Origin of the sequence: Candidatus Pandoraea novymonadis (assembly GCF_003004665.1) — a bacterium.
Classification (GTDB): Bacteria; Pseudomonadota; Gammaproteobacteria; order Burkholderiales; family Burkholderiaceae; genus Pandoraea; species Pandoraea novymonadis.
Genome location: NZ_MUHY01000002.1, coordinates 57,672 through 108,845, shown reverse-complemented (window position 1 = coordinate 108,845; position 51,174 = coordinate 57,672). Strand labels below are relative to the sequence as shown.

At 44.4% G+C, this 51,174-nt stretch carries 52 protein-coding genes, 1 tRNA gene and 1 pseudogene (1 of these 54 cut by a window edge); 29 read left to right on the top strand and 25 right to left on the bottom strand.

Going from position 1 to position 51,174, the window contains the following annotated elements; translation table 11 throughout:
- Positions 1-423: 423 nt before the first annotated feature.
- The 5 genes from BZL35_RS04025 to BZL35_RS05050 form a co-directional block, all read right to left on the bottom strand.
- The gene (locus BZL35_RS04025) at positions 424-627 is read right to left on the bottom strand and encodes a hypothetical protein (protein ID WP_106182965.1); all 204 of its coding nucleotides are present in this window, start codon (positions 625-627) and stop codon (positions 424-426) included.
- 453 nt (positions 628-1,080) lie between these two features.
- Positions 1,081-1,668 carry a Holliday junction branch migration protein RuvA gene (gene ruvA, locus BZL35_RS04020; RefSeq protein ID WP_106182964.1) on the bottom strand — a complete coding sequence of 196 codons (588 nt, stop codon included), beginning with the start codon at positions 1,666-1,668 and terminating at the stop codon, positions 1,081-1,083.
- Positions 1,669-2,140: 472 nt separating this feature from the next.
- A complete protein-coding gene (gene ssb, locus BZL35_RS04015) occupies positions 2,141-2,623 on the bottom strand; it encodes a single-stranded DNA-binding protein (RefSeq protein ID WP_106182963.1) in 483 nt (160 codons plus the stop codon).
- Positions 2,624-2,678: 55 nt separating this feature from the next.
- Positions 2,679-3,851 carry an MFS transporter gene (locus BZL35_RS04010; protein WP_106182976.1) on the bottom strand — a complete coding sequence of 391 codons (1,173 nt, stop codon included), beginning with the start codon at positions 3,849-3,851 and terminating at the stop codon, positions 2,679-2,681.
- Between the two features lie 116 nt (positions 3,852-3,967).
- Positions 3,968-4,150 carry a hypothetical protein gene (locus BZL35_RS05050; protein WP_219860856.1) on the bottom strand — a complete coding sequence of 61 codons (183 nt, stop codon included), beginning with the start codon at positions 4,148-4,150 and terminating at the stop codon, positions 3,968-3,970.
- A 121-nt stretch (positions 4,151-4,271) separates the two neighbouring features.
- On the opposite strand from BZL35_RS05050, the gene uvrA reads away from it, so the two are divergent.
- The 11 genes from uvrA to rapZ all read left to right on the top strand — a co-directional run bounded on the left by uvrA (position 4,272) and on the right by rapZ (position 15,591).
- A complete protein-coding gene (gene uvrA / locus BZL35_RS04005; protein WP_106182962.1) occupies positions 4,272-7,136 on the top strand; it encodes an excinuclease ABC subunit UvrA in 2,865 nt (954 codons plus the stop codon).
- 30 nt (positions 7,137-7,166) lie between these two features.
- Positions 7,167-8,183 carry an AI-2E family transporter gene (locus tag BZL35_RS04000; protein WP_106182961.1) on the top strand — a complete coding sequence of 339 codons (1,017 nt, stop codon included), beginning with the start codon at positions 7,167-7,169 and terminating at the stop codon, positions 8,181-8,183.
- A gap of 300 nt (positions 8,184-8,483) precedes the next feature.
- Positions 8,484-9,467, top strand: coding sequence for a KpsF/GutQ family sugar-phosphate isomerase (locus BZL35_RS03995; RefSeq protein ID WP_106182960.1), 984 nt, complete (start codon positions 8,484-8,486; stop codon positions 9,465-9,467).
- Positions 9,464-10,009 (top strand): KdsC family phosphatase, encoded by a 546-nt coding sequence (locus BZL35_RS03990; protein WP_106182959.1) that lies wholly within the window; start codon positions 9,464-9,466, stop codon positions 10,007-10,009. The genes BZL35_RS03995 and BZL35_RS03990 overlap by 4 nt, the downstream gene beginning before the upstream one ends.
- Before the next feature lie 14 nt (positions 10,010-10,023).
- Complete coding sequence (gene lptC / locus BZL35_RS03985; protein WP_106182958.1) at positions 10,024-10,641, top strand: LPS export ABC transporter periplasmic protein LptC; 618 nt, start codon at positions 10,024-10,026, stop codon at positions 10,639-10,641.
- Between the two features lie 63 nt (positions 10,642-10,704).
- Positions 10,705-11,325 carry a lipopolysaccharide transport periplasmic protein LptA gene (gene lptA / locus BZL35_RS03980; RefSeq protein WP_106182957.1) on the top strand — a complete coding sequence of 207 codons (621 nt, stop codon included), beginning with the start codon at positions 10,705-10,707 and terminating at the stop codon, positions 11,323-11,325.
- Positions 11,326-11,359: 34 nt separating this feature from the next.
- Entirely contained in the window at positions 11,360-12,091 is a 732-nt protein-coding gene (gene lptB, locus BZL35_RS03975; protein WP_106182956.1) for an LPS export ABC transporter ATP-binding protein, read from the top strand.
- Positions 12,092-12,536: 445 nt separating this feature from the next.
- On the top strand, positions 12,537-12,872 hold the full coding sequence (hpf, locus tag BZL35_RS03970; RefSeq protein ID WP_106182975.1) for a ribosome hibernation-promoting factor, HPF/YfiA family: 336 nt from the start codon (positions 12,537-12,539) through the stop codon (positions 12,870-12,872).
- Positions 12,873-13,081: 209 nt separating this feature from the next.
- Positions 13,082-13,555, top strand: coding sequence for a PTS sugar transporter subunit IIA (locus BZL35_RS03965; RefSeq protein ID WP_106182955.1), 474 nt, complete (start codon positions 13,082-13,084; stop codon positions 13,553-13,555).
- Positions 13,556-13,644: 89 nt separating this feature from the next.
- On the top strand, positions 13,645-14,625 hold the full coding sequence (gene hprK / locus BZL35_RS03960; protein WP_106182954.1) for an HPr(Ser) kinase/phosphatase: 981 nt from the start codon (positions 13,645-13,647) through the stop codon (positions 14,623-14,625).
- Positions 14,626-14,721: 96 nt separating this feature from the next.
- Positions 14,722-15,591, top strand: a complete 870-nt coding sequence (gene rapZ / locus BZL35_RS03955; RefSeq protein ID WP_106182953.1) for an RNase adapter RapZ — start codon at positions 14,722-14,724, stop codon at positions 15,589-15,591.
- Here rapZ and mutY read toward each other — a convergent pair.
- Positions 15,539-16,672, bottom strand: coding sequence for an A/G-specific adenine glycosylase (mutY, locus tag BZL35_RS03950; protein ID WP_106182952.1), 1,134 nt, complete (start codon positions 16,670-16,672; stop codon positions 15,539-15,541). The genes rapZ and mutY overlap by 53 nt on opposite strands.
- Positions 16,673-17,206: 534 nt before the next feature.
- On the opposite strand from mutY, the gene BZL35_RS03945 reads away from it, so the two are divergent.
- From BZL35_RS03945 to pth, 7 genes and pseudogenes are all read left to right on the top strand, one after another.
- Positions 17,207-19,060 carry a tetratricopeptide repeat protein gene (locus BZL35_RS03945; RefSeq protein ID WP_245916348.1) on the top strand — a complete coding sequence of 618 codons (1,854 nt, stop codon included), beginning with the start codon at positions 17,207-17,209 and terminating at the stop codon, positions 19,058-19,060.
- Positions 19,061-19,167: 107 nt separating this feature from the next.
- Positions 19,168-19,722 (top strand): outer membrane lipoprotein LolB, encoded by a 555-nt coding sequence (locus BZL35_RS03940; protein WP_181276554.1) that lies wholly within the window; start codon positions 19,168-19,170, stop codon positions 19,720-19,722.
- 40 nt (positions 19,723-19,762) lie between these two features.
- Entirely contained in the window at positions 19,763-20,635 is an 873-nt protein-coding gene (gene ispE / locus BZL35_RS03935) for a 4-(cytidine 5'-diphospho)-2-C-methyl-D-erythritol kinase (RefSeq protein ID WP_106182949.1), read from the top strand.
- A 46-nt stretch (positions 20,636-20,681) separates the two neighbouring features.
- Positions 20,682-20,758: transfer RNA gene (locus tag BZL35_RS03930), tRNA-Gln, on the top strand.
- Between the two features lie 48 nt (positions 20,759-20,806).
- Positions 20,807-21,757, top strand: coding sequence for a ribose-phosphate pyrophosphokinase (locus tag BZL35_RS03925; RefSeq protein WP_106182948.1), 951 nt, complete (start codon positions 20,807-20,809; stop codon positions 21,755-21,757).
- Between the two features lie 136 nt (positions 21,758-21,893).
- Complete coding sequence (locus BZL35_RS03920) at positions 21,894-22,514, top strand: 50S ribosomal protein L25/general stress protein Ctc (protein ID WP_106182947.1); 621 nt, start codon at positions 21,894-21,896, stop codon at positions 22,512-22,514.
- 95 nt (positions 22,515-22,609) lie between these two features.
- Positions 22,610-23,194 (top strand): annotated as a pseudogene (gene pth, locus BZL35_RS03915) (aminoacyl-tRNA hydrolase); the annotation flags it as partial.
- 71 nt (positions 23,195-23,265) lie between these two features.
- Here the strand turns inward: pth and BZL35_RS03910 are convergent.
- The 4 genes from BZL35_RS03910 to BZL35_RS05065 form a co-directional block, all read right to left on the bottom strand.
- Complete coding sequence (locus BZL35_RS03910; protein ID WP_106182945.1) at positions 23,266-23,529, bottom strand: YfhL family 4Fe-4S dicluster ferredoxin; 264 nt, start codon at positions 23,527-23,529, stop codon at positions 23,266-23,268.
- Positions 23,530-23,569: 40 nt separating this feature from the next.
- Positions 23,570-24,061: a pantetheine-phosphate adenylyltransferase gene (gene coaD / locus BZL35_RS03905; protein ID WP_106182944.1), complete on the bottom strand. Its 492-nt coding sequence runs from the start codon at positions 24,059-24,061 to the stop codon at positions 23,570-23,572.
- Positions 24,062-24,099: 38 nt separating this feature from the next.
- A complete protein-coding gene (rsmD, locus tag BZL35_RS03900; RefSeq protein WP_106182943.1) occupies positions 24,100-24,711 on the bottom strand; it encodes a 16S rRNA (guanine(966)-N(2))-methyltransferase RsmD in 612 nt (203 codons plus the stop codon).
- Positions 24,712-25,213: 502 nt separating this feature from the next.
- Positions 25,214-25,387, bottom strand: coding sequence for a hypothetical protein (locus BZL35_RS05065; RefSeq protein ID WP_245916347.1), 174 nt, complete (start codon positions 25,385-25,387; stop codon positions 25,214-25,216).
- On the opposite strand from BZL35_RS05065, the gene ftsY reads away from it, so the two are divergent.
- Positions 25,386-26,591 carry a signal recognition particle-docking protein FtsY gene (gene ftsY / locus BZL35_RS03895; RefSeq protein WP_245916346.1) on the top strand — a complete coding sequence of 402 codons (1,206 nt, stop codon included), beginning with the start codon at positions 25,386-25,388 and terminating at the stop codon, positions 26,589-26,591. The genes BZL35_RS05065 and ftsY overlap by 2 nt on opposite strands.
- A 418-nt stretch (positions 26,592-27,009) precedes the next feature.
- Here ftsY and BZL35_RS03890 read toward each other — a convergent pair whose 3' ends face one another.
- The gene (locus BZL35_RS03890; protein WP_106182941.1) at positions 27,010-27,651 is read right to left on the bottom strand and encodes a LysE/ArgO family amino acid transporter; all 642 of its coding nucleotides are present in this window, start codon (positions 27,649-27,651) and stop codon (positions 27,010-27,012) included.
- A gap of 738 nt (positions 27,652-28,389) precedes the next feature.
- Here BZL35_RS03890 and rpoH point away from each other — a divergent pair.
- The 5 genes from rpoH (at position 28,390) to cydX (ending at position 32,747) form a co-directional block, all read left to right on the top strand.
- Positions 28,390-29,319, top strand: a complete 930-nt coding sequence (gene rpoH / locus BZL35_RS03885; RefSeq protein ID WP_106182940.1) for an RNA polymerase sigma factor RpoH — start codon at positions 28,390-28,392, stop codon at positions 29,317-29,319.
- Between the two features lie 235 nt (positions 29,320-29,554).
- Positions 29,555-29,884, top strand: a complete 330-nt coding sequence (gene cydP / locus BZL35_RS03880; RefSeq protein WP_146128576.1) for a cytochrome oxidase putative small subunit CydP — start codon at positions 29,555-29,557, stop codon at positions 29,882-29,884.
- Positions 29,874-31,448, top strand: coding sequence for a cytochrome ubiquinol oxidase subunit I (locus tag BZL35_RS03875; protein WP_106182938.1), 1,575 nt, complete (start codon positions 29,874-29,876; stop codon positions 31,446-31,448). Before cydP ends, BZL35_RS03875 begins: the two co-directional genes overlap by 11 nt.
- A 27-nt stretch (positions 31,449-31,475) precedes the next feature.
- On the top strand, positions 31,476-32,615 hold the full coding sequence (gene cydB, locus BZL35_RS03870) for a cytochrome d ubiquinol oxidase subunit II (RefSeq protein ID WP_106182974.1): 1,140 nt from the start codon (positions 31,476-31,478) through the stop codon (positions 32,613-32,615).
- Between the two features lie 21 nt (positions 32,616-32,636).
- Positions 32,637-32,747 (top strand): cytochrome bd-I oxidase subunit CydX, encoded by a 111-nt coding sequence (gene cydX, locus BZL35_RS03865; protein ID WP_106182937.1) that lies wholly within the window; start codon positions 32,637-32,639, stop codon positions 32,745-32,747.
- Between the two features lie 46 nt (positions 32,748-32,793).
- Here cydX and BZL35_RS03860 read toward each other — a convergent pair whose 3' ends face one another.
- The 4 genes from BZL35_RS03860 to BZL35_RS03845 all read right to left on the bottom strand — a co-directional run bounded on the left by BZL35_RS03860 (position 32,794) and on the right by BZL35_RS03845 (position 36,649).
- Positions 32,794-33,396 (bottom strand): SCO family protein, encoded by a 603-nt coding sequence (locus BZL35_RS03860; protein WP_106182936.1) that lies wholly within the window; start codon positions 33,394-33,396, stop codon positions 32,794-32,796.
- 74 nt (positions 33,397-33,470) lie between these two features.
- Positions 33,471-34,376, bottom strand: a complete 906-nt coding sequence (gene cyoE / locus BZL35_RS03855; protein WP_106182935.1) for a heme o synthase — start codon at positions 34,374-34,376, stop codon at positions 33,471-33,473.
- Positions 34,373-35,494 (bottom strand): COX15/CtaA family protein, encoded by a 1,122-nt coding sequence (locus tag BZL35_RS03850; RefSeq protein WP_106182934.1) that lies wholly within the window; start codon positions 35,492-35,494, stop codon positions 34,373-34,375. Before BZL35_RS03850 ends, cyoE begins: the two co-directional genes overlap by 4 nt.
- A gap of 231 nt (positions 35,495-35,725) precedes the next feature.
- Positions 35,726-36,649: a methyltransferase domain-containing protein gene (locus BZL35_RS03845; protein WP_106182933.1), complete on the bottom strand. Its 924-nt coding sequence runs from the start codon at positions 36,647-36,649 to the stop codon at positions 35,726-35,728.
- A 187-nt stretch (positions 36,650-36,836) separates the two neighbouring features.
- Here BZL35_RS03845 and trmL point away from each other — a divergent pair, with 187 nt between their 5' ends.
- Positions 36,837-37,307, top strand: coding sequence for a tRNA (uridine(34)/cytosine(34)/5-carboxymethylaminomethyluridine(34)-2'-O)-methyltransferase TrmL (gene trmL / locus BZL35_RS03840; protein ID WP_106182932.1), 471 nt, complete (start codon positions 36,837-36,839; stop codon positions 37,305-37,307).
- An 11-nt stretch (positions 37,308-37,318) separates the two neighbouring features.
- Here the strand turns inward: trmL and BZL35_RS03835 are convergent, their stop codons facing one another.
- The 4 genes from BZL35_RS03835 to BZL35_RS03820 form a co-directional block, all read right to left on the bottom strand.
- Complete coding sequence (locus tag BZL35_RS03835) at positions 37,319-38,341, bottom strand: NAD(P)H-dependent glycerol-3-phosphate dehydrogenase (protein ID WP_106182931.1); 1,023 nt, start codon at positions 38,339-38,341, stop codon at positions 37,319-37,321.
- Between the two features lie 117 nt (positions 38,342-38,458).
- Positions 38,459-38,902 (bottom strand): protein-export chaperone SecB, encoded by a 444-nt coding sequence (secB, locus tag BZL35_RS03830; protein WP_106182930.1) that lies wholly within the window; start codon positions 38,900-38,902, stop codon positions 38,459-38,461.
- 73 nt (positions 38,903-38,975) lie between these two features.
- On the bottom strand, positions 38,976-39,236 hold the full coding sequence (grxC, locus tag BZL35_RS03825; protein ID WP_106182973.1) for a glutaredoxin 3: 261 nt from the start codon (positions 39,234-39,236) through the stop codon (positions 38,976-38,978).
- A gap of 21 nt (positions 39,237-39,257) precedes the next feature.
- Complete coding sequence (locus BZL35_RS03820; RefSeq protein ID WP_106182929.1) at positions 39,258-39,674, bottom strand: rhodanese-like domain-containing protein; 417 nt, start codon at positions 39,672-39,674, stop codon at positions 39,258-39,260.
- 143 nt (positions 39,675-39,817) lie between these two features.
- Between BZL35_RS03820 and gpmA the strand changes: the two genes are divergently transcribed.
- The 3 genes from gpmA (at position 39,818) to BZL35_RS03805 (ending at position 42,949) form a co-directional block, all read left to right on the top strand.
- On the top strand, positions 39,818-40,570 hold the full coding sequence (gene gpmA / locus BZL35_RS03815) for a 2,3-diphosphoglycerate-dependent phosphoglycerate mutase (RefSeq protein ID WP_106182928.1): 753 nt from the start codon (positions 39,818-39,820) through the stop codon (positions 40,568-40,570).
- A 145-nt stretch (positions 40,571-40,715) separates the two neighbouring features.
- A complete protein-coding gene (locus tag BZL35_RS03810; protein WP_106182927.1) occupies positions 40,716-42,182 on the top strand; it encodes a S41 family peptidase in 1,467 nt (488 codons plus the stop codon).
- Between the two features lie 20 nt (positions 42,183-42,202).
- On the top strand, positions 42,203-42,949 hold the full coding sequence (locus BZL35_RS03805) for a HesA/MoeB/ThiF family protein (RefSeq protein WP_106182926.1): 747 nt from the start codon (positions 42,203-42,205) through the stop codon (positions 42,947-42,949).
- 74 nt (positions 42,950-43,023) lie between these two features.
- On the opposite strand, the gene ptsP is transcribed toward BZL35_RS03805, so the two are convergent.
- The 5 genes from ptsP to gshA form a co-directional block, all read right to left on the bottom strand.
- Positions 43,024-44,766, bottom strand: a complete 1,743-nt coding sequence (gene ptsP, locus BZL35_RS03800) for a phosphoenolpyruvate--protein phosphotransferase (protein ID WP_106182972.1) — start codon at positions 44,764-44,766, stop codon at positions 43,024-43,026.
- Between the two features lie 82 nt (positions 44,767-44,848).
- On the bottom strand, positions 44,849-45,118 hold the full coding sequence (locus BZL35_RS03795) for an HPr family phosphocarrier protein (protein WP_106182925.1): 270 nt from the start codon (positions 45,116-45,118) through the stop codon (positions 44,849-44,851).
- Entirely contained in the window at positions 45,087-45,533 is a 447-nt protein-coding gene (locus BZL35_RS03790) for a PTS sugar transporter subunit IIA (protein ID WP_106182924.1), read from the bottom strand. Before BZL35_RS03790 ends, BZL35_RS03795 begins: the two co-directional genes overlap by 32 nt.
- A gap of 133 nt (positions 45,534-45,666) precedes the next feature.
- Positions 45,667-46,605, bottom strand: a complete 939-nt coding sequence (gene gshB, locus BZL35_RS03785; RefSeq protein WP_106182971.1) for a glutathione synthase — start codon at positions 46,603-46,605, stop codon at positions 45,667-45,669.
- A 323-nt stretch (positions 46,606-46,928) separates the two neighbouring features.
- Entirely contained in the window at positions 46,929-48,218 is a 1,290-nt protein-coding gene (gshA, locus tag BZL35_RS03780) for a glutamate--cysteine ligase (RefSeq protein ID WP_106182923.1), read from the bottom strand.
- An 875-nt stretch (positions 48,219-49,093) separates the two neighbouring features.
- Between gshA and BZL35_RS03775 the strand changes: the two genes are divergently transcribed.
- Positions 49,094-49,339, top strand: a complete 246-nt coding sequence (locus BZL35_RS03775) for an accessory factor UbiK family protein (RefSeq protein WP_106182922.1) — start codon at positions 49,094-49,096, stop codon at positions 49,337-49,339.
- A 1,207-nt stretch (positions 49,340-50,546) separates the two neighbouring features.
- On the opposite strand, the gene lipA is transcribed toward BZL35_RS03775, so the two are convergent.
- Positions 50,547-51,174 carry the 3' portion of a lipoyl synthase gene (gene lipA / locus BZL35_RS03770; protein ID WP_106182921.1) on the bottom strand. Its footprint extends 383 nt past the window's final position, so the window shows 628 of its 1,011 coding nt (coding positions 384-1,011); the start codon falls outside the window, past its right edge; the stop codon is at positions 50,547-50,549.

Genomic DNA, 51,174 nt, shown 5'->3' with positions numbered 1-51,174 from the left:
GAGACCTTTTCAGACCCACATTGCTTGCAAGAGCCGAGATAATATTTAACTCTTGCCTCGCATGCAAGTTTTTTTTGAAAGAAGCCTTGCAAGAATGAAAATTCCTCTTTCAAACGATGTGAGGTATCAATCACAAAAAATCCAAAAAAAGTAAATATGACAATCAATCCAACCTATAAAAAACTTTGTCCTATTTCACTCCTCGCTACCCGCGCGATACATCGTCTACAAGGATATAGAAAAATCGTGAGTCACATGACCAGATGCCTCAGCAAGGCTAGACCCGAAAAGTCGAAGGTAGTGATAAGCAAAGAATGCCTGATATCGACAACAAGCAATCAAAATCAATCGAAAATGAAAAAAATTATTTGATGAATAGCATATAAATTCACAACCACAATTATATACTTGATAAAACAAAACTCACTTAGCGGCAAGTTTGCTAACTGCATTGCGCCTCAATTTCCAAATCCCAGAAGATTTTTTGGCAAAAACTGAATCCCGCAGGGGGCAAAAACATGATTTACGATCGCACAATACGGAAAAATTCATGAACCAATTCAAACGACGCATATCTCGACGAGAAACCTTGGTAAGAATTGGAAATTTTTTTATCGGGACAGCCATGCCAATTTCCTTCCAACCATCTCATCGCCCCGCTCAGAAGGCTCGCATTAGCAAATTACCAAAAAAACTCAACAACGCCGAATGTATTTATTGGAAATATTGCTCCATAGCAGGCTTCCTTTGCTCATGCTGTAGCAACAATGACATATATCCGTCTGATGGAATCTCATGACTCATTGGCTAGCATAATTCCAGCTACACTCTAAATAAGGCTTATCGGCTCGACTACCAAAACTGGCATCAACGATTATATGTGTGATTAACAACTTCAAATCATACGGACTATAGCGAGGTGAAGCTAGACTCGACATAATTGTAATCGAGCCACGAACCCCCAGACTGTCGAAGTACTGACAAATAAAGTTAACGGAAGTCTTACAGTAAGAAAGAGGCTCCTTCTGGAATATCTGTCTTTCTCTCGTTCTCTGCGTATATAATAACTCCCACAAGCACTTAACAGGCCTTGGAAAAGGCCTTCAATACATGTTTAATACCCTCAGATACGCTAAGACTGTCAGGCAACATTTTGACAGCAGCAAGCGACTCTTTGGTGGAATATCCGAGCGCCACCAACGCGTTAATAACATCATCCTTGTTGCGATCCTGGAAGGTACCCGCTTTAGATGCATTGCTAAACTCATCACCCAGCTTATCTTTCATCTCAAGCAGCAAACGTTCAGCTGTTTTCTTACCAATACCAGGAATTTTGGTCAAGCGTCGTGTTTCCTGCAGCACCACATCCTGCGCCAAATCAGACACACTCATTCCTGATAGAATTGAGAGCGCAATTCGGGCCCCAATGCCAGAGATTTTTAATAGCTCACGGAATGTCTGACGCTCCTGTACACTACCGAAACCAAACAGCAACTGTGCATCCTCCCGCACGATAAACTCTGTTAGCAGGGTGACAGAACCGCCAACATCAGGGAGATGGAAAAATGTGCTCATCGGCACTGATATTTCATAACCCACACCTTGACAATCAACCAAGATATGAGGAGGATTTTTTTCAATCAATACACCTGAAATACGGCCAATCATTTATCATTCGCAAAGAAACATTGGGACAAATAGTAATTTTAGCAAAATACTTTATCCCCCAAAAAAACATTCTCGGAGAGAACCAATCTAAACCATGAAAAAAGAGATTGGCAAAGTTTAATGATGTTTTTGGAGAGAGAAAAAAATACAACAAAACACAACCCACCCCATCCGTTGAATCGCCTTTCACCAATACAGTTTCCCCTCAGCACCAACCCAGTAAGCATAGCTCAAAAAACTTCCCAAAAATTTTTTGCTCCTCATCGAACATCCTCAAATGCTTGAACACATTATCTTCGAATGACGTCACGTTTTTCTGTATTACATACAGAGTCATGTACATGCCAATTAAATGGATAGTGTTCTATCCAACATTGATTGATGCCTAATTTCGATTAGGTCAGGAAAAAACGGTTAAATTTTATGACCTTTTCTCGGCGAGGGTAAGTAATCAATATCACGATAAATATGTTTAGAATGGAATATCATCATCCATATCAAAATCACCGTTCGACAGCTTTGTCGTAGACTGCTGGCTAGATGACACACCGCGCCCTCCACTCCCTCCATCATCATCCCTACGCGAATATCCAGCTCCACCGGTGCTACCGCCATCTCCGCTGCGACTACCAAGCATTTGCATCTGTTCAGCTACGATCTCCGTACTATATTGTTCCTGGCCTTTCTGATTCTGCCACTTACGAGTGCGCAAGCGACCCTCGACATACACTGACGAACCTTTTTTTAAATATTCCCCCACAATTTCAGCCAAACGGCCGAAAAATACCACACGATGCCATTCAGTTGTCTCTTTAAATTCTCCACTTGACTTATCTCGATAACGATCAGTTGTCGCCAGCCGTATATTAGCCACTGCATCGCCACTAGGCATAGAGCGGTTTTCCGGATCAGCCCCTAAATTACCAATCAGGATGACTTTATTCACAGATGCCATAGTATTTCTCCGGAATACTTGAGTGTATTATAAGATAAGGTATGCCGATGTTCACCTATGAGTGAGGTGTCAAAGAAACCCTCATCGGTGCCGCAATTATAAGCCAGAGCAATGCCACTGCTCCGAAAAACAAGAAAATCCAAGTATGATCGAGATGATTCATCAAAAATCCCCCAATGATACCCCCAGAGAACAATCCTAATGCTTGCGTTGTGTTATAAACACCTATTGCGGCTCCCTTGAGCGACCGAGGCGCTAGCTTTGAGACTAAGGACGGCTGCGAAGCTTCCAACACGTTAAAACCCAAAAAATAGAAAAAAAGTACCGTCATCATCACCATCACAGTGCTGGGCAGCTCTGCTAACGCAAACTGTGACAATCCTATCAAGGCGATGGACGAGACCAACACCGTCTTCGTCTTACCGCGCTTCTCAACAGCGATAATTAGAGGAATCATCGCAATAAAGGAAAGTAACATCACTGGAAAGTAGACCTTCCAATGTAAGGACACAGGCAACCCAGCCGCCACCAACATACGTGGGATTGCTACAAATAGCGCCGTCTGGGTTGCATGCAAAACAAACACACCGAAATTCAAACGCAGAAGTTCAAGGTGACATAACACCTCATAAAATGGTGCAGGCGCAACTTTTAAGTGTATTGGTAGTGTTGGCAGCTCTGGGACAGCCCAAAGCACCAAAAAAATCGCCAAAACTGCCAGAATAGTAATAATCCAGAACAAGCCACTCATACCCAACACATGGAAAAGCGTTGGTGCTAAAACGATTGCTGCTGTAAACGATATACCAATACTGCCGCCAATCATGGCCATCGCCTTCATACGATTCGCTTCACTTGTCAAATCTGACACGCATGCAATCACCGCAGACGAAATCGCGCCAGCGCCCTGAATGGCCCGTCCAGCAATGATCCAATATAGATCATTCGATAATGCCGCCACGAAACCACCAACGGCAAAGACAATCAAACCGAAGATAATGACTGGTTTGCGTCCCAACCTGTCCGATGCCCATCCATATGGTATATAAAATAAAGATTGTGTAAGCCCATAGATGCCAATGGCTAGCCCCACAAGAAACGTGTCATTGTCCATCGACAATGTTTGAGCAAAAACCGAAAAAACTGGCATGATCAAAAATAACCCGAACATACGTAACGCAAAAATAGCCGCCAGTGACACACTAGCACGAACTTCAAGCGAACTCATGCGGTGAACCCGAATAGTGGACGTAGCAGTAGAAACAGAATCCGTTGACATTAAATTTCAATCCAGAAGAAACTCCCAAACACACCGGTGCAACCCGCTCCTGTCAAACGAAAATCTCAGTTTGACAAGACAACACCACTTCTTGTGACCCATGCCGAAATCAACTCATCCAAAATAAGAGTTGCCAACCTTCGTGAACGGGTTGAACCCTCGCAATCAAACTTAGGTTTAGGTATATTAGCAGGTTTAACCATCCGGATTTTTCCTACGCCCCCAGCCGCCTCGGCTGAAACAAGCACTCCACCACCCGCGTTCTAGTCTCACCGGGTTGTATGGGAGATTCTTGTTGGTCTCCGTGGGACAATCAGGTCCACCTAGAAAGCCACGTTCATCTCGTGGCGACAATTCTCGGAAGCGTTGATGCAAACCATTCGCATTCGTGGGGCACGTACCCACAATCTCAAAAACATTAGCCTCGATTTACCACGTCATCAGTTGGTGGTAATCACTGGATTGTCGGGCTGCGGCAAGTCTTCTCTCGCGTTCGACACATTATATGCAGAAGGACAGAGGCGCTACGTAGAAAGTCTATCGACCTACGCGCGCCAATTTCTACAATTGATGGAAAAACCTGACGTTGATTTGATCGAAGGCTTATCTCCTGCTATTTCTATCGAACAGAAGAGCACGTCACACAACCCCCGATCTACAGTTGGCACTGTTACAGAAATTCACGATTACCTGCGCTTATTATTCGCTCGCGTCGGCACGCCCTACTGTCCAGATCACAACCTACCACTAGCATCACAAAACATTTCACAGATGGTTGATGCCACCCTAGCTCTGCCGGAAAACACCAACCTCATGATCCTATCCCCCGTCGTCACCAACCGTAAAGGTAAGCACACGGATCTATTCGACACGCTGCAAGCACAAGGTTTCGTGCGCTTTCGTATTCGATCAGGCAGCGGTGCTGTTAATGAAGGCACTTCCAAAATTTACGAAATCGATAATCTGCCAACGCTTAAGAAAAATGAAAATCACTCGATCGATGTCGTTATCGACCGCGTCAAGGTCAGGAATGATCTCAAACAACGCCTCGCTGAATCATTCGAGACGGCTATACGTTTAGCGAGTGGCCGTGCCATAGTGCTCGAAATAGACACCGATAAAGTACATGTCTTCAGCTCGACATTCGCGTGCCCCATGTGTTCGTATTCACTGCAGGAACTTGAACCACGTTTATTCTCATTTAACAATCCTATGGGAGCATGTCCAAGCTGTGATGGTCTCGGTCAAACAACTTTTTTTGATCCCAAATGTGTTGTCGCTTTCCCATCGCTGTCACTGGCGGCTGGCGCCATAAAAGGATGGGATCATCGTAACCAGTTCTATTTCCAAATCCTGCAAAGCCTCGCCTCATTCTATGATTTCGATGTCGATACGCCGTTCGAGAATCTACCTGATGACATTGCGAAAATCATACTTTACGGTTCTGGTAATCAAATAATACCTTTTAACTACATGAATGAACGTGGCAGCACATCCTTGCGTAAAAACATATTTGAGGGAGTCATCCCAAACTTGGAGCGCCGCTATCACGAAACAGATTCGGCCACTGTACGCGATGAGCTGGCCAAATATCAAAACAAACAGCCCTGTCCCAATTGCGCAGGAACTCGTTTCAGGCGTGAAGCTCGATTCGTAAAAATCGGAACAGACCATTATGCACGAGCGATCTATGAAGTGAGTAACCTTCCACTGCGAGACGCACTGCGCTATTTTCAGGAACTAACATTTGAAGGTGCGAAACGCGATATCGCCGAAAAAATCATCAAAGAAATCGTCTCACGTCTATCTTTTCTCAACAACGTTGGCCTCGATTATTTGTCACTTGACCGCAGCGCCGATACACTTTCAGGCGGAGAAGCACAGCGAATTCGTTTAGCCTCACAAATTGGTTCAGGCCTGACAGGCGTTATGTACGTACTGGACGAGCCGTCAATCGGCTTGCATCAACGCGATAATGATAGGCTGATTGGCACACTCAAGCATTTAAGAGACCTCGGAAATTCTGTCATTGTAGTCGAGCACGACAAAGATATGATTCTGGCGTGTGATCATGTGATCGATATGGGACCAGGAGCAGGTGTCCATGGCGGAACTGTCATTGCTCAAGGCAGTCCAAAACAAATCGCAGATCATCATAAGTCTCTAACTGGGCAGTATCTCTCTGGTGCATGTCGCATCGAAGTACCAACGACACGCCATATACCAACCAATGCATACCTACGCATCACCAAGGCAACCGGTAATAATCTAAAGAATGTATCTCTCGACCTCCCTGTAGGCTTACTAACCTGCGTAACAGGTGTCTCTGGCTCAGGAAAATCAACACTCATCAACGATACGCTATATCATGCCGTAGCACATCATTTGTACGGTTCTACGGCTAAACCTGCTCCTTTTGAGAGCGTCGAAGGATTAGAGCACTTCGACAAAGTTATCAATGTAGATCAATCGCCCATTGGCCGTACACCACGCTCAAACCCTGCAACCTATACAGGAGTTTTCACACCAATCAGGGAGCTATTCTCCGGTGTACCCGCCTCTAAGGAACGTGGTTACAGCCCTGGTCGATTCTCGTTCAATGTAAAAGGTGGCGGCTGCGAAACCTGTCAAGGAGATGGTGTCATCAAGGTCGAAATGCACTTCTTGCCTAACGTCTATGTACCTTGCAATCTTTGTAATGGTAAGCGCTACAATCGAGAGACTCTGGAAATTCAATACAAAGGAAAGAACATTCACGAAATACTGGAAATGACTGTCGAACAAGCGTACGAGTTCTTCCGTTCTGTGCCGATAGTGGCAAGAAAACTCAAAACATTACTCGATGTCGGGCTCGGGTACATTCGCCTCGGCCAATCAGCAACAACGTTGTCAGGAGGCGAAGCTCAACGTGTTAAGCTATCGCTAGAACTTTCCAAACGTGATACAGGGCGTACTCTGTACATTTTCGACGAACCAACAACTGGCCTACACTTTCAAGATATCAAGCTGCTTTTAACGGTGATTCACCGACTGCGTGACCAAGGGAATACCCTGGTAATTATTGAGCACAACCTAGATGTTATCAAAACTGCAGATTGGCTTATAGATTTAGGTCCGGAGGGAGGCGCAGGCGGTGGAAAAATTATTGCGCAGGGTACGCCTGAGCAGATCGCTACCCACAATGCAAGTTTTACCGGAAAATACCTGGCATCGCTACTCAAACAATCAAGCTAAGATTCATGAAGATCATCCAAGGATAGTTCTATGGACTCATATTTTCATCGTCATTTTTTCGTCGAAATGGCCAGCTACGTCTTTACTGCCTTAGCGTTGTGGCTTGTACTTAGCGTGCATCTACTTCCTGCCCTATTAGCTGGACTCGTAGTCTATCAACTCGTACATGTTATGACGCCACGACTGGAACGAAGGATCTCAAGTGAATGGGCCCGGTTAATCGCTGTTGGGCTACTTTCTGCGATTATCGTTGGCTTATTAAGCGCTATAATTCTTGGAATTATGACATTCTTCCAAAGTGATACTAGCCATCTGCAACATATCAACAGCCATATGATGGAGGTGTTCGAACAAGCTCGCTCTCAATTGCCACCTTGGATCACCGATCGACTCCCGGCAGATGGCGAGGATGTCCGAATCGCTGTCACTGAATATCTACGTGAACATACTCGCGAAATGTCTCTCGTAGGTAAAGAAGCTCTCAAAGGAGTAATTCATATTATCGTAGGGATGGTGCTCGGTGCTCTGGTAGCTCTGTCAACGGTACGAGCCATGCATCACATGAAACCGCTTGCCGCTGCCCTAACGCATCGTGTCACTTTATTCTCAGAAGCTTTTCGTCGTATCGTTTTCGCACAAGTAAAAATTTCGTTTATTAACACAATCTTTACAGGCATCTTCCTCGTCGGGATTTTGCCGTTATTTGACATTCATGTGCCTCTTCGAAAAACAATGATTTTCGTAACGTTTGTAGTTGGTTTACTTCCTGTTATAGGTAATCTAATTTCGAATACATTTATCGTCGTACTGGGTTTATCAGTATCCCTATATGTCGCTATCGCAGCACTTACCTTCCTCATTATTATTCACAAACTAGAGTATTTTTTGAATGCGAGCATTGTGGGGACACAAATCTGTGCCCGAGCATGGGAACTGCTACTTGCAATGGCTATCATGGAGGCCACTTTCGACTTAGCTGGACTCGTTGCCGCACCTATTTATTACGCTTACCTAAAAAGAGAGTTGGCGGAGAAAAACTTAGTTTAAGGGTAACTCGATAGATAAATATCTATAAATTTCCCCCTCACCCACCGAATAATGCAAAAATCGACACAATTACATCATATATTCATTGGTGTACGAGTTATATCCCATTACGAGCCGTATATCCGTCGTTGTATGTCAACGCAAGAGCTCAATGAGAGCTAAGCGGTAATCTCGACAGCCCGACACAGTACCGGCATGTGGTTTATATGTAACACATCTATTACGAGGAACCATGATGAACTGTAAATCAATCTCTCAGAACTTCCTCGGAGAAAAGGTCGCTTTTGTTATAATGGTGCCATGACAGTGAAAATAAATTCAGTCCGGGCGATAGCGCTTGCACGAGAAGTGCTCCGTATTGAAGCAAATGCAATCGAACGCGTAGCTAAAGACCTGAACAGCAGCTTCGCCAACGCCATAGAACTACTGCTGGCTTGTCGTGGTCGTGTCGTCGTGTCTGGTATGGGTAAATCTGGCCACGTTGGTCGCAAACTAGCTGCCACGTTCGCGAGTACAGGTACACCTGCGTTTTTTGTGCATCCGGCCGAAGCTAGCCATGGTGATCTTGGTATGATCACATCTGAAGATGTCGTCGTAGCACTTTCTAATTCAGGTGAAACCACCGAATTAGTAAGCATTCTTCCCATCGTGAAGCGTTCTGGTGCAAGATTAATCGCTCTAACCGGCAATAACGAATCGAGCCTATCTAAACTCGCTGACGTCCATATCGATTCCCGTGTTGCGAAAGAAGCATGCCCACTCAATCTTGCGCCAACCGCTAGCACCACTGCAACGCTTGCCCTTGGTGATGCCCTTGCCGTAGTCTTGTTAGAAGCGCGTGGATTTCGTGCTACAGACTTTGCCCGCTCACACCCTAGCGGCGCCATAGGCCGACGTCTATTGACATTTGTTCACAACGTGATGCGTACCGGTGATCAAGTTCCCTGCGTGTGTGAGAGTGCAAGTCTGTCAGAAGCCCTGATTGAAAGCACGACAAAATGTCTCGGCATGACCGCCATCGTCAACAAAGATAATAAAGTTGTGGGTATTTTCACTGATGGCGACTTGCGTCGACTCCTCGAACGCACATTGGATTTCCGTACATTCTCGCTAACGGACATAATGACTACTAACCCCCACACCATTGCTCCAGATCGTCTGGCTGTCGAAGCGATCAAGCTCATGGAACGACACAGCATTAGCCAGTTACTGGTCACAAATCCCGACGGCACCCTGCAAGGCGCACTAAATGTACATGATCTATTAGCAGCAAAAATCGTATGATCATAACTCGCGACTACACTGAAGCTCTGATGCGGGCTAGTCGTCTGCAAGTCATGATCTTCGATATTGATGGTGTCATGACTGACGGTGGTCTAAACTATGATTCCAATGGCGAAACCATGAAAGTATTTAATTCGCTCGATGGTCATGGCCTCAAAATGCTCACGTCTGCGGGTGTCACACTCGCAATTATTACCGGACGTCAATCCAATATTGTAGCGAAGCGAGCCACAGATCTCGGTATCACTCATATCTATCAAGGCATACACAACAAAGGTGAAGCCTTCGATGATCTACGTATGCACCTCGGTAGAATCCCGGAAGACGTTTTCGGTCATATGGGTGATGACTGGCCCGATCTCGAGGTAATGAAACGCATTGGTTTTGCGGTTTCGCCTCTCAATGCTCACGACGAAGTAAAATCCCGTAGTCACTACGTGACGCGAACCTTAGGCGGACGTGGTGCAGTACGTGAAGTATGTGATTTCATACTGCGGGCCCAAAAAAAATACGACAACTTGCTTTCACAAATACTAGCTTGAGGCCTCTCTAGCGTATGAGCCCTGCTAGCCCAGCCTCACTCCTTGCCACTGCCCTACTCGCTTCCATCGTCGGTGGCACGTATTGGCTCGTACAGAAAACCTTACCAAATCAAGATACCTGTACCAAATACGTAAAGCGACACATCCCGGATTACTATGTAGATAATCTGGTGATCTCGATCTTATCCTCCACCGGAAAAACTCAATATCGTGTCAATGCTCAACACATAGCTCACTATGAAGATGATGAGACTACCCACCTCGAGCTCCCTACAGTCCGAGCTTTTAGCCAAGATCAACCTGAAGTTACTGCCATGAGTAAACGAGGTATGCTTAATAGCGATATGTCAATCATCGATCTGAATGACAATGTTATTGTCAACAGAAAAGCAGATTTCCGAAATCCTACGATGCAAGCATTTTCGTCGCATTTTCAAATACTCATCAACAACGACATCATCCATACCGACACACCGGTGAAACTATTCCATGGTCAATCCACCATGAATGCAAGCGGTATTATTTTAAATAATAGCAAGCGTAGTTTGCAATTACTTGGTAACGTACACGGTACAATTCATCCTACCAGTCTGAAAAACGTCCTCACTGCTTCCATGCAAGCAACACCATAAAATTCTGTGATTGATAACCATTTTCTGTATTTCTCCTTCCGACGCCCTTCCTTTATCTTCATCATGCTAGGTCTAGTGATCAGTCTTTGGCTCGGCTCCATCGCCCGTGCAGAACGTGCTGATCACAACAAACCAATGAATATCCAATCGGACAACATGACCTATAATGACGCAAAAAAAATAAATATCTTCACTGGCAATGTCACCGTGACTAAGGGTACGATATTACTGAAAGCTGAACGTCTGCAAGTAATGCAAGATCCAGAGGGATACAGTTACGCCACTGCATTCGCCAAACCAGGCGATCTCGCCTATATATGTCAAAAACGTGACAACTCTGACGAATATATTTGTGGCTGGGGTGAAAAAATCGAGTACAACAGCAAGGTAGAAGTTGCAAAAATAACCACACGAGCCCTCTTAAAGCGTCTGACCAACACGAAAATACTCGATGAAATCCACGGCAGCACAATCACCTACAATCTCTACAAAGAAACCTATACTGCCAACGGAGGCAGAGACCAAGTAAGTCTGAACAATCCAAGCGGTCGTGTTCGTGCCACGCTGTCGCCACAGCACCGCTCAACACAATCTGAACCCACCGCAGCCTCGAACTACTCCTCCGCACCAATAAGTGGCATATCCCTTCATTCTTCCAAACGCATCGGTAACCCATGTGAATAACGCTCACTCGAATGCTAAAACCACTTCAAGCACCATGGCCGTACGTCAATTGAAGAAAAAATACGGGAGCCGCACCGTCGTCAAAGACATATCACTCAATGTCAAAAGTGGAGAAGTTGTTGGTCTCCTCGGACCGAATGGAGCAGGAAAAACTACGTCCTTTTACATTATAGTCGGTCTTGTTCCAGCAGACGATGGAACAATTATGCTCGATGGATGCGACATCAGTGAGCTTCCTATCCACCAGCGCGCACGCATGGGAGTGTCCTATCTACCTCAAGAAGCTTCGGTTTTTCGAAAATTGACCGTCGAGCAAAATATCCGTGCCGTGCTCGAGTTGCAGATTTCCAACCAAAGAAGTTCCTTGAGAAAGGAAAAAATCGATCAGCGTATTGAATACCTACTCGACGAGCTCCAAGTAATCCATCTTCGTAAAAATCCAGCCTTGTCCCTCTCGGGAGGCGAACGCCGCCGCGTCGAGATTGCTCGTGCTTTAGCAACAAATCCACGATTCATTCTGCTTGATGAGCCATTCGCAGGTGTCGATCCTATCGCCGTGCTTGAAATCCAGCGCATTGTACGTTTTCTCAAAAGACAAGGCATCGGTGTCCTAATTACCGACCATAACGTAAGAGAAACGCTCGGCATTTGTGATCATGCTTACATCATCAGTGAAGGCAGAGTGCTAGCCGCCGGCACACCAGAACAAATCGTCGCGGACGAAAGTGTCCGACGAGTTTATCTTGGAGAGAATTTTAGGATGTAAATATTAGAAATATTTGCACATGCATTGGTTTTTCGGTATTTTTAGGCTAACCACAGATATTTTAACTCCACGACTCACGCATCCAATGACTAGGGTCTACTTACGGCACTCAAACAACTCTGCTCCAACAGTTCAGAAAATAAAAAACAGTGCAATACCATTGGATGCATACCCCAAAGTCATTTCAAAACATCATAAAAACCTCTTTAAGGTTACCCCTTGGTTTTGCTGAAAAGTCCTGATACGATTAGGTTTCACATATCAAAAATTCCCATAAAAAAGGCAATTACATGCTCACTCCATTTGGAACTTCCGAACTCAACTACTTTTGAAGAGAGGAGATCTCAGATCTATTTTTTATACCTGAATTGATTCGCAACGTGTTTTTTATTCAAATTCTGCGCCAAGTCCAAACTTGGACACCCCAGGAAGGAGGAGAAGAATGATTAACATCAAGATTAGTGGACACCACCTGGACATCACACCCGCACTGCGTCAATATATAACCAACAAGCTGGATCAAGTCATTCGACATTATGATCAGGTAATTGATGTTAATGTGTTACTATCAATCGATAATCACAAAGAAAAGGGGAAACGGCAAAATGCACGCATCACAGTACACCTGAAAGGGAAAGAAATTTTTATTGAAAGTTTCGACGAAAATATGTATTCAGCCATCAACATGCTAATCGATAAACTCCATCATCAGATAATTCAACACAAAACAAAATTGCAAGAGCATCAGCATCCAAAAATTAAACATCAAGAATTACTGTAGAGCTATTGCGGTAATTTTTATCGCCTTTACCCCAAATGATATGCTCCACCCAAAAAATCTGGCGAAGATTGTCTACCGTGAAAAATCGGTGTCTACATTGCTTATCTTGTCGACGCTAAAGTCTGACGTGATAATCCTGTTTTTAGACCATGCCAGAGCAAGCGAGAATCAGAGATTGGTGGCACCGTTTTCACGTCCCATGTCATAAGATGAACCGTTTAGTAAAACTGTTACCTGCATCGAATATTTTGCTTGGTCTTTCCGTTACGAGCAAAAAACGTGTTTTCGAGCAAGCAGGCCTATTGTTCGAAAACAATGCTGGGCTGGCCCGTAGCACGGTCACCGATAACTTATTCGCACGCGAGCGTCTTGGTTCTACTGGACTGGGTGGAGGCGTTGCGATTCCCCATGGACGTATCAAGGGACTCAAGCACTCTACGGCAGCATTAATTCGCCTAGATGAAGCTATTCCGTTTGAAGCCCCTGATGGACAACCGGTTTCATTGCTTTTTTTCTTGCTTGTCCCTGAACAAGCCACCCAGCAACATCTAGAGATTCTATCCGAAATTGCAGAAATGCTGTCTGATGAGACCATGCGGCATCATATATTAACCAATATCTCAAATGCTGACAGTATCCACTCAGCGCTAGCCAATTGGCATCCACAAAAGAAAATATCTTGAATACAGGAGCATCCGAACAACATTTTGAATACTACTTAGCAGGTAGGATATCACGAAACTTCCACGATTCGAATAGATGAGGCCGCACAGTGGAACTAACAGGTATAAATGCACAAAGCATCTTCGATGACAATGCCTCAATACTGCGTCTTTCCTGGCTAACTGGTCATGAAGGTTGTGAACATGGTTTTACTCCAGAAAGTGTGGCCAATGCGACATCAAGCGCTGACCTTGTCGGGCACTTAAATCTGATTCATCCAAACCGCATCCAAGTACTCGGTCAAGCTGAACTGCGCTACTATCAACGATTATCGGACGAGAATCGTAAGCGCCATATGGGAGAGGTCATCGCTCTTGAACCACCATTCCTAGTTCTGGCCGATGGGATCGAAGCCCCCTCTGATTTAGTGCTGCGTTGCACACGGTCATCTACGCCATTATTTACCACACAACTCTCTACCGCATCAGTCATCGATGGCCTACGCCTATACATTTCTCGGGTGTTTGCGCCACGCTGCACAATGCATGGTGTGTTCATCGATATTCTTGGCATGGGTGTTCTGCTAACTGGCGAGTCAGGCCTTGGTAAAAGCGAACTCGGCCTTGAATTGATATCACGCGGCCATGGCTTGGTAGCGGACGATGCTGTCGACTTCGTGCGTCTCGGCCCAGATTTCGTAGAAGGCAGATGTCCTCGACTTCTGCAGAACCTCTTAGAAGTACGCGGCCTTGGTCTGCTTGATATTAAGACAATCTTCGGAGAAACAGCCGTACGCCGAAAAATGAAACTCAAACTGATTGTACAATTGGTGCGGCGCCACGACGGTGAATTCCAACGTTTACCACTGGAGGCACAAACAGTAGAGGTACTCGGACTACCAATCAATAAAGTGATTTTGCAAGTGGCTGCTGGAAGAAATCTCGCCGTTCTGGTTGAAGCCGCAGTGCGCAATACAATATTGCAGCTGCGGGGCATCAATACGCTCAAAGATTTTATGGACCGCCAGCGTCAATCCATGCAAGATCCTAACGAATCCACTGGAGAAATTACTCTAACAGCACACCCCTGAAAGATACGGGTCGGGTCCAATATCAGTCACCAGTTACTTAAGAAAAAGTGTCGACAGAATCACATACCATTCTGAGTTCGTCTCACGAATTTAATAATGAACATCGTTCTTATCACCGGTATTTCCGGATCCGGAAAATCTCTCGCGCTTAATTTACTTGAAGATGCAGGGTATTACTGTGTTGATAATCTTCCGTCGAGCTTTCTACCAGCACTAGCTGAGTACCTTAGCACCCAAAACTGTCCCAGGCTAGGCGTCTCCATCGATGCACGCAACGTGGAATCACTAGCCGATCTCCCATCAATTGTCGATAGACTTCGGCGTTTGGGACATGATGTACCCGTGCTTTTCCTGAATGCTACCACGCAAACACTGGTACAACGCTACTCAGAAACACGCCGCCGGCATCCGTTATCTTCAGTCTCCTCCGCTAACACAGTATCACCGAATGCTTCACTGGTTGAAGCCATTGGGAAAGAACGTGAACTACTTAGTAACTTAAGTGAACTAGGTCATCAGATTGATACCAGCAACCTGCGCGCAAGCAACCTGCGCTGTTGGATCAAGGAATTTGTCCAACATGATCAAACTAGTTTCACTCTGATGTTCGAATCCTTTGGATTTAAAAATGGAGTACCGCTCGATGCTGATTTTGTGTTCGATGTCCGATCACTGCCCAATCCATACTACGACAGTCAATTAAAATCACTCACTGGACTTGACCGTCCCGTCATCGATTTTCTCTGTGCTATTCCGGAAGTTTCTGAGATGATCTACGACATCGCCGTCTATCTTCAGAAATGGCTCCCGAGCTTTATAAGAGATAATCGGAGCTATCTGACCATTGCCATTGGCTGCACAGGTGGACAACACCGATCCGTCTATATTGCAGAAAAACTACGCGAACAATTCATTACGGAGTCAAGCGTCCTCGTGCGACATCGAGAACTGCGTGACGCTTGTTAACATAGAGAGTATCGATGATCTGACGAATTGGAGATGGCAAGCCTACAGTGTCTATGGCGTTCTCAGACAACCACATGAAGTGTCTGAAACCATCACTTAACACAGCAACCTCTTTCATGACCACTAACCATGGTCGCAAAAATAGTTTGAAATGTGTAAAAATGTGCCAAAGTGGCGCAAGAGGCATCATGTAAAGCACTTTACCAAATCTCTCAGCGGATGCCGTCAGACTCGCTCGAAGTACAGCATCATCTTTCGGTTCATAGTCATTCAACGCTGTCAATTCTGGAAAGCTCCACAAACCACCCCAAATGCCACTATCAGGCCTTCGCTCAAACAACACGGATGTGTCAGCACATAACACGAGAACGTCGACGAAACGCTCCGATTGTAACTTTCTTGGTTTTGGTGTCGGCAAAGCATGTTCGCGGCCAGTGGCATGCGCAAAACAATACGTATCGAATGGACATGCCTCACAACGAGGATTAACCCGACTACACAAAGTTGCGCCAAGATCCATCATGCCTTGCGTGTACGCCGCCAGATCAGCCGCAGGCAGCAATGATTCAGCAAGCGCCCACATCTTTCGCTCCACCTTCGGTGTACCAGGAAATCCCTCAATACCGAATACTCGTGCTAGCACTCGTTTCACGTTACCGTCGAGAATTGCTGCCTGCGCGTCGTAAGCAAACACAGCAATCGCGGATGCCGTTGATCGCCCAATGCCAGGCAATCGAATTAGCATCTCGACACTCTCTGGGAATACCCCTCCATGCCTATCCATCACTGACTGTGCACATTTATGCAAATTACGCGCTCGTGAGTAATACCCCAACCCGGCCCAAAGGGCCATCACTTCATCTTGCGTTGCCACCGCCAATGTCTCTACATTTGGGAAACGTTCAAGGAAGCGCGTATAGTATGGAATGACAGTGGCAACCTGTGTCTGTTGGAGCATAATCTCCGATAGCCAAATACGATAGGCATCACGGGTGTTTTGCCAAGGCAAATTATGGCGGCCATACTCGGCTTGCCAGGCCACCAAACAGGCCGCGAAAATTTCAGTAAGTGGTTCTTTCATATCCTATAAAGTGTTCTAAACGTCTTTGATTGCAACCAATGTAAGCAGAGGATATCGATTATTGCATCGACACAATTCGGAGAATGAGCTTCTCAAAGACCTAGGATAGCTGACTTATAAAGTCAGCTATCAAGCTATCATCTTTCTCGATCACTGTGCCGTCAATCCTATAAAAGTACATACGAAACAGACAAACAATGGCGTAGACTTTTCTCCGCTGCCAGAAACGGAAAATCCCCCTAAATGGCTTTTTGAGATGCAACAAGAAATGATGTATCTAAAAAATCTCTGCAGAAAGTCTAATTCATTGTGAGAGGTATGAACCACATAACGTTGAAAGAGATTCTTAAAATATGGAAAGGTGACAATCATCAATAATGTATCAAGGTACGTGCATCACTGGAGTATATGACACAATTTTGCAACACATACTTTAGACTTCCTCGGACAAAGACATGTCTGTAAACCTTGGAGAAGGTTAGACTGCATTGCATCTGTCGCGTTACAATTCCTAAAAACATGATACAGAATTCTATGCCTACCTCTTCTATTCACTTGTCTTCATGTCTTTGTGCTATCTCCACTAGAGCCTCCCTACGCATCGGACTCTCTTGTAAGATCGCACTTTGTGCGACGATCCTCGCCATCGCTAGCAGTACGCTAACCATGGCGCAAGATACGCAAAAATTGACAGCTTCCTGGAAAAACGAGTTATTACTAACCGATTATGAACAGGACGTAACGACCAACAGCCTAAAAGAGCAGCTGCCAAAAATCACACTAAGCAGTGAAATCCTGTTCAAGATACTAGCAGCGGAAATCAGTATGCAGCGGGGGCAGATGGCTCCTGCATATAACACCTATCTCATTCTGAGTCAAAAAACAAAAGATCCACGTATGGCTCACAGAGCCACTGAAATAGCTCTAGGTGCTGGTCAACTGGGTGATGCACTATTCGCAGCACGTTTGTGGCACAAACTTGAACAAAAAGAAGAAGGTCCCTCATCGCAACTATTAACCAGCCTAGAAGTTACTACCGGTCATCTTACAGAAGCCGAGCCTCTATTCTTGGCTAAGTTAAAGAAACTTCCCGAAGCACGTCGTAGTCTGGCTATACTAGAAATACAGAAAATGCTCGCACGCTCCCCTGATCGAGCTAAAAGTGTGGAATCACTCAAAAGAATTCTCGTAAATGACATGCATAGACCGGAAGCCTTATTAGCAATTGGTCGTGCACAAATCGAAGCTGGAAATATCAGAGGGGCACGCATATCACTAGAAAAAGCCCTTAAACTTAATCCCCACTATGAGGAACCTGTTGTTCTCCTTGCGCAGCTCCGTCCGAGCGCAAACACTCATTTGCCAACTATGCTGCAAAGCTTCTTAACGTGCAACCCTGATGCAAAAGAAGCGCGGCTTGCTTACATTAAGGTACTGCTATCTCATAATCAACTTGAGGAAGCGCAAAAACAATTCGAAATATTGAAAAAACGATATCCGAATGAATTGTCGATATTGATGGCTGTGGCACTTATCAATCTGCATAGCAAGCATCAAGCACATGCCAAAGACTATTTACATCAATACGTGATAGAGGCAGAAGCTCAGAACAGCGATCCTTCCCAAGCTTATCTCTATCTGGCGCAGATTGCAGAAAACAAAAAAGATTACATCAGTGCAGAAAATTGGTTATTAAAGATCAAGGAAGAAAGTCATACTTATTTACTTGCGCAGATATACCGCGCAGATCTGCTTATACAGCAAAAAAAGATTGATGAGGCTCTAACGCTAATCCAGAGTATCGAATTGAACGATGCTCGTGAAAAACTCGTACTCAAACGTGCACAATCAGACGTGCTAGTCAGAGTTAAACGCTACGATGACGCCGAAAAGCTACTCCGTGTCGAGGTCGAAGCTCATCCAAACGACATGAGTTTACTATACCAATACGGCATGGTTGCAGAGCTAAATCGTCATCACGATGTAATGGAAAAATCAATGCGCCAAATCATAGCCGATCAGCCCAACAATGCACAGGCATATAACGCCCTTGGGTATTCACTGGCAGAACGAAAAAAACATCTGCCGGAAGCACTCAAATTACTAAAAAAAGCAATCAACTTCTCGCCGCAAGATCCACATATTATGGATAGCTTTGGGTGGATCAAGTATCGCCTAGGCGACAAGAAGGCCGCGCTAAATCTACTACGTAAAGCTTACGCAATTCAACCACAAACCGAAATCGCAGCACATCTGGGTGAAGTCCTCTGGGAATTAGGCCAAAAAGATGAGGCTAGAAAAATATGGCTCGATGCGATGAAAATTGATGCTGACGACGAGACGCTACGCTCAACACTCAAACGCTACAATTGCAGTTATACACCGTGATACACCGATTGCTCCAAAAAATCTCTGCACACAGCTCGATCTCCGAAAGGAAGCGATCCAATAGAAAAATGAAGAAAACATCTTTCTGGAGTCAACTTCTTATTACCATGATATTCGTCACCACTGCTGGATGTGCCAAGATAACAGCACACAATCCCCTGACAAGCGATGAAAGTATGGATATCCAGATTTATCGTGGCCGATTTTCGATTCATTACGGACAATACGAGAGTCCTCTCAACACTTATGGGAACTTCATTTGGAAGCAATCAAGAGAAACGGTGGATGTACAATTTCTAGATCTATTTGGTCAAACACAATTGACTATTCGTAGCACACTATACGATGCATCGGTCACCTTGCGCGGCAAATCGCCATTGACGGGACTCCGAATAGAGGATGTTATGCAAAAAACATTTGGCTTTAGACTGCCAGTCTCAGGGCTTCGCTATTGGCTACAAATACAACAAGCTCCAGGTTCCCTCGCACAAATAACTCGCGATCCAAAATCAGGTCGCGTCACGCGTCTCATCCAAGATGGATGGACCATCGAGTATCAATCATATTTCGAGTCCACACCTACACGTGTCAAACGCCTTAACATCAAACGTACCGTAGACGACGGTACGCTGTTTTCTGCAAAGCTCGTTATCGACGAATAATCATAACCCATGTCTTCTACATTAGACTCATTCATCATTCATGTACGAAATCTTGCGTGACTGTTTAGCACCCGCAAAGCTAAACCTCTTTCTACACATCATAGGACGACGTCCAAACGGCTACCACGAACTACAAACCGCATTTCAGCTTATCAATTGGACCGACACGCTGCATTTTGAGAGGCGTCATGATGGCGCCGTAGTCCACACAAATCTCTTGCCCGGCGTCCCGGCCGAGCAAGATCTCACTGTCCGTGCTGCATCTTTGCTGCAGCAACATTACGGAATCAGCTTCGGAGTCGATATCACTATCGAAAAACGACTTCCACAAGGCTCAGGACTAGGCGGGGGTAGCTCTGACGCCGCAACAACACTCCTAGCACTTAATCGTATGTGGCAACTCAATCTGCCCCGTGCTCAGCTACAAAAACTCGCACTTAAACTTGGCGCCGACGTTCCATTTTTCGTGTTTGGAAACAATGCATTTGGTGAGGGTTTAGGGGAAATATTGACGGCCATAAACTTGCCAAAACGGTATTTCATGGTTGTCAACCCTCGAGTTCATGTTTCTACAAATAAAATATTTCACTCTTCCCTGTTGACAAGGAACACAAAGGCCTGCAAAACTACGGGTTTCATGGAGCATGTTGCAAGAAACAGGAATGATGTGCTGTTCGGGTGTAACAATATGCAGTCCGTTGTGGTTGGTAAATACAAGGAAGTCGCTGCAGTGCTAGACTGGTTTTCCAATTTCACTGTGGCTGCACGTATGACCGGATCGGGTTCTAGTGTATTTGGGGTATTTGATACATTAGAAGAAGCGCAAACGGCAAATAAGCAACTGCCGGCAATCTGGCTTAGTAAGGTAACCACCAGCCTGAGTCAACATCCGATGTTTGATTTTGCATCATAGATTTGCTTTATTGCATTTAAAATGCAATAAAGATTACGGTTAGCGTAGGGGAGTCGCCAAGTTGGTTAAGGCACCGGATTTTGATTCCGGCATGCGAGGGTTCGAGTCCTTCCTCCCCTGCCAGTTTTCTTCTGTTTTTCAGCATTCGTATCACGTCCCGCAGGTAGCCAGATGAGTAGTGATAACCTGATGGTGTTCACCGGGAATGCCAATCCCAACCTCGCTCAAGAGGTCGTCAAGAACCTAGGTATTCCCCTTGGAAAAGCGATGGTCAATCGTTTCTCCGATGGTGAGATTCAAGTTGAAATCCAGGAAAACGTACGCGAAAAAATTATCTTCGTACTGCAATCCACTTGCGCACCTGCGAATGACAACCTGATGGAGTTGTTAATCATGGTTGATGCACTCAAACGTGCATCAGCTGGTCGTATCACTGCCGCTATACCTTATTTTGGTTACGCCCGCCAAGACAGACGTCCTCGTTCAGCACGCTTTGCAATCTCGGCAAAGGTCGTTGCCAATATGTTGCAAATTGCGGGGGTCGAGCGAATTATTACGATGGATTTGCATGCCGACCAAATTCAGGGTTTCTTTGACATCCCAGTCGACAATATCTACGCATCTCAAATTTTATTGAGCGATGTACGAAAACATAATCATCAGAACCTGCTAGTCGTATCCCCGGATATCGGTGGTGTTATCCGCGCTCGTGCGATGGCTAAGCAACTGAATTGCGATCTCGCCATAATTGATAAACGACGCCCGAAGGCAAACGTATCAGAAGTGATGAATATCATCGGTGAAGTTGATGGTCGCACATGCCTCATTATGGATGATATGGTCGATACTGCAGGCACGCTATGTAAAGCAGCCAAAGTCCTCAAGGAACGTGGTGCAGAGCTGGTATATGCTTACTGTACCCATCCGGTGCTGTCTGGTGATGCCGTGGAGTGCATTAACGAATCAGAACTCGACGAAGTCGTTGTCATTGACACGATTCCGCTGCGTGATAATACGAAGGGGGGAAAGATTCGTCAACTAAGCTGTGCAAATCTACTGGCCGAAACCTTTTCACGCATCCGTCGTGGTGAATCGGTAATGTCTTTATTTACAGACATGTAAGTCAAAATCATTTTTAGATCGCAGTAATAATTTTGTCGGTCCGTTACCCTTTCTTTTTTGCTATACCCGAAACTCAATATTGAGGCTACGGGATCATCCCCACCTGGTCGCGGGTGGTAAAAGGAGTTATGTTGTTATGAAAGTTGTCGCTTTTGAGCGTACTAAGCAAGGTACGGGTGCGAGCCGCCGCCTCCGCAATGCCGGCAAGACCACAGGCATAGTGTATGGCGGTAACGTCGACCCAAAAATGATCGAACTCGACCACAATACACTATGGCATGCGCTGAAGAAAGAAGTTTTTCACTCATCCATTCTCGATCTAGAGCTGTCTGGTAAAACAGAGAAAGTGTTGTTACGTGATGTGCAGCACCACCCGTTCAAGCAACTGATCTTACATGTTGACTTCCAACGAATTGATGTAAAAAAGCCAATCCACGTTAAGGTGCCGCTACACTTCATTGGAGCCGAAAGTGCGCCAGCTGTGAAGTTAGCTGCCAACATCATCAGCCACATCGCGACAGAACTTGATATAAGTTGTCTTCCAGAGAAGCTCCCGAAATTTATAGAAGTTGACCTATCAGAACTTGTTGCTGGTGCATCAATTCATGCTAAAGATATAAAACTGCCGGCCGATGTAGAACTAACAGTGCACGTCGCTCAGGAAAATCCTTTGATCTCATTAGCTGTCCAGCCAATGAGCACCATGTTGGACGAAGCATCGAACAGTCCAGGAAAAACTGAAGCGTCAGCCATCTAACTGTACTCTCGTGAGACAACAAAACCAAAGTCTGTTAGAAGTACCCCGCCGCGGCAACAGTCCGGCGGGTTTTTTGCTGACATTTGAAAATTGTGATGATTAAGCTGATAGTAGGACTTGGCAATCCCGGCATTGAATACAATTCAACGCGGCATAATGCTGGTTTTTGGTTCATCGATGCACTAGCCCATCAAACGGGAGCATCACTTTCAATACACAAGACATTCCACGGACATGCAGTGCACACACACGTCGCAGGCCAGGATGTATGGTTATTGAAGCCATTAACATTTATGAACTGCTCAGGGCAATCAGTCGTTTCGTTAGCACGTTTCTATAAAATTCCCCCTAAAAAAATTCTCATTGTGCACGATGAACTTGATTTGCCTCCTGGAAGCATCAAACTAAAAAACGGAGGTGGTAGCGGTGGACACAATGGCATAAAAGACATAAGCGTACACCTAAGCACAACGGAATATTGGCGCCTACGCTTTGGCATAGGGCATCCACGCTCACTTCAGCCTCCTCGAGGTCAGCAGCAAGTCGCCGACTTCGTCATGGATCCGCCGAAAAAATCAGAAAAAGAGGCCATAGACGACGCAATTTCACGATCACTCTATGCTATCAATCTTATAGTGAAAGGTGAAATAGAAAAATCCATGACGTACCTGCATAGCTCGCCAGTTATACGCGACAAGTTAAAAACAAAAACGACGACCCACGCCATCAATACAAGATTGGCTAATACCAATTAGGACTTCCCTGATTTATAACTCTGAAATTTCCTATACTTCGTCAGTAACGCTTCGCGGGTCTCCACGTTCTCTGGATTGATAAGAATACATTCGACAGGACAAACTTGCACACACTGTGGCTCGTCGAAATGTCCCACGCATTCATTACATTTTTTCGAGTCAATCTCGTAAATATCTATCCCCATAGAAATCGCGTCGTTCGGGCACTCAGGCTCGCATACGTCGCAATTTATGCATTCATCGATAATCATTAACGCCATACAGCAAGCTCCTGCAGCAGTATGCCAATAAGATTGACACTTACACCGCTATGGTCTTAGCAACTTTGGTTATGAGTCGCTTCTCGACGGATGGAAAAACAAACTTACTGACATCACCACCCAATTGGGCGATTTCGCGAACGATCGTCCCAGAAATAAATTGATATTGATCGGATGGCGTCATAAACATCATCTCAACATCTGGTAACAAATAACGATTCATCCCTGCCATTTGAAATTCATACTCAAAATCAGAAACTACACGTAATCCACGCACGACAACGCGTGCCTGATGTTTTCTCACAAAATCCTTCAGTAACCCAGAAAAACCTTGTACTGTCACATTCGAATAGTGTCCAAGCACCTCCTCTGCAATCTCAATGCGCTCATTCAGCGTAAAAAATGGGTTTTTGTTCTGACTATCTGCAACTCCCACCACCAGAATATCGAAAATACCTGCGGCCCTACGAACTAGATCCTCATGACCTCGCGTAAATGGATCAAAGGTACCAGGATAAACGGCCACTCTCATGCCTGCATCTCCACGTAACGGTAATTTGTGCGATACACTTATTCATTCCTCTCTCCCAAATTCGGAATCAACTCCAATAAATGATAATGAACTGTGCCAACTTTTGCCTGGCGTACACATACCAATTTTTTAGTCGCAAGTGCATCGGCGCTGAGTGAGGTATTATTTTCTACATAAATAACACCATCCGGCACCAACAAACGAGCAGCAACGGGCAAAAAATCCATTAACCATACACTGTTGAATGGCGGATCAAGGAAAATTATATTGAATTCTCCAGGCGCCATTCTAGTAAGCAAATGGCGAGCATTGGCCTTTACGATCTCAACCGTATCCGCCTGCAATTTGGCCTGATTGACACGTAATTGACGCACTGCAAGCGCAAAATTTTCTATCATGAGGACACGCCGCGCACCACGGGATGCAGCTTCAAACCCAAGCGCACCACTACCCGCAAATGCATCGAGACAACATAATCCCGTCATATCCTGGCCAAGCCAATTAAATAACGTCTCACGCACACGAGCAGGCGTTGGTCTCAAACCGTCCCCTCTAGGTACTGGCAGAGGAGTACGCTTCCAATCACCGCCAACAATACAGACTTGCTGAGGCGCATTCCGAGTATCCCTATAACGGAGAGCTTTCTTCATTAAAAATGCAACCTGTATACGCCTCTTATCAGAGTCTTTAAGCCAAAAAAATTAAACATTGCTGTGCCCTAGGCTATATGATCGAGTAAAAACATACCACATCATCCATTCCAGGCATACACTCCCAAAATTAACCGTCATTAAATTGTGCAAAGACCTATTCTTCCTGGGTTCTTTCGATATCGCCAGCCACGCTCTTCATAAATATGATGAATGAAAGTAATATTGCTGTAAGGAACAGGCAAAAAGAAGATAGTGATTTTTACGCATACTCTGCTCCATTATTTCCACAATATCAAGAATGTTCGGGACAGCCATACACGATAATAAATAGGCACGGCAATAATCTTCGTTAACAATCCAAGTTATAGGTTATGTACGCCTCACGTCTAAACTGATTATTGGATCATCGTACTTATGACAACTCGATATGCATCTGTTATAGAATAAGCGTCGCCTCCCATTTCAGGAAGCATCTCGGTACATGCTTTATCTCATTTTCTCAACATATTTTTCTAGACCTACTTATTAACTCAACTCCGCAATCAACAACACCAAGTCCCATGGTCAGCTTCTTCAAACGCTTCAAATCCGGCGATACGGCAAAAAAAAAGGCGAACTCAACTTCGGAAAATACTGATCCAAAATCAATTCCAGAAAGCGCCCAGAGCATCATGGAAAACAAGCACCAAGTGGCAGTTGCCACTCCAGAGATAATGGGTCAAGATTTAGAAACATCGTTGTGTAAATCTGATGGTAAGTTACCGTCTCAAACTTATACCGATCGAGTTTTTTTATCCACTATCAATGCCAATGAAACCATTGGTATTGATACCTCCTGCACACAATCAGTAAAAACACCTCAATCAAAGCCCCCCCCATTTTCCATTGTAGAAGCTCGAATACCAACCATTTCTGCGGAAAATACACAAGGTCAAAATATTAGTTGCATTGTATCTGCTCCAGCACAAGCTAACACGGAAAAACGTTCATGGTTAGATCATCTAAAATCAGGCTTGTCGAAAACAAGCACAAACTTGGCACAAATTTTCAACAGTGTAAAACTCGACGAAACCCTATTTGAAGAATTAGAAGATGTCTTATTGATGAGTGATACAGGCGTTGAAGCTACGAAATATCTCATTGGAGCTTTGCGCAAGAAAGTTAAAACTGAACGGTTAACTCAAAATATCGAGGTTAAGCGAGCATTACACGATCTTTTAAGGGATTTACTTTACCCATTGGAAAAAAGGCTCATTTTAAGTCGAGAGCGTCCTTTGGTCTTCATGGTTGCGGGCGTCAACGGTGCTGGAAAAACCACTAGCATTGGTAAGCTTACGAAATATTTCCAAGCTTATGGGCAAACTGTTTTATTAGCAGCTGGCGACACCTTCCGTGCTGGAGCACGTGAACAGCTGGGGATTTGGGGAGAACGTAACAACGTGCCAGTAATTTCGCAAGAAAGTGGTGAACCAGCATCTGTGGTATTTGACGCTGTCACATCAGCACGCGCCCGTAAAATCGACGTTGTAATCGCAGATACAGCGGGTCGTTTGCCAACACAATTGCACCTGATGGAAGAATTGAGAAAAATCAAACGTGTCTTAGCTAAAGCAGTCGAAGGGGGGCCCCATGAAGTGTTACTCGTGATCGATGCCAATAACGGTCAAAATGCACTAGCACAAGTCAAAATATTTGATGACAACATAGGCCTAACTGGATTGATTGTCACAAAATTGGATGGTACAGCAAAGGGCGGGATTTTGGCAGCCATCGCTCGTCAACGTCCAATACCTGTGTATTTCATTGGAATTGGAGAAAAAGCAGAAGACTTGCAGCCATTTTCGGCCGAGGAATTTGCAGATGCCCTTCTAGGATAGTGATATAAAAAATACATGTAAGCACAACAATTCTAGCAAGGTCTTTTAAGTGATCCACAACAATGAAACGTATAAAATGCAGTGCACAATGCATTTACTCCTCAGTCGAAAAAATAATTTTCACAACAAGAGTGCTACATTTTAGAGTTCGTCAACAGGGTCACGTCTCATCTAACTGAATGTGAATCGAAAGTCCGAAAGTCAAAAAATATTAGCTGACCTTTGCAAGAATCTTGTCACAAACACAGGCTTTAAAAAAATGGAACGTAGATTGATCTGGTAATTTATCTCAAACCAACCCACGCTGGCCAAACCATGAAAAAGCAGAAAGTATGAACGAATTTCTATTCAAATTTGAGTAATAGCCAATGTTTATTTAGCTTAAATATCGCTCGTCTATCTGCTTCCAACAGAACCATCACAAAATGCCACGTTGCGCAACCAATCCAATTGCAATTGTCCACATCATTGTTCCCACAATCCCGTCAAGTATTTGCCAAGCCCGCGGCTTAGCAAATAGTGGCCCGAGCAGACGGGCTCCATAGCCAAGCACGTTGAACCAAAGAACTGAAGCAGTCATAGCCCCAAGTGCGAACCAAACGTTGCCAGGCGGCGATTGACTCGCCCCCACTCCACCAAGCAAAATTACCGTATCCAGATAAACATGCGGATTAAGAACTGACAACATAAGCGCCGACCGCAAAGCACCTGACCAGTGGGCATCCGCGGCGACACCAGCATTCCTCCCGTCAACACGTAGTGCCACAGTTCCTCGAAATGCGGCTCGCCATGCACGTAAGCCGTACCAAAACAGGAATGTAGCTCCGCCCCATGTGACCGCAGTCAGAAAACGTGGGTATTTGCTGACCAACTCTCCCATCCCTGCGACACCAGCCGAGATCAATAATATGTCACAAATTGAACAAACCACCACGATAATGCCAATGTGGCTGCGCAGAATGCCTTGACGAAGCACAAACGCATTTTGTGCTCCAATCGCAATAATCAAACTTGCGCAAAGCAGCAGTCCCTTGAAAAAAGCCGGATGGATCACGTCCATTTCCTTAACCTCCCTTTTATCATCGTAATTTACCGCCATGCCAACTTGTTTGAAGGTATCGGATCACTCGGCATTAGTTTTATGCACTGAGTATATCCCATTGAAAACTCTTCGAAAACGCAGAACAATGCACGTTCATCTCCATGATCTGCTTAAATGTTCGCATCTCCCGTCTAGAGAAAATGCGCATTTTCCATGCCCCTTCATAGGGTAGCCATAGGCACATAATAAGGAGTAAAAAATGAACATAGGAAGAGTACAAAAATACATCAAAAACCTCAACATTCTCAACGGCTTTGAATCAAAAATTGATCTAGCTTTTCTAGTGCTATGAGCATAGCATACACAAACTGTCAAAAGGCTCCTACATCCAAAAACCAAAGCAATCTATGCTAAATCCGTGATAACTGAGCTACTCAGTTCTTTCTCTCGCAATAGCATTATTCTATATAATAGAATAATGCTATTGAACACCACAGATAGCAGCGCATCCAACTTCTTAATTCCGTTCTCGAATCGAATCAACTAGAAATAAATCTCTTTCATAACCTGCTACACCTGAGACCTGAGACGAGTTGGAATTTACACCAATCGATCCACATTTGTACAATGGACTGTTATTCAAAACAGAAGACGGGTAACGTCATGCCAACCTTTCCTATAACGCCCATTGGCACCATCTTGCCTAGGGTGGTAGAATAACATTAACTAAATTCTCACCGGGAGCCGGTCCACTTGATGCCTGTCGCCACTTTGCACCCAACGATGTCGGCTTTCGCAAAAGCGCCGACTTCTTCCGCCTTAACTCTCGCTGTATCTAGCATAATACCGGGAAGTCTTGGCAATATTGACAGCTACATCCAAGCTGTGCATCGCATTCCGCTTCTTTCTGCCGAGGAAGAACGTTCTCTCGCGACACGATTGCGTGAAGTAGATGATCTCGAGGCTGCCCGCCAGCTGGTGTTGTCGCATCTGCGACTTGTCGTATCTATCGCCCGCAACTATCTGGGTTATGGCTTGCCGCATGCGGATCTAATTCAAGAAGGCAATATCGGCCTGATGAAAGCCGTCAAACACTTCGACCCAACGCAAGGTGTGCGCTTGGTTTCATATGCAATGCACTGGATAAAAGCAGAAATTCATGAGTACGTGCTAAAAAATTGGCGATTAGTCAAAGTTGCGACGACAAAAGCACAGCGAAAACTATTCTTCAACCTGCGCAGTCGAAAACAAGGACTGAAGGCATTTACGCCAGAAGAAATCGATCAAGTCGCACGCGACCTGAATGTGAAGCGCGAAGATGTAATCGAAATGGAAACTCGCATGTCCGGTGGCGATATCGCCCTCGAAGGAAAAAATGACGATGGAGAAACCTCCTTCGCACCAATTACCTATCTAGCTGATTCACACCAGGAACCAACTGCTGTTTTGGCGGCGCGCGAGAAAGACCACCTCCAGAGTCATGGACTGCAAGCTGCACTTTCAAAGCTTGACGAACGCAGCCGCCGCATAATCGAAGCCCGTTGGCTAGCTGTCAACGACGATGGTAGTGGGGCAGCAACCCTCCATGACTTGGCTGACGAATTCGGTGTTTCTGCGGAGCGCATCCGTCAAATCGAGACGGCCGCCATGAAAAAAATGAAGGGAACTCTCTCAGAACGCACTTAAATCCTCTTGTTCCGTGAGGAAATTAGTATTTAACGTACAGCGTTTATTCCACCCTCAAGTCCAGAGTATATGATGCTCTGACAGCGAGAATAATTCCACATTGCCTAAATAGCAACACTTGGCATATTTCGAATCAAACAATCGCATCGACTATTTGCCATTTTCTTAAGATAAGGCATAATCTCAAAACTGAAAGTCAGCATATTATCTGTCTTGAAATATGAGAGGCCTGCAGATGGACGTTCAGTGTCCAATTGATCGAAAGTCGTCTTGTCTAGCTACGGCTGACAGCGCTGATTCACTGATGTGTGAAAGCCCACACAACCCGCAAGCGCATCGTTCTTTCACCCGTGAAATTTTAGTCGTACTGGCGGTCAAATTTATATTTTTGTTAATTATCAGACATGTGTTTTTCGACAAACCTATCGCCAAACACATGTCGCTGCCATCCTATGACGTGGCCAATGCCCTTTTAGGTTCTGTGAACAATAGTCGTAATAGTAACAATATTAATACTAAAGAGTATTCCACTAATCACGCGCAAGGTAACAGTAATGATAAGTAGCGAAGTCGTCGACCTCTCTCGCCTACAGTTCGCCATCACGGCTCTCTATCACTTTCTGTTTGTACCTCTCACACTTGGTCTATCATGGCTGTTGGTCATTATGGAATCGATGTATGTGATGACAGGCAAGCAAATCTATAAAGACATGACCCAATTCTGGGGCAAGCTCTTTTTGATAAACTTTGCAATGGGCGTCACCACAGGACTAACGCTAGAATTTCAGTTTGGCACAAATTGGGCATATTACTCGCACTATGTTGGGGATATTTTTGGTGTACCGCTAGCCATTGAAGGACTTATGGCGTTTTTCCTCGAAGCCACCTTCGTTGGATTATTCTTTTTTGGATGGGAAAAGCTTTCGCGTATCAAGCATTTGATTGTCACCCTGATGGTCGCACTCGGCTCAAATCTATCAGCGCTCTGGATTTTAGTTGCCAACGGATGGATGAATAATCCCGTTGGCTCATCGTTCAATTATCAGACCATGCGCATGGAGCTGGACAGTATCTGGGAAGTTATTTTCAATCCAGTCGCACAGGTTAAATTCGTACATACGCTATCAGCCGGTTACGTGACAGCTTCCATGTTCGTTCTAGGTATCTCGTCGTGGTATATTTTGCGGCGTCGTGACGTATCTTTTGCATTACGCTCCTTCGCTATCGCAGCCGGCTTTGGTCTCGCTTCAGCGCTGTCGGTCATTGTACTTGGCGATGAATCAGGCTATACCACAGGTGAAGTACAAAAGATCAAACTCGCTGCTATTGAAGCGGAATGGGAAACTGAAAAGGCACCTGCCGCATTCACTCTTTTTGGCCTCCCAAATCAAGAGAAAGAACGAACAGATTATGCTGTCAAGGTGCCATGGATCATGGGACTGATTGCGACTCGATCGGTCGATACACCGGTGGTCGGCTTAAAAGATTTACGAGACATACACATCCAAAAAATTGAAAGCGGCATATCAGCCTTTGGAGCACTAGAAAAGCTCCGAGCAGGTGACACCTCACCAGCAGTTAAAGCCTTATTCGAGAAGCATCAAGCAAACCTGGGTTATGGTCTACTGCTCAAAAAATACACACCCAACGTAGTGGATGCAACACCACAGCAAATTCTTCAAGCTGCAAACGATACAATACCAGCAGTAGCCCCTGTATTTTGGTCGTTCCGTATTATGGTGGGTTTAGGGATTTTGTTCTTACTCACATTTTTATGGGCGTTCTGGATTTGCGCACGCCGGCGTCTGCTTCATCCGAGCAACTCTTGCTTCTTGCGATGGACGGTGTGGGCAATTCCATTACCGTGGCTTGCAGCCGAACTCGGATGGATCGTTGCCGAAATGGGTCGTCAACCCTGGACAATCGCTGGTATTTTGCCAACACATCTATCGGTTTCAACTCTATCAGCAAGAGATCTTTACCTTAGCCTTGCTAGTTTCTTTATTTTTTACACGGCACTTCTCATCATCGAAATGTTTTTAATGTTGAAATATGTGAAGCTTGGACCGTCAGCATTACACACAGGACGTTACCACTACGAGCGACCAGCTCCAAACGCTCTAGATTGATATCCCCCGGAGACTTTAACAATGATCATCGACTACACCATACTCAAGCTGATTTGGTGGATACTCATAGGTGTACTGCTTATTGGGTTCGCGTTCTTTGATGGATTTGACATGGGCACAGCAACATTGCTACCATTTCTTGGCAAAACAGACGCAGAACGCCGTGTAATCATTAATACGGTAGCCCCAACGTGGGAGGGCAACCAAGTCTGGCTCGTGACTGCTGGCGGGGCCATGTTTGCTGCTTGGCCACTGGTTTATGCAGCAGCCTTCTCTGGGCTTTATTGGGCCTTTTTGCTAGTTCTATTTGCGTTATTTTTACGACCAGTTGGTTTCGATTATCGTAGTAAGCTAGATAACCAATATTGGCGCACCTCTTGGGACTGGGCACTTTTCGCGGGTGGTGTCATTCCATCCTTAGTCTTTGGCATTGCGTTTGGAAATCTTTTATTGGGGTTGCCATTCTCGTATGACAACGAAATGCACTCAACCTATACTGGTTCTTTCTTTGATTTGCTAAATCCATTCGCTCTCCTATGTGGGTTAATCAGTGTACTGATGTTAGTCACACATGGTGCTGCTTATTTACGGATTAAAGCTGACCCCAGCATTGCTGTCCGTGCTGAAAAAATAATGCGTCTGACAGCATTTAGTACCTTGTTACTTTTTCTCCTTGCTGGCGCATGGATTTCAATGCTTATTCCCGGTTTTGTAATAACCCAGATGCCACCAACTGATGCGGCCGCGATGCCATTACTCAAACATGTTGCTAAAGGTCCTGGTCTTTGGCTTACAAACTACCGCCTATACCCCTGGATGATGGTGGCACCTTTGCTGGGCTGCATGGGTGCATTACTGACCAGCTTGTTGCCAACGAGGAAAGCTTATGCTCCGACGACATTCATCCTCACTGGGTTGATGATCGCTGGTATTATCCTGACCGCTGGCTTCTCGATGTTCCCGTTTGTGATGCCATCATCAATATCACCTACCTCAAGCCTGACGCTATGGGATTCAACATCCTCGCAACTTACGCTTCAAATTATGCTCATTGCAGTCATCGTCTTCTTGCCGATCGTCCTGCTCTACACCAGTTGGGTTTATCGCGTAATTCGCGGCCGTGTGACCATCGAGCAAATTAACGAAAATCCCCATACGACATACTAACTATCTCACGGAGTCAAAAATATGTGGTATTTCTCATGGATTCTCGGCCTTGGCCTCGCCTTATCATTGGGTATAATCAATGTAATGTGGCTCGATTCACATGACTATTTGGAACGTAGCAATCAAGGATAGTCTTCGATCAAGAGAACAGCGTGTTCCTGCCGCCGCACATGCCGCACTACAATAATTTCTTCAAATCCTCAACCATCTGATCGACGGTCTGATCCGGTCTCATCAGTATACGCAATTGGCCTTTTTGATCAAATACATAAATACCTGCAGTATGATCAATCGTATAACTATCTGGAGTTTTTCCTTCCACTTTTTCAACAACCACACGGAAGTCTCTCTTCATCTTCTCGAATGCCACCTCGTCAATCGCACGTAGTCCTAAAAAATCTGGATTAAACGCGTGTACATATTCGCTGAGCAACTCTGGCGTATCGCGCTCAGGGTCAACCGTTACGAAAATCACCTGTATCTTCTTGGCATCGTCACCAAGCTTATGTATCACCTGATTCATTTCCGCAAGCGTCGTCGGACACACATCAGGGCAGTGGATATAGCCAAAGAAAATAGCCACAACACGGCCTTTATAGGCGGCCAACGTGATTGGCTTGTCTAGTGAATCTAGCAACGAAAATTTCGATGTAAATGCCTTATTGGCACTTATATTGAGACTTTGAAATAAAGGATGTGCCTGATCCCCACAAGCAGTCATCAACAAGATTGATATAAAAAAGATGGACAGTGTAGTTACCTGCGAAAGACTAAATTTCATAATATCCAGAAAAAACACACAATGCTGCTACGAATAATGCAACAGGAACTATCTATCCCACCTTGATGCAAACTCTAATCGAATAAGAAAATTTCTAGATAGTGATCAATCAGCAATGCTGCAAACAAGAGTGACAGATAGACAATAGAATAACGAAACATTGAACGCGAAAGTGCATCAGAATAATTACGCCACAACTTCCACGCATACCCAAGAAAAACACTACTCAATAAGATTGCCGATACCAAATATACATAACCACTCATACGGTGTAGAAATGGCATAAGAGACACCAAAAAAAGAACTATGCTATACAACAAAATCTGGAGCCTTGTATACCGCTTTCCATGAGTAATCGGCAACATCGGCAAACCAGAATCAATGTAATCTTGATAACGGTATAACGCCAACGCCCAAAAATGTGGGGGAGTCCAAACGAAGATAATCAGTACCAAAATCCAGGCATCAGCAGGCACTGTTCCTGTGATAGCAGACCAGCCCAAGGCAGGAGGCATCGCCCCCGCAGCTCCCCCAATCACAATATTTTGCGGTGTCGATGGTTTGAGAAAGACAGTATAAATGATAGCGTAACCTACAAAAGTGGCCAATGTCAGCCACATAGTCAATGAGTTGGTAAATGCATAGAGCAGAAGAGCGCCTGTGGTCCCCAGTAAAGTCGAAAAAGCGATAATTTCTGTCGGCGTGATTTCACCACGTGCAGACGGCCGCTGCGCAGTACGACGCATCAGCGCATCGACGCGATGATCAAGCAAACAATTGACAGCAAACGCTGAACCAGCGAGAAGCCAAATACCAATTGTCCCACCAATGAAGGCTTGCCAAGGTACCATCCCACGTGTAGACAAAAACATACCGATGACGGCACAAAACACAGCCAGATGCGTGACACGAGGTTTAGTCAAAACCCAATACTGTGCAATGCGGTTAGTAGAAATTGAAGGAAGTATCCTGCTTTTCATAGACTCTTAGCAATACCACTACCACTGTGCTGAGCGAGTATCGGCCAAAAGTGGCCAGTGGCATTAATCCGATAGATTAACATGACCAGGAGAATCACTAAGATTGCTGCAACTCCATTATGAGCAATCGCATTAAACAGCGGCCATTGGAAAACTATATTCGATAATCCTGTTCCGAATTGCACAAATAGCAAAAGAAACAGTAGCGTAGCTTCCCTATGCAAGCTGTCATATTTGCGCAAACACATCGCCAGCCAACCCAGATAAAGGACTACCAGCACAGCAAACGTGCGATGAACCCAATGGATCGCCACTAATGCTTCCATCGGCATGGCATCACCACCTACCGTTTGGCCCAGCACACGCCACAAAGCAAACCCGTTATGAAAATCCATGGAGGGAACCCACTGCCCATGACACTTCGGAAAATCCATACAAGACAAAACAGCGTAGTTAGTACTCACCCATCCACCTAGCGCAATCTGAAAGCTGAGCAGTACCAATCCTATGATCGACGGCCATCGCCATCGCAACATACGAGGACTCAGCGTGAATTGATCCAGCGGTATTTGACGCAATGCAAGCCAAACTAACATTCCAAGCAGCAGCAATGCCAATAACAAGTGTGTGGTCACAATCATAGGCTGAAGCTTCATTGTGACAGTCAAAGCACCAAAAGCCCCTTGCAGACAGATAAGAAAAAACAATCCTGTCACTAAGCACGGGGATTGTTTAAATATATGGCGTTTCGCCCATCCAATCGCCATTAGAACAATAATCAAAAAACCCAATGCCATCGCGAAATAACGATGGATCATCTCGATCCAAGCTTTCACAATGGTGACTGGTCCGGACGGGAGAGCTTTCTGCGCAGCATGAATCTCCGAGTATGCAGAAAATGCAGAAGATTTATGATAACACCCTGGCCAATCAGGGCATCCCAAACCAGAATCAGTCAGACGCGTGAAAGCACCAAACATTATGAGATCAAGCGTTAAGAAAACCGCGATCCAAGCGAGCTTACAATATTTTTTCACATTACACTGGAACGATACCAAGCTAAGTGGCAAAATTGCAACGCATAGGCCAATCAAACCCAATTCGAGTATATAAGGCATAAATCTACTCTCCATTACGAAAGCACGACTCGTAAGTAGGTCTCTTTTGAAAATGTATTATAGGAAAACATAAGCCGCGCAGTAATTAAAAAATTCAGGTAATCATAAAAAAGTACTCTTCAAACCACAAGTTTGATGTAACGCGCGTATAGGTAATAAATACTTAAATATCCTTGAAGGTCAGTTTCTAAGCTTCATCAAAAAATAAAATAGTATCCTGACTAATCACTACTAAGTATGATAGCGTCTACCGTCACGCTGGATATCTTGCACCCGAATTACGGCATTGCCGGTAGCATCAGTCCTCGATGCTACTTTCCAAGCGTGTCCATATATGATTTCGAAGGTCAACATCAGTGTTCCATCTGCCCGACGTTGACGCTCGAGTGCGGCAAGTAACGATGAATAATACTGCTTACCGGTAAGACTCACACTCAGCATAGGCTGCAGATTTACACCGAGTAAACGCACATCACGTAATAAGGCTTGCGGTGTTTCAAACGTCATAGTGATTGACTCCATATCAACAACTGGAGTATCAAAATGACTCTGCACGAGCATATCACCGAGATCATGCATGTCAGTAGGCATCAGCTCAAGTTGAGGAAATGCGCTCACTTCTTTCCACGCAGCACGGAGCTCACGTAAAGTATCTGGCCCAAAAGCCGAAAACATTAGCAGTCCATTATTTGTCAAAACGCGATGCCACTCAGGAATCACACGATGTGGTTCCTGATACCAATGTAAAGCAAGATTTGACCACAGAAGATCGACGCTTGAATTACGTAATGGTATTTTCGAAAAATCGCCCTGGATGATTCCAGGCCCATGTGTAGTCTGTAACATGTGCCAACCCGTTCTACAACATTTCGATGCCGCTGCATTCGTCATTGCCTCTGATAAATCAAGACCTATCCTGTATGCTTGAGGATAACGCGCGCCTAACGTCAGCAAATCAGCACCCGTGCTACAACCTGCATCAAGTAAACGCCTAGGTTGAATCTTTATGTAATCGAGACGACTAGCCAGCCGTTCAGCAATTTCTCGCATCAAAAAATCAGCATCTGCCCAATGTAACGCTCGGCGATCGAATACGGCACGTAGGAAACGAGATGAAAAAAACGACGTGCCCGATTTAACTTCAATTTTATTCATAGGAGAAGCTCTTTGACAGAGTCGGCAGTATACTCGTCTTATTCGCAAACAATGAAATGGTCACTATGGGAAATACCTGCATCCTAAATATCAATAGCGAGTGCACGCACCACGCACTCGCTATTGATATTTAGGATGACCGATAAACAAACATGCCACCAAGGTATGTCACTTTTCAATCACTACAATGTTCAACGTCGTTCTCGTTAGTCCTGAAATTCCCTCCAATACAGGCAACATCATTCGTTTATGCGCAAATACCGGCGCACGACTACATCTGATTGAACCACTAGGTTTTAGTCTTGACGATGCACGTATGCGACGCGCAGGACTTGACTATCACGAATATGCAAAAATGTGTGTTCACAGCAATTGGACGAAATTTCTTGCTGATGAAAGGCCCGATCCAAAAAGGATGTTTGCCATCACGACGCGCGGATCACGCATCTTCAGTAATTTATCGTTTTTGTCGGGAGATTGGTTTTTATTCGGATCCGAAACACGCGGACTCGATCCTAACCTACTAGAAATTTTCGATTTTCCACAACGAGTTCGCTTGCCAATGCAACCAGGCAATCGTAGCATCAATCTATCAAATACGGTTGCCATTATAGTATTTGAAGCCTGGCGACAGCAAGGTTATGAAATCGAAACATGAACACATTAGCTCTATTTTAAGACATGTCCGAAATCTTCACGTTCAGCGCGTGCATCGCGGCGAAGAAGTTTTTCAACCGTCGTGCTGGCAGAAACTCCATCGAACAATATTGCGCAAACAGATTCAAGAATTGGCATCGAGATACCATGCTGATATGCCAAATCCCGAATCGTGCTCGCGCAATATACACCCTCAGCCACATGCCCTAAAGTGGTAAGGATTTCCTTAAGTAACTTCCCCCTCGCCAATGCCAAACCGACAGCCCGATTCCGTGATAAATCACCTGTCGCAGTCAAAATCAAATCGCCAACACCTGTTAAACCCAAGAAAGTTTCGAGCCTACCACCGAGAGCCATGCCTAGACGCGTCATCTCAGCAAGTCCTCGTGTCACAATCGCTGCTCGAGCATTCAAACCTAGGCCTAAACCATCTCCGATGCCCGTCGCAATCGCAAGTACGTTCTTCACTGCGCCGCCAACCTCTACCCCCACAAGATCATCGCTTGAATAAATACGCAAAGCACCGAAGTGACAAGCATCAATCACAAGATCACAAAGCTCAGATGAAGCACTAGCAATCGTCAGCGCTGCAGGAAGTCCTTGTGCAACTTCTTTCGCAAAACTCGGCCCAGACAGTGATCCTTGTAAAACATTAGGGAATACCTCGTCAACAACCATATGGGGTAATTTTCCGGTATCTGCTTCGAACCCCTTACAAAGCCATATCAAATGCCGAGGTGACATAGCACACGCCTTCATAGCCTGTGTTAATGCCCGCAAAGCTGCTACAGGAACAGCAGCTACACATAAATCAGCTTCGCCAACACCATGCGCAAGCGCAGCAGAAAAATCATCGGTATAGCGAAGATTCGAATAAAGGGGACAGCCAGGTAAATAAGCTGAATTCTCCGAATAAGAGATAAGCTCAGCTACCAAGTGTGCGTCACGTGCCCACAACAAAACATTATGACGAGCTGACATATGACTCGCAATAGCCGATCCCCAAGCACCAGCCCCGAATACAGCAATTTTCATTGTTAATCTCTTGTCCAGCAGTCAGCTAGTTCAGTATATTTAGTATTTTTTCTTCATAGTACTGTCATCAAACAGTACTAACTCTTAGTCTTCTGATACATCAGCAGAAAGCAATTCTCAACTCTTTTGCACAACCAACTCGGTTTTACGTTGCTCATACAAACTTTGGAAATTAATTTCAGCTAAATGAATCGGCTGGAAACCTGCACGGCTAATAGCATCCGCCAAGTTGGCACGTAGATAAGGGTATATGATCGAGGGACAAGTAATACCTATAAGCGAATCCAATTGTTCTAATGGAATATTGCGAATGGCGAAGATACCTGATTGCTTGCCTTCAATCAAAAACGCGATCTTTTCTTTAATCTTTGTTGTGATAGTAGCAATTACCGACACCTCAAAGATATCTTCTTCTAAACGCTCAGATGAAACATTGATTTGCACTTCTACCGTCAATCTTTCTTGCTCTAAGAAGATGGCAGGTGAGTTCGGCTGCTCCAGCGACAAGTCTCTCAGGTAGGAACGCTGAATGTGGAAGTATGGCTGATTCTGGTCGGACATTTGAATTCCTTTAAAAACAACCACACCTTAGCGTGTGGCTGACGAACATTATCCTATACTGAAAAGGAATACCTTAAAGCACTTGTAATTTCCGGATCAATTCACCTGCTTTATCGAGTGCGGAAAGGTCATCAAAACCGCCAACATGATAGTCATCGATATAAATTTGTGGAACTGTCCGACGATTCGTACGGATGATCATTTCTTCTCGCTTGTCAGGATTCTTGTCGATCAATACCTTTTCAATCTTCTCGACACCTCGCTCACGTAACAAACGCTCTGCCATTTGACAATAGGGACACACCTCCGTGCTATACATCACAACTTTTGGCATTTCCATTTCTATAAAACTCCATCACTTATTAATAACGGGCAAGCCAGCCTCTTTCCATGCATCCAAACCACCTTGGAGACTATATGCTTCAGCATAGCCAAGTTTGCTCAACAGCACCTGTACCTTTGTTGAACGCTCACCACTCTTACACACGATAAGAACTGGTGTCGCCTTGTTCTGAAAAATCTTTATCACTTCCTTTCCCACTTCGGAATCCGCTAATGGAAAGTTACGGGCCTCTGGTAAGTGGCCCTCAGAAAATTCGGGGACACTACGCACATCAATAACCATAGCACCTCGTCGATTAATAAATTGGCTTGCTTCCATAATGGATAGTCCTCGACCACCAGGTTTAAGCATTGGCCAAACGATGAGCCACCCGGAAATTAGAACGATGGCAATCAAAATAAGATTTGTATAATCAGAAAAAAACGTCACGAAACACCTAAAAATATCAAAAGAACATAATCATTATAGAATAATCTTTTTTTAGTATCGTCGATATGTTCGACGAATTCCGTCCACGGGCTTCCTTCAAGGGAAGATCCCACAGTTTTATCACTCTTACCGAAGTTTCATCTATGTACAAACTCGTCCTCATACGCCATGGTGAATCCACATGGAATCAAGAAAATCGCTTCACCGGCTGGGTCGATGTCGATTTAACTGAAAAAGGCATTGCAGAAGCCAAGCAAGCTGGCAAATGGCTCAAAGAAGCCGGGTTCGTTTTCGATTTAGCGTATACCTCTGTGCTCAAACGTGCCATCCGAACTCTTTGGCACATCCAAGATACAATGGACAAAATGTGGATTCCCGTCGTCCATAGCTGGAGAATGAACGAACGTCACTACGGTGCGCTTACAGGACTTAACAAAGCTGAGATAGCAATGAAATACGGCGAAAATCAGGTTCACATTTGGCGACGAAGCTACGATATTGCACCTCCACCGCTCACCGCTAACGACGAACGTAGCTCATTCAACGACCCACGTTACGCAAAACTCAAACGTCAAGATATTCCGCTCACAGAATGCTTGGAAGACACCACCTTACGCGTGCTACCACTATGGAATGAATCTATCGCTCCAGCCATCAAAACAGGGAAGAAAATCCTAATCGCAGCACATGGTAACTCGCTACGCGCACTTATCAAGCATCTTGATGCTATTTCAGATAAAGGTATTGCTCACCTAAATATTCCCAACGGGATGCCAATAGTCTATGAGCTCAATGCAGAACTAAAGCCTATCCGGCATTATCTCCTCATTGATCACGGAAAAATAGTAAGCACCCTCACCGCACAAGAAAATTCACATCATAACAATTTTATGTAGATTACCTCTGTATGTTCCTCAACCACGTTTTGTCGTAGAAGTTATAGTTAAACATACTATGTCTCATTGGCAAAGAGTTATACTTCGCTCAAAGCACCATGCGCCCATTAGCGGAAGCGCTAGACACTCGGACTTTCTCCCTATTATGCGCACAACCATTAAACACATTAGCTTGATCATCATTGGCCTGGCATTTGGTGCGGCTGCTACAGTCGCTTTTTCACAAGCTTCTGAAAAGAGCGCCATGTCACCACTACCTCTTGAGCAATTGCGTTTGCTAGCTCAGGTTTTTGGTCAGATAAAACAAGAATATGTGCAACCAGGTGATGATGAAAAACTACTGACTTCAGCGATTAAAGGAATGGTATCTAGCCTTGATCCACATTCATCCTACCTGGATAAAGAAGAATTTAAAGAGTTGCAAGAACAAACTCGTGGTCGCTTTGCAGGTCTTGGTATCGAAATTTCACAGGAAGATGCCCTCGTTAAAATCATCTCCCCAATTGAAGACACACCAGCTTTCCATGCCGGCTTGCGTCCGGGTGATTTAATTATTCGCGTTGACGATAAACCTGTTCGAGGTATGACACTCAACCAAACTGTCAAACGTATGCGTGGGGTGCCTGGCAGCAAAGTTACACTTACGATATTCCGAAAGAAAGAAGAACGCACGTTTCCAGTGTCAATCACACGCGCCGAAATTCGGGTACAAAGTGTGAAAAGCAAAATGCTTGAGCCAGACATCGCTTATATTCGTATCACAAGTTTCCAAGAGAGAACAGTCCCAGATTTAGCTAAAAAATTGCATGCTCTTGCCAAAGAATCACCTAATCTAAAAGGACTAGTCCTCGACTTACGCAACAATGGTGGTGGCATCCTACAATCCGCTGTTGGCGTTACCGCAGCGTTTGTCCCACGAAACACTATTGTGGTTACGACAAACGGTCAGATGGAAGATGCAAAACAGCGTTACAAGGCTAATTTCGATAACTATCGCCTGTCGGCAAACCAAGAAGATCCATTGAGGGATGAAAACCCTATTTTCAAAACAGTGCCAATGGTTGTGTTAGTAAATGCATACTCAGCCTCGGCTTCAGAAATCGTTGCTGGAGCACTACAAGACTCCAATCGTGCTTTAATAATGGGAAAAACAACATTTGGAAAGGGTTCGGTGCAAACAGTCCGACAGCTGTCGGCTGATACAGCATTACGTCTAACAACAGCGTACTATTACACACCAAGTGGCCGCTCGATTCAGTCGACTGGCATCAAGCCGGATGTGCCCGTAGACCAAAATCCAAAGGGTGACCTAGATGACGTTCTCGTAACTCGAGAAATCGATTATCAAAATCATCTGCGTAATACTCAAACACACGACGAACAAAAAGAAATGGATGTGCGCGAAACACAGCGGCTAGAAGAAATGCAGCGCCTAGAAGAAGAAAACGAGAAAAAGACTCCTGAGCAACGTAAAAAAGAGCGTGAAGAGAAACTGCCAGATTTAGGCAGTATGGAAGATTTCATGCTGCAACAAGCGGTCCATCAGTTAAAAGGAGAACCGGTGCAGCGCACAAAGTCTCGCCTCGAAGCAAATACAGCCTTGTCACAGTAGAAAACTCTTGTGGAAGATAAATGAACGACGATGAACTCCTGCGTTATTCACGCCACATTCTGCTTGATGAGATCGGCATCAAAGGCCAGGAAAAGCTCCTTGCCGCGCATGCCATCATCATCGGTGCTGGAGGTCTCGGTTCCCCAGCTTCCCTTTATCTAGCTGCCGCTGGAGTTGGTCATATAACACTAATAGACGATGATATCGTCGACTTAACTAACCTTCAGAGACAAATTTTGCACGATACGAAAAGTGTAGGACAGGCGAAAGTAATATCGGGACATACGCGGCTTGCACAGCTTAATCCAGATGTACAAGTAACTGCAATCCATACGCGAATCGACGAATCTAGTCTTACACCTCTCATTACACATGCAACCGTAGTTATCGACAGTAGCGACAACTTCATTACCCGTCACTCAGTGAATCGAGCTTGTGTTGCAGTAAAAGTACCACTCGTCGCAGGCGCCGCCTCGCGCTTCGATGGTCAAATCAGCGTATTTGACATGCGCAACCCTGCATCGCCATGTTATGAATGCCTGTTTCCTGCGAAAGAACCACCTCCCACACAAACCTGTGCATCAATGGGTGTATTCGCGCCACTTGTTGGTATTATCGGTAGCATGCAAGCGGCAGAAACCATCAAACTTATAGTAGGTATTAGTCAGTCACTTGCTGGACGTTTACTGATCTTAGATAGCCTGCGAATGTCCTGGCATACGATGCGATGTGCTCCTAATCCTGACTGCTTAATATGCAGCAAATAGACCGTTTATAACATAAAAAACATTCACTCACATCCGGCCAGTCTCCTTAGAACGAAGAGTCAACATATAACTTTTTATCGGGATGCCGTGCCTAACCTAGCCAAGACAGCCTGCATCTCTTTCGGCTCTGTCGCCGCCAAGAGGTCCTGAAGTGGAAGCTCTAAATCTGGCAAATTCACACGTAATATCTCACGTTTTACCTGCAGCAACTGACTCGGATGCATTGAGAATTCACGTAACCCCATCCCAAGCAAAATTCGCGCGGCACTAGGGTCCCCCGCAATCTCCCCACATACCGCAACCGGGACACCAAAAGTGTTTGCTTCACGAATTGTCATAGCAATCAAACGTAGTACTGCTGGATGGAATGGATCATAAAGATGAGCGACTTCGTTATTGGCACGATCAATCGCCAAGGTGTACTGAATCAAATCGTTTGTACCGATCGACAAAAAGTCAAAACGCTTGAGAAAAATCGGTAGAGCCAACACTGCCGCAGGTACTTCAATCATAGCACCCAACTTGACATTCAAATCGTAGGAAAATCCAGTCAAATCCAACTGACGCTTAGCCTCACTGACAAGATCAAGTGTCTGATCAATTTCCTGAACATGCATCAACATCGGAAACAAAATACGTACCGGCCCAAATGCCGATGCACGCAAAATAGCACGTAACTGTACCAAAAACATACGTGGCTCAGACAAGCTCCACCGGATTGCCCGCAACCCCAGCGCTGGGTTTTTGGCGCTTTCATAAGCATCATGACCATTTAGTGGCTTATCAGCACCTATATCGATAGTACGGATTGTCAGCGGCAATCCATCCATTTCCTGGACCACACGTCGGTAAGCCTCGAACTGTGCTTCCTCTCCAGGAGGCATACACCGATCCATAAAAAGAAATTCTGTGCGGAAAAGACCCACTCCCAAAGCACCTGCTGAAACAGCAGTCCTAGCATCAGAAGGTAATTCAATGTTTGCCAGCAATGAAATAGGTGTACCATCGACAGTTACTACAGGAGCATGCTTGAGACATTGTAAACGTCGCTCATCAATTGCACATTCCCTTTGTCGATCTCTGTATTCTTCAAGAACAATAAGCGTCGGATCGACAATCACAATGCCAGCATCACCATCAATGATAATAAGGTCATCCTGCTTAATGAGCAAACTAGCCTGCGTGACACCTACCGCTGCCGGAATACCAAGACTTCGAGCCACAATTGCAGTATGTGACGTCTTACCTCCAAGATCAGTGACAAATCCGCGAAAGGCCTGATTTTTGAGTTGAAGCATGTCAGCTGGAGCAATGTCACGAGCAACAAGAATCATATTATCAGAAGGTCTCTTAGCTATAATATTTCTAATGCCAGGTACCCCAGCGAGAACCTTAAGCACACGCTCCGTCACTTGCTCAATGTCTGCGCGCCGCTCTCGCAAATATTCGTCTTCGATATCTTCAAATCGAGCTACTAAAACTTCAAGCTGAGTTGCCAAGGCCCATTCGGCGTTATAACGGCGCGTACGAATCAACTGAATCACTGCATCGACAAGCAAATCATCATTAAGAATCAGTGAATGCACATCGAGAAAAGCCTCCATCTCACCCGGTGCATCATCAGGCAACTCAGCCTTGAGCGTGTCCAATTCTTGTTGGACTGTATGCTGCGCCAATCGAAAGCGTGCGGATTCTTCCTCGATCTGATCTTGCTCAACGAGGTAATGCGGTACGTCAAGCACAGCTGGTGCAAACAAATATGCATGCCCGATGACTATACCACGTGAAACAGGTATTCCATACAAGGTGAACGACAAGAGAATCTCCACATTTCAAATCATTTCACCGAGTTCCCGGTGCGTGGCTCATCCAAGCTAACGTTTATTAAGTATACAAAGCTTACTCTCCCTCACCAAAGCGGTCAGCAATCAACTTGAGGATAGCCTGCATTGCATCAGCTTCATCGTGACCGTCAGTCTCAATTTGAACCTTCGAGCCAATTCCAGCGGCCAAAACCATCAAGCCCATAATGCTTTTTGCATTGATACGGCGACCGTTTCGTGTCATCCAGACCTCGCTCTGAAAACGTGAAGCCAGTTGCGTAAGTTTCGCCGATGCCCTTGCATGCAGCCCTAACTTATTCACGATTGTTGTTTCTTTTTGAAGCATGTAAGTTTGGTATTTTTTTTGACATCGACGTATGCGTACCAATTTCAAGAATACCTTGAGTTCCTCCAGAAATCACCTTATTAACCAATATATCGAGTGGAGCAGAACGATAACAAACTGCCTTGATCAACATCGGCAAATTTACGCCGCCAACCACTCTGATCTCACGTCCAACAAGCTCAGCTGCAAGATTAGACGGTGTTGCTCCGAATAAATCAGTCAACACAAGTACACCATTTTTTTCATGCAAATACTTAAAATACTGACGTATAGTTTCCAACAATTTTACAGTGTCTTGATTGGGCGAAACATCTACCACAGAAATCCGGGCTGGGCAGCTGCCATAAATATGCGAAATACACTCTCGTAAAGCAGACGCCAAAGGCGCGTGAGCAATTATAAGGATACCAGCCATAATAATAGAAGCACGAATCCGTTACCTGCATTTTATTGACAAACAGGTCCGGAGCATGTACCTGTCGATTCCGTGCCTCCCATTCTGGGTGCACACAAAGAAACCTGTATTTGGGTATTGAAAAATCAAGCACTTAAATAGCATTTTCAAGCTCATCAATGAACATTTTCGTTACATCGAATCCCGTCTGATCGAAAATTTCCTGGAAACAAGTTGGACTGGTAACATTAACTTCCGTTAAGTAGCCGCCAATCGTATCTAGACCTACCAACAATAAACCACGCGTCCATAACACGGGACCAATCGTCTCAGCAATCTCACGATCTCGTTCAGTGATCGTTTGCGCTTTACCTAAACCTCCCGCTGCCAAATTCGCTCGAACCTCAGTACCTTGCGGAATACGTGCGAGAGTAAACGGCACGACCTGACCGCCAATCAATAAAATACGTTTATCCCCTTGTTTGATTTCTGGGATGAACTTTTGTACCATAACAGAGCGAAAGCCGTTCTCACCCAGTATTTCAATGACAGTTCCAAGGTTACGCCCATCTTCAGTTATACGGAAAATACCGGCCCCTCCCATACCATCGAGTGGCTTGAAAATAATGTCGCCATGCTGCGCATGAAAAGCGCGCAAACATGAGGCATCACGTGTTACAAGCGTCGGCGGGATGAAACTACTGAATTCAGAAATCGCTAGCTTTTCTGAATGATCGCGAATCGCCTGAGGACGATTAAAAATCCGTGCCCCAGCACGCTCAGCAATCTCCAATAACCACGTCAAGTTGACGTACTCCATATCGAATGGAGGATCCTTACGTACCAACACAACATCAAAATCTGTCAAGGGCAACACACTCGTCTCTACAATAGAGTACCAATAAGCCTTATCGCCTGTGAGATGAATTTTAACCACTTTTGCCTCGACATTCCCGCACTGCCAAACCAGTGAATGATCCTGACAGAAAAACACGCTATAGCCACGGCGAGCTGCCTCGGACATCATCGAAAATGTCGTGTCCTTATAAATCTTTAAGTGTTCTAGAGGGTCGGCAATAAATAAAATTTTCATCGGACGAGGACCCTCAAAATGAGTGAAGTAATAAATGGAGGTAACTCGATGGGATAAAGCAAGCATCCCAGAAATCACTGAACTTCAATTCTAACTGAGCTGCTCTTTTCCTGCTTTAAATTACTTACGCAGACTGAAATACCCATCTTGAGTTTCTGGATACATATAAAATTCATCTCATATGATGCTAACAACAGTCTTACTTATACCTCAATCATCAAAAATGATGACCGGTCTATCTGTACCCAGCAACAAACAACTCCAACAACAACCCTTAATCACTATTGACAGATTAATTACTATCTTTCTAAGGAAATTATTTATCAGTATGTTTCTTGATCTGGATCAGTCCGTTCCAACTCAATAGATGCGGCAAGCAAACCTAGACGAGCAATAACTCCATACATGTAAAACCGGTTTGGCGGTGCTGCGCCAAGCTTTGCTTGCATATCAGGTAATGCAGCATGTTCAAAAGAGAGAGGAAAAACCTTAACCCCTGGAGTATTAAGGTTTTTATCTTTGCCGTAGCTGGCGTGAACACGGTAGCAACCTCCAACAACATAGCGATCAATCATGTAAACCACTGGTTCAGCCACTGCTTCGTTAAGGCGTTCAAATGTATACACACCTTCTTGCAAAAGGACTTCATGCATTTCAAACCCTTCCTTTAGCAGGTTCGTCTTGCTACAACTACACAGATTCAAATTCTTGATATTAGCCGCCTCATAAACCCTCATCCCAACCATACTATGAGCACCCGCATTAGACTTCAATATAATAAACGGCTTCTCGCTAATACCGTACTCCCGATATTTTTTCGCAATCTTTTTCAGCAAAACATCAATCGTATCGACAAGCAACTCGCCACCTGCATTAGTCGAAAAATTGACATTCTCTGACTTAGCGAAATACAAACTCAACATCCAGGGGTCTACATCGATTAACTTAGAAAACCTCTTGACTACACCGTCGTAAGACGAAAAATGTTGACTCCTACGACGTACTGCCCAGCCAGCATGCAGTGGAGGAAGTAAATACTGCTCATGCAACCCTTCCAAAATAAGAGGCACACCTTCCGCCAAATCATTGTTAAGTAGTATCGAGCATGGATCAAAGTTTTTCAAACCAAGCCGTCGTGGGGAGCGCTCCAATGGCTCAATTACAAAATTTTGTCCAGTCGGTAACTCAATTGGAGTCGGTGCTGTAATACCAGATGACAAACTGCCAAAACGCACATTCAGACCAGCATGGCGCATAATTGTGGATAGGTAAACTAAGTTCTGCAAATAAAGCGTATTGTGTAGTTTTTCCTCAGGAATAAGCAAAAGATCCTTAGCATCCGGACAAATTTTTTCGATCGCAGCAATTGCGGCTTGCACTGCCAACGGCAAGACCTCCGATGTCAAATTATTGAAGCCTCCTGGAAAAAGATTGGTATCGACAAGGGCAAGCTTAAAACCAGCATTACGTAAATTGACTGAACAATAAAATGGAGGAGTGTGCTCCTGCCATTCAAGCCGAAACCAACGTTCAATCGCCGAGGTAGCGTCTAGAATTTTCTTTTCGAAATCGAGCAGTGGACCTTTGAGGGCCGTCACGAAATGTGGAACCATGCATCTCTCATATCTAAATGAACTTGATTGTAGGGGATATACCCCCAGGTTACCTATGTTTCAGTAAAAACATCCAGAAATAACATGCCTATACCCGCCAAATCACGATCTCGGATCATTTTCAAAAAACCATTTCATGCAAAAATGGCTGAGGATATCCTTTTACATATAAACGCACTGACAGCCCCTCCCTCTTATCAACAAAGATAAGCAACCACAACAACATCTTTTGATTAACTCTATCAGAATTAGGTGAGTTTGATGATCAAACTCACCATGCCTCAGTGTCTAGCCACTCATACTCACTATTTTCTCGGTACATAAACAGCATACCGGCATATTGATAATTCCTTTTAATTAAGATTAAAGTCAGGCTATGATGAAATGATTTTTGTAGCTGTGTTCGAACAAGCAAAGTTGTAAATATGCATCGCTCCTGATAAAAATCACAAAAAGGTATGATACGAATAATCGGCTATCTCTTGTAAACGTGTGCTGAGAATTTTCTGCAATAACCCATCTGGCTCTATCATTAGACTCATGTCCAACAACTCTAACTTATCTTCTAAAAATTTAATTTTTCGAGGATATATCATATATACAAATTTCCTCTGAAAATCTATCTCTATCGCACAGGCCTTTCGTGATAAAGTAATACTGTCTACTGTGTTTAACCACAGTCCATAACCCAACGGCAATATACAAAGCACTTGATGGTTAGCCTATACGATAGCAGGAATGGGAAAACACTATCTTTAGTGTCTTAACGGTATTTTTAGTTACCCTGACTTCCCTTCCTTCACATCTCGCTAGACTCCCATTCAGATGAAACCCATTGGGACAACTAGGCATTTTCTTGATAGAAGGAAAAACCGATGAAACCGAACAAAATCCTGCAAGAAATGCAAAACAAAGTCAGTGAATTGCTCAGGCAATCGCCAGCCAAGGACATTGAACACAACATCAAAATCCTCTTAAACCAAGGTTTTGCTCGTCTAGAGCTAGTAACTCGAGAAGAGTTCGACGTACAAGCAAAGGTATTAGCGCGAACACGTGAAAAACTTGAATTGCTAGAAAAACGTGTGCTCCAACTTGAAGAAAAAAAACACGAACAGGATTAAATGGATAATGAGGACTTCCTCGCGAGATCAATCCTATTCAGATTAATCTCCATTGTAAAAAAATAGCTGGGATAAAAATATGATGGCCCACATGCCAAGAGAGCGTTGGGAGCATCTACTATATCTTTAATACGGATTACGTCTCGCCGCAAGACTATCCCCAATTCCACAAAATAATAAGTGTCAACCGGTGTTTTCCTATATCCACATCGGCAATTACTCTGCAAAGGACATGAGTTAAAGCATATCTTAGATCGGCTCGTATGGACAACCTTATACCATACTCAATATATTTAAGATAATGGCAATAAGGCGCATACATAGCCTATTAAAAATAGTAAAGATGTCTTTTTCTTGCGTAGAAATATAATCTACTCTCCTACCATGTTGGTATTTTCGTAACTACCTTCATATATAACTAATTTTTATTAGTTATTACTATAAGTAGTATTTATATATAGTAATAGATAATAAAGATATTTCTTTTCTGTGGATAACTCTCTAAGACTATATACAATAAGGGTTATATAGAAAAAAATTCGATAGGAAAAGGTGGTATGTTGGATGTATAAGTTTGAATAATTTTTGAAATAAAGGCAATCAAAATTAACTTATCCAAATTCAATTCATATGAAATTTATAGGCTTATCCACAAGAAAAAATGTACCCTTTCTACATTTTTAATTTCGTTAGCTAAATTAGCAGTAATGCGGTTTGGATTGACTAATTTGGTCTAACGTACTTTTTTGCGAAAGTACTCAATGAATTTTGTTAGAATGAGTCCTTGATGTGCTCAGGGTAATAAATAAGAGCAAAAGTTGGTAACGTGATCTTTTTTAGAATTTTGAATCACTGCCCTGTACGATGGAGGCTAATAAAAAATTAGCAATCTGCTATAGATTGCTAATTTTAAACGCTTTTTTGATGACAGACTCTGGGTGCTTTATTAGAAAAGATTCCCTAATAACTCTATCCTAAGATGCATAACGAACGCTCGTAAGATGCCTTAAAATCATGTGCTCGTTGAAAAGTGAAAAAAGAACGTAAATGAAAGTAAAATTTATTGCACACCTCGTATTTATTACAAACACATTAGCTTTCTTGTCTAAGAATATGGTGTGAGATAAAAGGATAAAAGATGCTCACCCCGATCGATGTTGTTAGATTTTTTTTCTATAAAGGCTCGGTCAGGTGATCATTATGCTACTCAGCTTACGTGAGCGATACCAGCTTTATCTGCTTGAACGTCAGCGTGATAGCTCGAACGTACCATAGCACCCACTGCCGCATGCGTAAAACCCATCTTATAGGCTTCTGCTTCGAACATATTGAAAGTCTCCGGTGTAACATAACGGCGGACTGCTAAATGATATTCTGATGGTTGCAAATATTGTCCAATTGTTAACATATTGACGTTATGATTTCTAAGGTCAAGCATTACCTCAAGAATTTCTTCATTGGTCTCACCTAAACCAACCATTAACCCGGATTTTGTCGAAATTTTCGGATGCTTAGACTTAAACTCCTTAAGTAAATTTAGTGAATGATGATAATCTGAACCAGGTCTTGCTTCCCTATAAAGACGAGGCACCGTTTCTAAATTATGATTCATAACATCTGGTGGCGCAGCATTTAAGATATCCAAGGCAAAATTAAGACGTGCACGGAAATCTGGTGTCAATATTTCGATCCGTGTGTTTGGTGATAATTTTCTCACATGCTGTATACAATTGACGAAATGCTGTGCTCCTCCATCCCTTAAATCGTCACGGTCTACACTCGTAATCACAACATATTTAAGACGCATTGCTGCGATAGCCTTAGCTAGATTAAGA

Excerpts from the sequence above, each read along its gene's own strand:
- BZL35_RS05065 (WP_245916347.1), bottom strand. The coding sequence starts at position 25,387 with ATGATGCTCTGGGCGCTTTCTGGAATTGATTTTGGATCAGTATTTTCC.
- gshA (WP_106182923.1), bottom strand. The coding sequence starts at position 48,218 with ATGGTTCCACATTTCGTGACGGCCCTCAAAGGTCCACTGCTCGATTTC.
- gpmA (WP_106182928.1), top strand. The coding sequence starts at position 39,818 with ATGTACAAACTCGTCCTCATACGCCATGGTGAATCCACATGGAATCAA.
- BZL35_RS03875 (WP_106182938.1), top strand. The coding sequence starts at position 29,874 with ATGATAAGTAGCGAAGTCGTCGACCTCTCTCGCCTACAGTTCGCCATC.
- lptC (WP_106182958.1), top strand. The coding sequence starts at position 10,024 with ATGAGCCCTGCTAGCCCAGCCTCACTCCTTGCCACTGCCCTACTCGCT.
- trmL (WP_106182932.1), top strand. The coding sequence starts at position 36,837 with ATGTTCAACGTCGTTCTCGTTAGTCCTGAAATTCCCTCCAATACAGGC.
- rpoH (WP_106182940.1), top strand. The coding sequence starts at position 28,390 with ATGCCTGTCGCCACTTTGCACCCAACGATGTCGGCTTTCGCAAAAGCG.
- lptB (WP_106182956.1), top strand. The coding sequence starts at position 11,360 with ATGGCCGTACGTCAATTGAAGAAAAAATACGGGAGCCGCACCGTCGTC.
- ftsY (WP_245916346.1), top strand. The coding sequence starts at position 25,386 with ATGGAAAACAAGCACCAAGTGGCAGTTGCCACTCCAGAGATAATGGGT.
- mutY (WP_106182952.1), bottom strand. The coding sequence starts at position 16,672 with ATGAAAGAACCACTTACTGAAATTTTCGCGGCCTGTTTGGTGGCCTGG.
- BZL35_RS03910 (WP_106182945.1), bottom strand. The coding sequence starts at position 23,529 with ATGGCGTTAATGATTATCGATGAATGCATAAATTGCGACGTATGCGAG.
- uvrA (WP_106182962.1), top strand. The coding sequence starts at position 4,272 with ATGCAAACCATTCGCATTCGTGGGGCACGTACCCACAATCTCAAAAAC.
- BZL35_RS03810 (WP_106182927.1), top strand. The coding sequence starts at position 40,716 with ATGCGCACAACCATTAAACACATTAGCTTGATCATCATTGGCCTGGCA.
- ruvA (WP_106182964.1), bottom strand. The coding sequence starts at position 1,668 with ATGATTGGCCGTATTTCAGGTGTATTGATTGAAAAAAATCCTCCTCAT.
- BZL35_RS03790 (WP_106182924.1), bottom strand. The coding sequence starts at position 45,533 with ATGGCTGGTATCCTTATAATTGCTCACGCGCCTTTGGCGTCTGCTTTA.
- BZL35_RS03850 (WP_106182934.1), bottom strand. The coding sequence starts at position 35,494 with ATGCCTTATATACTCGAATTGGGTTTGATTGGCCTATGCGTTGCAATT.
- ssb (WP_106182963.1), bottom strand. The coding sequence starts at position 2,623 with ATGGCATCTGTGAATAAAGTCATCCTGATTGGTAATTTAGGGGCTGAT.
- BZL35_RS04010 (WP_106182976.1), bottom strand. The coding sequence starts at position 3,851 with ATGAGTTCGCTTGAAGTTCGTGCTAGTGTGTCACTGGCGGCTATTTTT.
- cydP (WP_146128576.1), top strand. The coding sequence starts at position 29,555 with ATGGACGTTCAGTGTCCAATTGATCGAAAGTCGTCTTGTCTAGCTACG.
- BZL35_RS04000 (WP_106182961.1), top strand. The coding sequence starts at position 7,167 with ATGGACTCATATTTTCATCGTCATTTTTTCGTCGAAATGGCCAGCTAC.
- BZL35_RS03920 (WP_106182947.1), top strand. The coding sequence starts at position 21,894 with ATGAAAGTTGTCGCTTTTGAGCGTACTAAGCAAGGTACGGGTGCGAGC.
- cyoE (WP_106182935.1), bottom strand. The coding sequence starts at position 34,376 with ATGAAAAGCAGGATACTTCCTTCAATTTCTACTAACCGCATTGCACAG.
- BZL35_RS03805 (WP_106182926.1), top strand. The coding sequence starts at position 42,203 with ATGAACGACGATGAACTCCTGCGTTATTCACGCCACATTCTGCTTGAT.
- BZL35_RS03945 (WP_245916348.1), top strand. The coding sequence starts at position 17,207 with ATGCCTACCTCTTCTATTCACTTGTCTTCATGTCTTTGTGCTATCTCC.
- secB (WP_106182930.1), bottom strand. The coding sequence starts at position 38,902 with ATGTCCGACCAGAATCAGCCATACTTCCACATTCAGCGTTCCTACCTG.
- BZL35_RS03860 (WP_106182936.1), bottom strand. The coding sequence starts at position 33,396 with ATGAAATTTAGTCTTTCGCAGGTAACTACACTGTCCATCTTTTTTATA.
- lptA (WP_106182957.1), top strand. The coding sequence starts at position 10,705 with ATGCTAGGTCTAGTGATCAGTCTTTGGCTCGGCTCCATCGCCCGTGCA.
- grxC (WP_106182973.1), bottom strand. The coding sequence starts at position 39,236 with ATGCCAAAAGTTGTGATGTATAGCACGGAGGTGTGTCCCTATTGTCAA.
- BZL35_RS03890 (WP_106182941.1), bottom strand. The coding sequence starts at position 27,651 with ATGGACGTGATCCATCCGGCTTTTTTCAAGGGACTGCTGCTTTGCGCA.
- cydX (WP_106182937.1), top strand. The coding sequence starts at position 32,637 with ATGTGGTATTTCTCATGGATTCTCGGCCTTGGCCTCGCCTTATCATTG.
- BZL35_RS03845 (WP_106182933.1), bottom strand. The coding sequence starts at position 36,649 with ATGAATAAAATTGAAGTTAAATCGGGCACGTCGTTTTTTTCATCTCGT.
- ispE (WP_106182949.1), top strand. The coding sequence starts at position 19,763 with ATGTACGAAATCTTGCGTGACTGTTTAGCACCCGCAAAGCTAAACCTC.
- rapZ (WP_106182953.1), top strand. The coding sequence starts at position 14,722 with ATGAACATCGTTCTTATCACCGGTATTTCCGGATCCGGAAAATCTCTC.
- coaD (WP_106182944.1), bottom strand. The coding sequence starts at position 24,061 with ATGAGAGTGGCCGTTTATCCTGGTACCTTTGATCCATTTACGCGAGGT.
- BZL35_RS03795 (WP_106182925.1), bottom strand. The coding sequence starts at position 45,118 with ATGCTTCAAAAAGAAACAACAATCGTGAATAAGTTAGGGCTGCATGCA.
- BZL35_RS03925 (WP_106182948.1), top strand. The coding sequence starts at position 20,807 with ATGAGTAGTGATAACCTGATGGTGTTCACCGGGAATGCCAATCCCAAC.
- BZL35_RS03835 (WP_106182931.1), bottom strand. The coding sequence starts at position 38,341 with ATGAAAATTGCTGTATTCGGGGCTGGTGCTTGGGGATCGGCTATTGCG.
- BZL35_RS03965 (WP_106182955.1), top strand. The coding sequence starts at position 13,082 with ATGAACCGTTTAGTAAAACTGTTACCTGCATCGAATATTTTGCTTGGT.
- BZL35_RS03990 (WP_106182959.1), top strand. The coding sequence starts at position 9,464 with ATGATCATAACTCGCGACTACACTGAAGCTCTGATGCGGGCTAGTCGT.
- BZL35_RS04025 (WP_106182965.1), bottom strand. The coding sequence starts at position 627 with ATGGCTGTCCCGATAAAAAAATTTCCAATTCTTACCAAGGTTTCTCGT.
- BZL35_RS03940 (WP_181276554.1), top strand. The coding sequence starts at position 19,168 with ATGATATTCGTCACCACTGCTGGATGTGCCAAGATAACAGCACACAAT.
- rsmD (WP_106182943.1), bottom strand. The coding sequence starts at position 24,711 with ATGAAGAAAGCTCTCCGTTATAGGGATACTCGGAATGCGCCTCAGCAA.
- BZL35_RS03775 (WP_106182922.1), top strand. The coding sequence starts at position 49,094 with ATGAAACCGAACAAAATCCTGCAAGAAATGCAAAACAAAGTCAGTGAA.
- BZL35_RS03995 (WP_106182960.1), top strand. The coding sequence starts at position 8,484 with ATGACAGTGAAAATAAATTCAGTCCGGGCGATAGCGCTTGCACGAGAA.
- gshB (WP_106182971.1), bottom strand. The coding sequence starts at position 46,605 with ATGAAAATTTTATTTATTGCCGACCCTCTAGAACACTTAAAGATTTAT.